This is a genomic window from Nostoc sp. DedQUE02 (assembly GCF_034531035.1).
Lineage (GTDB): Bacteria > Cyanobacteriota > Cyanobacteriia > Cyanobacteriales > Nostocaceae > Nostoc.
Genome location: NZ_JAVRBY020000039.1, coordinates 16,352 through 74,022, shown reverse-complemented (window position 1 = coordinate 74,022; position 57,671 = coordinate 16,352). Strand labels below are relative to the sequence as shown.

General features: G+C 41.6%; 48 protein-coding genes and 1 pseudogene (1 of these 49 cut by a window edge). 19 read left to right on the top strand and 30 right to left on the bottom strand.

Going from position 1 to position 57,671, the window contains the following annotated elements; all coding sequences use genetic code 11:
* From RMX98_RS24625 to RMX98_RS24610, 4 genes and pseudogenes are all read right to left on the bottom strand, one after another.
* Positions 1-519: the 5' portion of a DUF4337 domain-containing protein gene (locus RMX98_RS24625; RefSeq protein WP_409881654.1), read on the bottom strand. It extends 183 nt beyond the left edge of the window; only the first 519 of its 702 coding nucleotides appear in the window; the start codon lies at positions 517-519; its stop codon lies beyond the left edge, outside the window.
* Between the two features lie 463 nt (positions 520-982).
* On the bottom strand, positions 983-1,321 hold the full coding sequence (locus tag RMX98_RS24620) for a XisI protein (RefSeq protein WP_409881653.1): 339 nt from the start codon (positions 1,319-1,321) through the stop codon (positions 983-985).
* Between the two features lie 189 nt (positions 1,322-1,510).
* Positions 1,511-1,879: a hypothetical protein gene (locus tag RMX98_RS24615; protein ID WP_409881652.1), complete on the bottom strand. Its 369-nt coding sequence runs from the start codon at positions 1,877-1,879 to the stop codon at positions 1,511-1,513.
* A 600-nt stretch (positions 1,880-2,479) separates the two neighbouring features.
* Positions 2,480-3,258, bottom strand: a pseudogene (locus RMX98_RS24610) (ISAs1 family transposase).
* 154 nt (positions 3,259-3,412) lie between these two features.
* Here RMX98_RS24610 and fusA point away from each other — a divergent pair.
* The 4 genes from fusA (at position 3,413) to RMX98_RS24590 (ending at position 9,911) form a co-directional block, all read left to right on the top strand.
* Positions 3,413-5,416 carry an elongation factor G gene (gene fusA / locus RMX98_RS24605; RefSeq protein WP_322677820.1) on the top strand — a complete coding sequence of 668 codons (2,004 nt, stop codon included), beginning with the start codon at positions 3,413-3,415 and terminating at the stop codon, positions 5,414-5,416.
* 530 nt (positions 5,417-5,946) lie between these two features.
* Positions 5,947-6,702 (top strand): phosphocholine cytidylyltransferase family protein, encoded by a 756-nt coding sequence (locus tag RMX98_RS24600; RefSeq protein WP_322677819.1) that lies wholly within the window; start codon positions 5,947-5,949, stop codon positions 6,700-6,702.
* Positions 6,703-6,918: 216 nt separating this feature from the next.
* Positions 6,919-8,574, top strand: coding sequence for a phosphoenolpyruvate mutase (gene aepX, locus RMX98_RS24595; protein WP_322677818.1), 1,656 nt, complete (start codon positions 6,919-6,921; stop codon positions 8,572-8,574).
* 491 nt (positions 8,575-9,065) lie between these two features.
* Positions 9,066-9,911, top strand: coding sequence for a DNA/RNA non-specific endonuclease (locus tag RMX98_RS24590; RefSeq protein WP_322677817.1), 846 nt, complete (start codon positions 9,066-9,068; stop codon positions 9,909-9,911).
* Positions 9,912-9,976: 65 nt separating this feature from the next.
* On the opposite strand, the gene RMX98_RS24585 is transcribed toward RMX98_RS24590, so the two are convergent.
* The 5 genes from RMX98_RS24585 to RMX98_RS24565 form a co-directional block, all read right to left on the bottom strand.
* Positions 9,977-10,378, bottom strand: coding sequence for a nuclease A inhibitor family protein (locus RMX98_RS24585; RefSeq protein WP_322677816.1), 402 nt, complete (start codon positions 10,376-10,378; stop codon positions 9,977-9,979).
* A gap of 15 nt (positions 10,379-10,393) precedes the next feature.
* Positions 10,394-11,452: a hypothetical protein gene (locus RMX98_RS24580; protein ID WP_322677815.1), complete on the bottom strand. Its 1,059-nt coding sequence runs from the start codon at positions 11,450-11,452 to the stop codon at positions 10,394-10,396.
* Positions 11,453-11,742: 290 nt separating this feature from the next.
* On the bottom strand, positions 11,743-12,609 hold the full coding sequence (locus tag RMX98_RS24575) for a GNAT family N-acetyltransferase (protein ID WP_322677814.1): 867 nt from the start codon (positions 12,607-12,609) through the stop codon (positions 11,743-11,745).
* Positions 12,610-12,658: 49 nt separating this feature from the next.
* Positions 12,659-13,423, bottom strand: a complete 765-nt coding sequence (locus RMX98_RS24570) for a DUF928 domain-containing protein (RefSeq protein ID WP_322677813.1) — start codon at positions 13,421-13,423, stop codon at positions 12,659-12,661.
* 524 nt (positions 13,424-13,947) lie between these two features.
* Positions 13,948-16,317: a CHASE2 domain-containing protein gene (locus RMX98_RS24565; RefSeq protein WP_322677812.1), complete on the bottom strand. Its 2,370-nt coding sequence runs from the start codon at positions 16,315-16,317 to the stop codon at positions 13,948-13,950.
* 1,003 nt (positions 16,318-17,320) lie between these two features.
* Between RMX98_RS24565 and RMX98_RS24560 the strand changes: the two genes are divergently transcribed.
* The gene (locus RMX98_RS24560) at positions 17,321-18,535 is read left to right on the top strand and encodes a sigma-70 family RNA polymerase sigma factor (RefSeq protein WP_322677811.1); all 1,215 of its coding nucleotides are present in this window, start codon (positions 17,321-17,323) and stop codon (positions 18,533-18,535) included.
* Complete coding sequence (locus RMX98_RS24555) at positions 18,532-19,674, top strand: DUF1822 family protein (RefSeq protein WP_322677810.1); 1,143 nt, start codon at positions 18,532-18,534, stop codon at positions 19,672-19,674. Before RMX98_RS24560 ends, RMX98_RS24555 begins: the two co-directional genes overlap by 4 nt.
* A 306-nt stretch (positions 19,675-19,980) precedes the next feature.
* Here RMX98_RS24555 and RMX98_RS24550 read toward each other — a convergent pair whose 3' ends face one another.
* From RMX98_RS24550 to RMX98_RS24540, 3 genes are all read right to left on the bottom strand, one after another.
* On the bottom strand, positions 19,981-22,533 hold the full coding sequence (locus RMX98_RS24550) for an S-layer family protein (RefSeq protein ID WP_322677809.1): 2,553 nt from the start codon (positions 22,531-22,533) through the stop codon (positions 19,981-19,983).
* Between the two features lie 160 nt (positions 22,534-22,693).
* Positions 22,694-22,966 carry a hypothetical protein gene (locus RMX98_RS24545; RefSeq protein ID WP_322677808.1) on the bottom strand — a complete coding sequence of 91 codons (273 nt, stop codon included), beginning with the start codon at positions 22,964-22,966 and terminating at the stop codon, positions 22,694-22,696.
* Positions 22,967-23,143: 177 nt separating this feature from the next.
* On the bottom strand, positions 23,144-25,366 hold the full coding sequence (locus RMX98_RS24540) for a calcium-binding protein (RefSeq protein WP_322677807.1): 2,223 nt from the start codon (positions 25,364-25,366) through the stop codon (positions 23,144-23,146).
* Positions 25,367-25,813: 447 nt separating this feature from the next.
* On the opposite strand from RMX98_RS24540, the gene RMX98_RS24535 reads away from it, so the two are divergent.
* Entirely contained in the window at positions 25,814-28,399 is a 2,586-nt protein-coding gene (locus RMX98_RS24535) for a CHAT domain-containing protein (RefSeq protein WP_322677806.1), read from the top strand.
* A gap of 61 nt (positions 28,400-28,460) precedes the next feature.
* On the opposite strand, the gene RMX98_RS24530 is transcribed toward RMX98_RS24535, so the two are convergent.
* The gene (locus RMX98_RS24530) at positions 28,461-28,847 is read right to left on the bottom strand and encodes an HPP family protein (protein WP_322677805.1); all 387 of its coding nucleotides are present in this window, start codon (positions 28,845-28,847) and stop codon (positions 28,461-28,463) included.
* Positions 28,848-29,576: 729 nt separating this feature from the next.
* Between RMX98_RS24530 and RMX98_RS24525 the strand changes: the two genes are divergently transcribed.
* From RMX98_RS24525 to RMX98_RS24515, 3 genes are all read left to right on the top strand, one after another.
* Positions 29,577-29,753: a hypothetical protein gene (locus RMX98_RS24525; protein ID WP_322677804.1), complete on the top strand. Its 177-nt coding sequence runs from the start codon at positions 29,577-29,579 to the stop codon at positions 29,751-29,753.
* 616 nt (positions 29,754-30,369) lie between these two features.
* Complete coding sequence (locus RMX98_RS24520; RefSeq protein WP_322677803.1) at positions 30,370-30,756, top strand: hypothetical protein; 387 nt, start codon at positions 30,370-30,372, stop codon at positions 30,754-30,756.
* Between the two features lie 6 nt (positions 30,757-30,762).
* Positions 30,763-31,566: an SDR family NAD(P)-dependent oxidoreductase gene (locus tag RMX98_RS24515; RefSeq protein ID WP_322677802.1), complete on the top strand. Its 804-nt coding sequence runs from the start codon at positions 30,763-30,765 to the stop codon at positions 31,564-31,566.
* Positions 31,567-31,843: 277 nt separating this feature from the next.
* Here RMX98_RS24515 and RMX98_RS24510 read toward each other — a convergent pair whose 3' ends face one another.
* The 3 genes from RMX98_RS24510 to RMX98_RS24500 form a co-directional block, all read right to left on the bottom strand.
* Complete coding sequence (locus RMX98_RS24510; protein WP_322677801.1) at positions 31,844-34,162, bottom strand: substrate-binding domain-containing protein; 2,319 nt, start codon at positions 34,160-34,162, stop codon at positions 31,844-31,846.
* 103 nt (positions 34,163-34,265) lie between these two features.
* A complete protein-coding gene (locus RMX98_RS24505) occupies positions 34,266-34,625 on the bottom strand; it encodes a four helix bundle protein (RefSeq protein WP_322677800.1) in 360 nt (119 codons plus the stop codon).
* A 52-nt stretch (positions 34,626-34,677) separates the two neighbouring features.
* Complete coding sequence (locus RMX98_RS24500; protein WP_322677799.1) at positions 34,678-36,378, bottom strand: tetratricopeptide repeat protein; 1,701 nt, start codon at positions 36,376-36,378, stop codon at positions 34,678-34,680.
* 244 nt (positions 36,379-36,622) lie between these two features.
* Here RMX98_RS24500 and RMX98_RS24495 point away from each other — a divergent pair, with 244 nt between their 5' ends.
* The gene (locus tag RMX98_RS24495) at positions 36,623-37,879 is read left to right on the top strand and encodes a pentapeptide repeat-containing protein (RefSeq protein WP_322677798.1); all 1,257 of its coding nucleotides are present in this window, start codon (positions 36,623-36,625) and stop codon (positions 37,877-37,879) included.
* Between the two features lie 167 nt (positions 37,880-38,046).
* Here RMX98_RS24495 and RMX98_RS24490 read toward each other — a convergent pair whose 3' ends face one another.
* The 13 genes from RMX98_RS24490 to RMX98_RS24430 form a co-directional block, all read right to left on the bottom strand.
* The gene (locus RMX98_RS24490) at positions 38,047-38,442 is read right to left on the bottom strand and encodes a DUF4280 domain-containing protein (protein ID WP_322677797.1); all 396 of its coding nucleotides are present in this window, start codon (positions 38,440-38,442) and stop codon (positions 38,047-38,049) included.
* Positions 38,443-38,592: 150 nt separating this feature from the next.
* On the bottom strand, positions 38,593-40,527 hold the full coding sequence (locus RMX98_RS24485; protein WP_322677796.1) for a VgrG-related protein: 1,935 nt from the start codon (positions 40,525-40,527) through the stop codon (positions 38,593-38,595).
* Positions 40,528-40,610: 83 nt separating this feature from the next.
* Entirely contained in the window at positions 40,611-41,132 is a 522-nt protein-coding gene (locus tag RMX98_RS24480; protein WP_322677795.1) for a hypothetical protein, read from the bottom strand.
* Positions 41,133-41,159: 27 nt separating this feature from the next.
* Positions 41,160-42,380, bottom strand: coding sequence for a hypothetical protein (locus RMX98_RS24475; RefSeq protein WP_322677794.1), 1,221 nt, complete (start codon positions 42,378-42,380; stop codon positions 41,160-41,162).
* A gap of 3 nt (positions 42,381-42,383) precedes the next feature.
* Positions 42,384-42,908, bottom strand: coding sequence for a phage tail protein (locus RMX98_RS24470; protein ID WP_322677793.1), 525 nt, complete (start codon positions 42,906-42,908; stop codon positions 42,384-42,386).
* On the bottom strand, positions 42,908-43,060 hold the full coding sequence (locus RMX98_RS24465) for a hypothetical protein (protein WP_322677792.1): 153 nt from the start codon (positions 43,058-43,060) through the stop codon (positions 42,908-42,910). Before RMX98_RS24465 ends, RMX98_RS24470 begins: the two co-directional genes overlap by 1 nt.
* A 71-nt stretch (positions 43,061-43,131) precedes the next feature.
* Positions 43,132-43,275: a DUF6760 family protein gene (locus RMX98_RS24460; protein ID WP_322677821.1), complete on the bottom strand. Its 144-nt coding sequence runs from the start codon at positions 43,273-43,275 to the stop codon at positions 43,132-43,134.
* The gene (locus RMX98_RS24455) at positions 43,269-43,634 is read right to left on the bottom strand and encodes a phage tail assembly protein (RefSeq protein WP_322677791.1); all 366 of its coding nucleotides are present in this window, start codon (positions 43,632-43,634) and stop codon (positions 43,269-43,271) included. Before RMX98_RS24455 ends, RMX98_RS24460 begins: the two co-directional genes overlap by 7 nt.
* A gap of 156 nt (positions 43,635-43,790) precedes the next feature.
* Positions 43,791-44,114 carry a hypothetical protein gene (locus RMX98_RS24450; protein ID WP_322677790.1) on the bottom strand — a complete coding sequence of 108 codons (324 nt, stop codon included), beginning with the start codon at positions 44,112-44,114 and terminating at the stop codon, positions 43,791-43,793.
* 115 nt (positions 44,115-44,229) lie between these two features.
* Complete coding sequence (locus RMX98_RS24445; RefSeq protein ID WP_322677789.1) at positions 44,230-44,718, bottom strand: phage tail protein; 489 nt, start codon at positions 44,716-44,718, stop codon at positions 44,230-44,232.
* Between the two features lie 155 nt (positions 44,719-44,873).
* The gene (locus RMX98_RS24440; protein WP_322677788.1) at positions 44,874-45,347 is read right to left on the bottom strand and encodes a phage tail protein; all 474 of its coding nucleotides are present in this window, start codon (positions 45,345-45,347) and stop codon (positions 44,874-44,876) included.
* Positions 45,348-45,484: 137 nt separating this feature from the next.
* On the bottom strand, positions 45,485-45,958 hold the full coding sequence (locus tag RMX98_RS24435) for a phage tail protein (protein ID WP_322677787.1): 474 nt from the start codon (positions 45,956-45,958) through the stop codon (positions 45,485-45,487).
* Positions 45,959-46,051: 93 nt separating this feature from the next.
* Positions 46,052-47,764: a phage tail sheath family protein gene (locus RMX98_RS24430; RefSeq protein ID WP_322677786.1), complete on the bottom strand. Its 1,713-nt coding sequence runs from the start codon at positions 47,762-47,764 to the stop codon at positions 46,052-46,054.
* A gap of 722 nt (positions 47,765-48,486) precedes the next feature.
* Between RMX98_RS24430 and RMX98_RS24425 the strand changes: the two genes are divergently transcribed.
* From RMX98_RS24425 to RMX98_RS24390, 8 genes are all read left to right on the top strand, one after another.
* Positions 48,487-49,767, top strand: a complete 1,281-nt coding sequence (locus RMX98_RS24425; RefSeq protein WP_322677785.1) for a DUF4255 domain-containing protein — start codon at positions 48,487-48,489, stop codon at positions 49,765-49,767.
* Positions 49,768-49,865: 98 nt separating this feature from the next.
* The gene (locus RMX98_RS24420; RefSeq protein WP_322677784.1) at positions 49,866-50,093 is read left to right on the top strand and encodes a hypothetical protein; all 228 of its coding nucleotides are present in this window, start codon (positions 49,866-49,868) and stop codon (positions 50,091-50,093) included.
* Positions 50,094-50,103: 10 nt separating this feature from the next.
* Positions 50,104-52,098, top strand: coding sequence for an ATP-binding protein (locus RMX98_RS24415; protein WP_322677783.1), 1,995 nt, complete (start codon positions 50,104-50,106; stop codon positions 52,096-52,098).
* A 159-nt stretch (positions 52,099-52,257) separates the two neighbouring features.
* A complete protein-coding gene (locus tag RMX98_RS24410) occupies positions 52,258-52,467 on the top strand; it encodes a Nif11-like leader peptide family natural product precursor (protein ID WP_322677782.1) in 210 nt (69 codons plus the stop codon).
* Between the two features lie 80 nt (positions 52,468-52,547).
* Positions 52,548-53,147 (top strand): Uma2 family endonuclease, encoded by a 600-nt coding sequence (locus RMX98_RS24405; RefSeq protein ID WP_322677781.1) that lies wholly within the window; start codon positions 52,548-52,550, stop codon positions 53,145-53,147.
* Between the two features lie 139 nt (positions 53,148-53,286).
* On the top strand, positions 53,287-53,523 hold the full coding sequence (locus RMX98_RS24400; RefSeq protein ID WP_292864751.1) for a type II toxin-antitoxin system Phd/YefM family antitoxin: 237 nt from the start codon (positions 53,287-53,289) through the stop codon (positions 53,521-53,523).
* Entirely contained in the window at positions 53,510-53,890 is a 381-nt protein-coding gene (locus RMX98_RS24395) for a type II toxin-antitoxin system VapC family toxin (RefSeq protein ID WP_322677780.1), read from the top strand. The genes RMX98_RS24400 and RMX98_RS24395 overlap by 14 nt, the downstream gene beginning before the upstream one ends.
* A gap of 398 nt (positions 53,891-54,288) precedes the next feature.
* Positions 54,289-55,290: a reverse transcriptase/maturase family protein gene (locus RMX98_RS24390; RefSeq protein ID WP_322677779.1), complete on the top strand. Its 1,002-nt coding sequence runs from the start codon at positions 54,289-54,291 to the stop codon at positions 55,288-55,290.
* Between the two features lie 128 nt (positions 55,291-55,418).
* Here RMX98_RS24390 and RMX98_RS24385 read toward each other — a convergent pair whose 3' ends face one another.
* Positions 55,419-57,044, bottom strand: coding sequence for a DUF4157 domain-containing protein (locus RMX98_RS24385; protein WP_322677778.1), 1,626 nt, complete (start codon positions 57,042-57,044; stop codon positions 55,419-55,421).
* Positions 57,045-57,671 lie beyond the last annotated feature (627 nt).

The window sequence follows — 57,671 nt, the reverse complement described above, 5'->3', positions numbered from 1 at the left end:
ATAGAACAACCATTTTTTCTGAGATAGAGATGTGATAGCAAATAGTGAGACAGAAAGCGATAAGAAGGCATCAGCTAGATCAAACTGGTCATCATGGTAATTAAGTTGGTCATAGGTTATTTGATCTTTTTCGGCGACTAACTTCTGTTCCTGCTTTTTCTGGTCTTCTTTATCAACAATTACTTGATAAACGGCAATCTGTTTTTCATATTCAGCCCTTACAGCAGTAGACTGAGAAACAGATTGCAATTTGAGTTGCGTCAGATTCGCTTTGGCTATTTCCTCACGAATATTACGAGCTTGGTATAATGCCCAATCGTCAATTTTATTCGCTTGAGCTTGCTGCATTGCCTGAACCAGATTATCGTCTTTGACTTTGCAGATACCCATAAAAGTTGCGATCAATGCAACGGTAATTGCAACAGCACTATTTACACGACCTTTGCGTTTTTCGCGCTTCAGTGACGTTTCGACCTCATCTTTTTCATCCTCAACCAGGTCAAGCGGATTTATGTCCATATTGGAATTCCAATTTCATTTAAACATCAAACAAGGATTTCAGTGTAAACCATCTTCAATTTTACTGCTTGCCAGAGGCGCTCGTAGAAGGGTAGGTGATGTTTTGCTTATTCTCAGTAACATCCAGTTTATAGTGATCACCAAGCTGCACTATTTAAATCACAACCTGCTCGTACTTTGATTAAACAACCAAAAAATTGCTGTTGCTTAGTGACAATCCAGTAGATAGTTGTGCAAATTTTACCTGAGTAAACGCAGATGCACTACCATCAAGGTCAAAGAATAATCCACCTGTAGCGCTGTTGTAAATAAATTGCTTTTCGCTAGTGGTTGCAGATGTTCCAATGGTAAACCGACTTGTCTCAAGTGTACCTAATGATAAGCCGCCACTAAAACCATTAGCTGATACCTGAATATATTCTTTTAAATTTTGACTTTTGCCTTCCCTCCTTCCCCTTCCCCATCACGTCACAGCAAAACCTGTATGTTGCCGTACTTTAGGATGACGAAAACCAAGAACTATATCTTTTTTAGGAACTCCAGCTTCGAGCAAATCAGTTGCTACACCTTCTTCTGTGTCATCCCATTGAATCCAAATTTTTTCATCAATTAAACTTAAATGGATGGGTGTGGCATGGAGATATTTGTCGCCACTCCAACCTATATCTAAAACTAAGTATTGTCCCCGCTCATCATCAAATAAAACTTGAGAAGCATAACCATCGGGTAGGCCAGTTCGATAATTGGCATGATTTTGAAGTACGGTCTTGATAATGTCTTGATATTTTAATCGGGTATCCATTGCACATAAATATCTCTTGCTGGCACACCAAAATCCTGACGCATAAAAATTGCAAGGGGATTTATCTATTTTGGATGTTTTTTGACGCGTATGGGCGATCTTTGCAGCGACAAGCTAGAATGTGCCCTATTACTCAAAATTTTGTTAAGTAATATAAGTGCGATCGCACTTGGGGACTTATTTAAAAAATTACCCTACAGACTTCACTGTTTGGTTTACCGTCGAGCGTGCTTTTTTTCGGTTTGATTTGCGCGTTCCACCAGCCATCTCATACTCATCACTATTTTTGCCATAGTGAGATGCAACACTTAGCAGCATTTGCTCAGAATAATCATTCAAATCACGTTCTGCATTTACTAATGCATTCTGTGTCTTATCCACCATCGTTCGTGCTTGATTATAGGCGGCTAGCTTTTCTCGTAATTCCAGAACTTTAGTGTTGTATGTAGCGATTGATAACTCATTGCCAAAGTCTAACTGAGGGTTGATAGTCTGCATTCCTTCAATTCGTCGTTCAGCTTTGGTGAGTGCGACGGAGTTCCGTTTACGTTGCGTCATAAAGTTTTCCTCTTTGGATTTCAAGATAAAGAATAGTAATCAGGTTTTACACTGGGTTCTCTATATATCATTAAAATACGCAAGAAGCAGACACACTAGCCACAGTAAAGCTACAGAATTTTCTTTGAAAGTATTAGAATTAGTAAACTGGACAAATACGGATATATTTGCTGAAATTTTAGAATAAAACTTGATTTACGAGTCGCAAACTTGATTTACGAGCCAGAAACTTAATTTACGAGTCGCAAACTTAATTTACGAGCCAGAAACTTGATTTACGAGTCGCAAACTTAATTTACGAGTCGCAAACTTAATTTACGAGCCAGAAACTTGATTGATATCATATCCGCTTGATTGCTTATTAAACCCGAAGAACCCCACCCCGCCAAAGCTATGCTTTGTCTCCCCTCCCGAAGAACCTACGGTGTACACACAAGTCTTTAAGAGTTACTCCATAAGCTTTTGATCCCCCCAACCCCCCAATTTATCGCAGGGCTGTTTCATTCCATAAGGGCAAAGAGTTTGTCAATATCATTAGAGAGAAATCTATGGGCAGTTGTGATGGAAATATGACCATTTCGACGGAGTATATTAATTGCGTTAGCGAAGCTTTGCCGAAGGGATCGCTCGTAAAACAGAGAGATTAGCCGGGGCATTACCCAGATGTATAGTAGAACGATCTTCATTCAAAACTACATCCTTAACCCAATGAAGTTGATTTTCTATACCCCAATGACCGCGAATACCCTGAGCAAATTCTTGGGCTGTGCAAATGAGACTACTGATGTAGCAAGCAAGATCATGATATTGTTTACCCCCTCTTGTTCCAACTCTTTCAACCTGAATTAAAGACTTAATCCCAATCCATTTTGGGTCTATTCCATTCAAATCATGAAAAACTTCTACAGTTCGCTTTGTCAGTCTATCCCTTGTTTTTTCAGTGGCGATATAACGACTTGTTGGCTTTGTTCTAGCAGCAACGCTTTGGATATGACGATGAAGTTTTGGCTGATTTGCTTTAACAGCAATTACGTAATCGTTACCACTGTCTATAAAAAACTTGCAAGTTTTTTTTGGCAATGTAAAGAATCAAAGCTGAATACAGCATCTTTGAGATCCAAAGCTGTAATTAAATTTTGCAGAATTACAATTTCGCTTTCCTGTTTTTTTTCAAATTTTTCCATGCCTAAAACTAGTCCTCTTTTACTTGCAAACACTGAAACTATGCTGACAAAGTTTTGATATGCTTTCTCATGGTCGATTACTGTTCCTTTAATGCTTTTTCCATCTATTCCACACCAATCAGATGGCTCTAAATCAACGTATTGGTATGCCCAGTGATTGAATATAGCGACAAGTTTATCAAAATCTACTCCCATCACTACACGCCTAATAGTTGAGTATGAAGGTACACCATGTTTTTGAAGTTTTTCTGTATTATCAGCCTTGTCTTTTATTTGTACTACATATATAATACAAAATATACCACCACTCAGTTGGTGACTGTTTGTCGCTTGAACAAAAGGAAATTTTATGATTCCCCGAACACGCATCCGAAATATTGGTATCTCTGCCCACATCGACTCTGGTAAAACTACGCTGTCAGAGCGAATTCTCTTCTACACGGGCAGAATCCACGCTATTGAGGAAGTGCGGGGAGGCGGTAAGGGTGCAACGATGGATTTTATGCCAGAAGAAAAGCTGCATGGTATAACCATTACTTCTGCTGCTACCACCTGCCAGTGGCACGACACCCAAATTAACCTGATTGATACACCGGGACACGTAGATTTCACAATAGAAGTTGAACGCGCCCTGCGGGTATTAGATGGGGCAGTGATGGTGCTGTGTGCTGTGGCGGGTGTACAATCCCAGTCCATTACGGTGGATCGGCAAATGAAGCGCTACCGTGTGCCGCGTTTGGCGTTCATCAACAAAATGGATCGGACGGGGGCAGATCCATTTCGTGTAGTACAGGGAATACGCGATCGCTTGCAACTAAATGCAGTATTACTCCAGTACCCGATCGGCAGTGAAGACCAATTCCAGGGAGTAATTGACCTGGTAGAAATGACTGCTGACTACTTTGAAGGTGAAAACGGCGAAAACCATGTGAAAAAGTCAATTCCCGATGCTTTTAGGGATGAGGCACAACAGGCACGGGAGAAGTTGCTAGATACTTTGTCGCTGTTCTCAGAACCGATGACCGAGATGCTACTGGCGGGTGAGGAGATTCCCAAAGAATTAATTTGGCAAACCATTCGACAGGCAACCTTGAGCCTAGAATTCACACCTGTACTGCTGGGTTCGGCATTCAAAAATAAAGGAGTGCAAAATTTATTGGATGCAGTTGCGCTCTATCTACCATCTCCCGTGGATAGAGAAGTGGTCAAAACCGCAGAGTCGGTGAGTGTCTCCCCCAACCCCGATGCTTCTTTGGTGGCATTGGCATTTAAACTCACCGTTGAATCCTTTGGGCAATTGACCTATACCCGGATTTACTCTGGGACGCTCAAACCCGGCGATACCGTCTACAACTCGCGGACTGAACAGCGAGTGCAAATCGGTCGCTTGGTGAGAATGCACGCCAATAAGCGAGAAGAGGTAAAAGTTGCCGTTGCTGGGGATATTGTGGCTCTGTTGGGTGTGGATTGTGCTTCTGGTGATACATTCTGTTCTGGAGAACCACTGGTATCTTTAGAGAAGATGTTTGTGCCAGAACCAGTGATTACGCTGGCGATTACGCCCAAGAAACAGGAAGATAGCGATCGCCTTTCTAAAGCACTCAATCGCTTTCAAAGGGAAGATCCCACTTTCCGGTTGAGTATTGACCCCGAATCAGGATCAACTCTGATTTCTGGGATGGGCGAACTCCACTTGGAAATCTACCTCGAACGCATCCAACGGGAATATAATACCGAGGTTTACGTCGGTACTCCCGCCGTCGCCTACCGCGAAACCATTAGGCAACAAGCTACTTTTGACTACCGATTCAAGAAGCAGTCAGGCGGCCCCGGTCAGTACGCCCATATTACTGGGTGGATTGAACCCACAGATGAACCGTTTGTCTTTGAGAATCGGGTGGTTGGGGGTGCGATTCCCAAAGAATACATCCCGGCGTGTGAGAAAGGTTTCCGTGAGGCGATGGAATCAGGAAAGCTAGAAGGCTATCCGGTAACTGGGGTGAAAGTCGTTTTGGATGGTGGTTCCTATCACCCAATTGACTCTTCAGAATTGGCTTTCCGGTCAGCATCTCATCAAGCAATTGAAGGTGCGATCGCCAAAGCCAAACCCTACATCCTCGAACCCATCATGCTTGTAGAAGTGGAAACACCCAACGAGTTTATGGGAAGGGTTCAAGGTGACTTATCCTCCCGTCGAGGTTTGTTGTTGGGTTCCGAGACAATGCAGGGATATACGGTGATTCGAGCAGAAGTACCGCTAGCGCGAATGTTTGGGTATTCTACAGAATTGCGATCGCTTACTTCTGGTATGGCTACTTTTTCAATGGAATTTGCCTGCTATCGCCAGTCCTAGCATCTTGAAGTAGCTTCATTTAGGGACATAGTTTAACGTGAGCAATGCGATGAGAGTGAGGTGGGCAAGCAGGGGAGGCAGGGGAGGCTTCGGGAGCAGGGGGAGAGAAAAAAGCTTAACTGAACTGTATTGAGGTATAGGAATCATATTTGATTTCTGAAAAAATTCAGTACAACTCAAACAGGCTTCTTGACTATTGCCCCCTGCCCCCTACCCCTCGCCTCCTACGCAAATAAGTACGCTTAGAGGATGTCTAAAAAGTTATTTTATATACATTTCACTCTTGAAGATCCCCCTAAATCCCCCTTAAAAAGGGGGACTTTAAGACTCTTATTCCCCCCTTTTTTAAGGGGGGTTAGGGGGGATCGATAAATATTTGATACTTCTCAGACATCCTCTTAGATGTTAAGCTTTTCTTCCATGTTAAGAATTAATTAACAAATATTGTCTTGAGCAAAAAACAGTCATTATAAAATACTGGGGAAATTTCCAGATTTATCGGTATCTGAGCTACTGTTGGTGACTTGACGATGAAGGCAATTATATTAGCTGCTGGGGTTGGACGACGCTTAGGTAAAGATGGGCAAATCCAACCCAAATGCTTACTGAAATTTAACGGCAAATCTTTATTAGAGCGCCATTTTAACAATCTCCGTCATTATCAGATTGACGAAATAGTGATTGCTGTAGGTTATCAAGCACAAAGAATTCAGGATGAAATCAAAACATTAGGAGCCGAAAATTGGGTCAGTACAGTTTATAATCCTGATTATACTAAAGGCAGTGTAATCAGCCTTTGGACTGTAGGTCAGCATTTAGCTGCTGGCGATGACATATTATTAATGGATGCTGACGTGTTGTGCGATCGCCGCATCATCGAACGACTAGTGAAGACAAATATCCCCAACAGCTTTTTGCTGGATCGGGATTTTGAACCGGGAGATGAACCCGTGAAACTTTGTGTGAGAGATAATTATCTAGTGGAGTTTCGCAAACAAGTAGCTCTTGGTTTAAATTATGATTTGATTGGCGAGTCAGTGGGATTCTTTCGTTTTGGAAGTGCTGTTGCTCAACGTCTTGCAACTCGTACAGAAAAGTATGTTGCAGACGGACAGAATAATGAACCTTATGAAGAAGTAATTCGGGATTTATTATTAGAAACTCCAGAAGTATTTAGCTACGAAGACATCACTGGATTACCTTGGGTCGAAATTGATTTTCCCCAGGATATTCAACGCGCCCAAAACGAGATTTTACCTCAAATAGAAGTAGCAGAAAATGTCTGAAAATATCTTTAAAAAGAATTCAATAGTCAGAATTCAGTATGAATTATTTGCTACTAGCGGGTGAATCAAGGAGTTCAAAATCCCCATTAAATATCCGATGTAGTGGTTAAAAACATAGTGACGATTTTGAATTTTCCACTAATTGATTCAGGATTCTGAATTCTGGCTTCTGAATTCTTCTTTCATTATTACTATAGGTTGAGAAAAGCAAAATAGATGCATCAAATATTTGCACCCATTGACACTGCTGCAAAATTAAATAAGTGTGCCCAATTACGGTTATTATTAGAATCGCCTCAACTCGACTTCATTATGGAAGCTCATAATGGGATTAGCGCCCGGATTGTCGAAGAGGCCGGATTTAAAGGAATTTGGGCGAGTGGATTAGCCCTTTCGGCTCAATATGGCGTTCGAGATAATAACGAAGCCAGTTGGACTCAAGTTGTAGAAATGCTGGAGTTTATGTCTGATGTCACCAGCATCCCGATTTTATTAGACGGGGATACTGGTTATGGCAACTTTAATAATATGCGCCGCCTGGTCAAAAAGTTAGAACAGCGAGGTATTGCTGGAGTCTGTATTGAAGATAAGCTTTTTCCCAAAACCAACAGCTTTATCAACGGTAGTCGCCAAGCTTTAGCTGATATTGATGAATTTTGCGGCAAAATTAAGGCAGGTAAGGATAGTCAGACAGACCCAGATTTTTGCATCGTCGCCAGACTCGAAGCTTTGATTGCCGGCTGGGATCTTTCTGAGGCAATGCGCCGAGCTGAAGCTTACCACGCCGCCGGAGCAACCGCGATCTTGATTCACAGTAAATCATCGCGTCCTGACCAAGTGCTAGCCTTTGCTAAAGAATGGGCGGGTCGTTCCCCATTAGTGATTATACCAACCAAATATTACAGCACGCCTACCGATGTTTTTCGCAAAGCTGAAGTTAATTTGGTCATCTGGGCAAACCATCTGATTCGAGCTGCTGTTGCTAGTATGCAAGCGATCGCCCGCGAAGTGAAAGCCAGCGAAACTTTAATCAACATTGAAGATGATATTGCTCCCGTAAAAGAAATTTTCCGGCTACAAGGGGCAGATGAACTCCAAGAAGCTGAAAAACGCTATTTTAACAACGGACGACAAAATACCCAAGCGATCGTTTTGGCTGCTAGCAGAGGAAAAGAATTAGCAGGGTTGACGCAAGATAAACCAAAAGTCATGTTACCCCTTGGAGGTAAACCTCTACTCAGGTTGTTGGTGGATAAATTCAAAAAACTTGCCATCAATGATATTACCGTTGTCGCCGGTTATAAAGCAGAAACTATAGATGTTGTGGGGACGAAAGTCATCCGTAACCCAGATTATGAAACAACGGGAGAATTAGCATCCTTAGCCGTAGCTAAAGCTAGCTTTGGCGAAGAAATGCTGGTGCTTTACGGCGATTTACTATTTAGAAGCTACATCCTGCGAGATTTATTAGAATGTCCCGGAGAAATTGTGGCTGTGGTTGATTCTGTGGCTAACAACAAGTCTGTTAGTGGTTCACCTGATTACGCCTATTGCTCAGTTCCAGACGATCTTTCTCTGTTTGGACAGGATGTTAACCTGTTGAACATTTCTAAAACCACACAAACGCAATTAGGAAATTCTAGCGGACGCTGGATTGGAATGTTGCGCTTGCGGAGTCAAGGTAGACAGTGGCTAAGTGAAGCACTCAATGAATTACAAAAACGGCCAGAATTCAACAGTCTAGGTTTGCCAGAATTATGCAATTATTTAATCGAGCAAGGCAAACCGATCAAGGTGCTTTATATTCGCGGTAACTGGTTAGATGTTAATTCTTTAGATGATCTTGACCTTGCTTTTCAATTAAAACAATAGGTATACCGAATTTTTTTCAAAAATCAAATATGAGTCCTATAGTCGCATTTTGTTAATGATTCTGAGCAGCATTTTTGTACCATAATTGTCAATCATTATAGGAATTGACGACACCATTGAAAGCAGAAAAGGGAAGAAAATTATTATTTTGACATAAGTAAGTTTGTGAGAAAAAACATAACTATCTTAATAAAGATAAACGAAGCTCAAATTCTCTTTCCTTCTGCCTTCTGCCGACGCTCGCGGACTCGCTAACGCTACGCTATCCTGCCTTGCCCTAACGATAAATATTCACGACGACCTACTTAATACTATTCTTTAGCAGCTAAATTTCAGATAATCACCTCAATAATTACTAGATGTTAATGTAATATTTACAGCTTTTTAACCTCTGCTTATACAAGAAAAGCTATATTGCGATCGCTAAGTTTTACTGAATTTCTGTAACTTTAACAGAAACAATTGTAGTTTGTTTAAATAAATAGTAACAAATGAAGAAGTCTCAGTTTTTCAGAGCTATTCTACCTATTGCTGTACCAGCAGCAATATTTTTCACTCTGCTTAATTATCTACAAAAGCCACTAACTGCCCAAACCTCAAGTGTTCATCTAAGAATGGGCAATCCTAGTAATGCTGGCAGTAGTTACAGTAATCTTTTGTTGAGCAAATCTCAATACGCAGTTTCTTACAATTGCTATAGAGGGACACCAAATTGGGTAAGTTGGCAGCTAAACACATCATGGCTAGGAAGCGCACCTCGCCAAGATGATTTTCGTGCAGATACTACATTACCTTCAAGCTGCTATCGAGTCAGTTCTTCCGATTACACTGGTAGCGGTTTTGATAGGGGACACATGACTGCTTCAGCAGATAGGACAAACACAATTACCAATAACTCTGCTACTTTTTTAATGACAAATATAATTCCTCAGTCACCTGATAATAATCAGGGGCCTTGGGCTGCACTAGAAAACTATTCTAGAGACTTAGTAAACCAGGGAAAAGAACTCTATATTATTTCTGGTTCTTACGGCACTGGTGGAACAGGTTCTAATGGAACAAAAAACACAATTGCTAATGGTAACGTTACAGTTCCGACCAGAACATGGAAAGTTATTGTAGTATTAAATTCATCAAATTCTGATGCTAGCAGCGTCACTACTAACACAAGAGTAATTGCTGTGAATATGCCTAATTCGCAGGGAATTAGAAATAATAACTGGACAAACTACAGAGTTAGTGTTGATTCCATTGAGACAAACACTGGTTACAATTTGCTTTCTAATGTTTCTTCGTCTGTTCAAAGTGTAATTGAGTCCAGAGTTGACAACTTGTAAGAATAGTTAGCTCACTAAAAACTTAAAACCTGTCTATAAATACAGACAGGCTGATGATTACTGAGTTAGGTTTCTACAACTTTTGTCGAAATTCCGGCTAAATCCGCAGATGGAGTTTTACCAATAATATAGATATCGAGGTTTGTCGTACCTATACGATAAACCTTGATATCAGTGAGGTGATCTTTTAGTATTTTGACAAGTGATTTAAACTTTGGCACATTTTGTTTTTGTATTTCATCGTGCCATTCTTTTTCCTCAGCACAGTTACGAAATATATAATCTAGTTCTACTTCTTCAATTGATGTTTCTAGAGAATGTCCTGTTAACTGAAGGAGTTTTTGAGCGGTCAAAGGTTCTTGCGCTTGATTAGACCACAAAAAAACTTCAAAAGGATACTCTGATTCACTTATCATTAACAAACCATCGGAGGCTTGTTTGAGTTTTTCCGTAATCTCGTTAGTCATAAAATTTATTTATGGTTATGAGCATTGGTTTTTGAGTTTGCCAATCAGAGAATTAAGATTGAGCTGACTGGGCCAACCTTGAGGAAGATTTGCAGAATTATATCCTCTGTCTTTCAATCCTTGAATAAATTGGTTGCGAATGTATGTGGTATCAAAAGTTCCAAGCCCATCAAAATAGACATCAGTTAGGTGAGCGGGGTCTAAAGCCATTTCACCCTTGTATACTGCACCATCATTTGAATCATCCCAACCCCAAGGTGCATTGGCAGAATTTGTACTGCAAGTTGGTGTACCAGAGCCACACCCACCACTAGAGTCTCCCTTGAAAGTTCCCCAACTAGCAAAAGTCAACCCAGAAGAACTTGAAAAGGAGGCTTCATCTAATTGATGTTGCCACACTCCATTAGGGGCAAATACATCAAGCAATTTATATTGCACATCGCGGTCATTCCCCGAAGCAGGAAGTTCTGCTGTAGTTCCAGAAGGATAGTAAATAATCCCATCTTCACTGCTAGAGCCTTTAAAATTTCCAGCATTAGGCCAGGCTTTTAAGCCATGACCTTTAGCTTCTTGAGTTGTCAATGGGTGCGGTGAACCACTGTAACTATTCATCGTTAGTGTGCCATCAATACTTTCTGCACCACTGCGTAAAGGACTACCAGTTGGAGTGTAAGAGTAGAAATTGTTATGGAATACAGTGACAACGCCTTCTAATTTACCAAAAGCTGAACCGTCCTTACGGACAATTGTAAGTAAACCTTCTAAATCATTTTCGTGTTCTTGATCAAAAGGAATATCAGTCCAGTCTTGAGGATGGTAAAAGGAATATGTAATGAACCAATGAGTACAAGTTTCAGCTACAGAATAGTAACCATGAGAGGAGAGAGGGAATTGAAAAAGGTTATCCCAGTTATTTGTTCCTCGCCAATCGCTATCATAATCAAATCGCGTGATGTAGTCTGCACTATACTTAGTACTGTCTGTGTCTTGATAGTGAATAGGCGCATGATATAAGGCTAAAGCCAAATCAGTGGCAGATTGAGCAATTACTTTTGGATTTGTAAAAATACCCATTAATATTGCTACAAGCAGTCCCAAAGCCACAAGAAAAAATTTTTTTAAACTCACGTCTCACCTTGGTTAATAAACAATATCAGCATAAAAGCTAATTTTTAAGAATCGGTAATATTTAGATTATTCCGTAGCGATTACAAAGTTAAGATTTGTGTTGATACTCAAATTAATCATTTAGATTTAACTCAGTTGAAAAAATGACATTAACCACAGATTAGATGCAATTGGCTAGGTCTGGCAATTCACTTCCGGCGTGAAATATTCCAAAAATGCATACCATAATAGGCAATTTAATAGAATATTGAAGGCAGAAATGCGCCTGCTGGCTCGTTGTAGAGTCCCATAGTCATCAATGTCATTGGTCGAACTACGTGCAATCCTTTCTCTAAGCACCAACGCAATAAGTCTGTATTGCGCGTTGGCAAGAGAAATCCTGATTCTGAAATTGCTGTTGCAGCGCTCAGTAGTGCCTTGAGGTCTTGATTACTGTGTGCAACGGTGTGTCCATCAAAGCCAAGTACAGTTGTGTATCCTGTAATCTGACCGTTATGTTCAACTACTGTAAGCGTTTGTTGCTCAATCGCATCAAGTAATTCGAGGTGACGAACATGACCATGAACTTGAAAACAAAGTTTGTCGCAGATATCGATATCTGCTGAGGTTGCTGTACGAACCACATACCCTAGAACTTGAAGTTGAAGTGTCGCACCTTTTAGGACTGCAAGCGGTTCGCGTACATGAAATCCGAGCTTAGTATATAAGGATAATGAACTACTATTATAGGCAGCCTGTACTAACCTAACACCTGCAAACTCTTGCTGCCGTGCGTAATCTAAGATGTATTGCATGAGATGCTTACCGATTGAACGCCCTTGTGTCATGGGGCTAACTGAGAGTGGCCCAATTCCAGCAATTGCTCCATTATTCCAGAGGAAATTGCTGCCGACAATATGTCCATCTAGTTCAGCTACAACCGAGTAAATATTTTGACGCTTAAGTAGAGATGAAAACCATTCAATTGTAACTTCGACTGAAGCCCAGTCTACGGGAAAATGATGTTGGTCATTGAGTATCTTAAAGGCTTGGTAACAGATTGAAGCGCAGTCATGAGCATCTTCAACTGTTCCCTCTCGCAAAATGAAGTTTGTGCTTTTCATAATCAGTAGACTATTTCCACATTCCGTAAAAAGTGAGGTCAAATTCACGTTAGATAAGGGGTTTTGTAGCCATTTTTTCCAGTTGAATTACTTTTAGTAGATTTTTCCAGTCTTCAGCTAGCCCTGAATCCTGGGAACCTGTAAGGAGGAGTTCTGCTAGCGTTGTCAAAGCATCGTACCAAATGCCGTTTTTTGCGTAGATTGCGGCTTGTTGCTGTGGTGACAATTGTTTAAATTGATCGCGTAATGCCACATCCAAATTCACACGTTGCACCCAGCCTTCTACATAATCCAATGTTACTGGTTGCTTAGGGTTACACGCAACTCTTACTTTGAAGAACCAGTGATATAGCTTGTTGTTTTCTAAGAAAGCTGTAGTGTTTTGTAGTTGTACTCGAACAATTCCAGGTACTGGGGGTGCTGAAACATTTGCGCGATAGATTGTTTTATTTTGCTCGGTTTGCAAAACAAATTCGATCGCCTGAATGGAAGATTGGTTATAGGGAACATAGAACCAAAAGCTGGGTTGTTCTACACTAGTTAAGCCCCACACTTGAGTAATTGTGGTTTCACCTGCATCTTGGTTTAAGCGTTGTTCATAGCTTGGCACAAGAGCCGTTAAAGGCAAACCAAGTGCAGTACAATCTCCCCGTGAGGCTCCTTCCCCTCGCTTTCCTGGTAGACCGCGATCGGACGGTGGCGGAGGAGGGTTAAAGTGAATTGACGCTGATTTTTGGGATAACGCTGGCAAAGTACTAAGACAATTAATGAAAATTACACTGAATGCAGTTAGTGAAGTTAGTCGCTGAAGCATAATTTATAATTCGTAATTCGTAATACAACTCTTGGAGAGGCTACTTCGGCTTCGCGGTAGTTGAATCTCGACTCACAACGACTGCGCTCAGTGCAAGTCGCTCGATTACCGCCAAGCGATGCACTGAGTTTCGACTACGCTCAACTACCGCTTAGTCGAAGTGTCGAAACTCAGTACAAGTTCGTAATTCGTAATTTGGGATTAAGAAGCTTTTGAATTTGTATAGGGATCATATTTGGTTTTAAAAAGTTAGCGTTCTGTTCTATTAAATATAATGGATAAACTCATTCTTAATTTTCCTTATTTTGGCTTCTTCTCACGAGACGCTATGCAAATGCGGTTCGTTTCTCAACCCTCCTCAAAATTGATTAGACACCTTACTAGGTAAAACTCAAAAAGTCATCTTTCTCTTTACCTATTAGCTATTGCCTATTGCCTATTGCCTATTGCCTATTGCCTATTGCCTATTGCCGCTTATCTCCTCAGTCATCTCTATATTTAGTAATCACAAAAATATGTGTAGTTTACGCAGAGTGGGGAAAATTTCTTATGTAGTAGGCAATTAGGATAATACTACTAATGAGGGCGATCGCACAGGGAACTAGTGGTATCCAAGCGCTGCACTGAATTAAAACAACAAAGCAGACTCCGTAGAGGCTGGCGATCGCAATTGAAGTTACAATTCCTAAATAGAATAATGGTCGAATGTACCAAGCCAGTAAACTTCCTGTTAGCGACCATCCCCAAATCCAGATTATTTCTTGCCAAACAGACCAAGCCCATAGAAGCGATCGCCCATCAAGGGCTGCACTTAACAATTGACTAATCATTTGCGCTTGTAGAATAACACCTGGTATTTTCTCGATCGCACCTTCATTTGTGATGTAAGGTGTGGATGAGGAGTCTTGAAAGCTTTGGGCTGTTGTACCAATCAAAACAATTTTGTTTTTTACTGTACTAGGGTTAATTTTTCCTGCTAGTACTTCTGTTAATGTCACCTGCGGTACAAATTTTTCTAATGAACGCTGGGTGCGGTAATTCAACAAAATTTGATGTCCGGAAGCATCAATACTTTGGTAGCCACTGGTGTGCGCTGTTAGTGGTTGAAAAGTTGTTTTGCCTAGTTTCCAAGCACCATCGCTGCTAAATTTTAACGATATGTTGTAAGCAGCTAAATAACGCAGTGCAACTTGTACACTAAAAGCATATTGGGCTTTGCAAGGTGAAGAGGGTGGCGGTGTTAATGCTAGCAAATGGCGACGGATAATGTTATCCGGGTCGATGACTAAATCACTAAAGCCTAAACGTTCTGGTGGTATTTCCGGTGGGGGTTTGATACCGGGATGCTCAGATTGGCGATCGCTAACTCGACAAACTGCACTTAGATATTTAGTATTGTACAGATGCTTTGCAAGTTCTGGTAACTCTGGCTTGACAGCGCGATCGCGATAAATATCTAATCCTATTCCTTGTGGTTGATACGCCTCTAATTTCTTCAACAATTTCAACAGCGATTCATCTGAGAGAGAACCTTGGGGTTTTTCTTGCGACTGTGATTGCACATCTTCTTCGGTAATTGTCACAACCAACAAGCGAGAATCAGGCTTTTCGTCTGGGCGTAGTCGCTGCAATTGATCGAATGCTTGTAACTCCAATCCTTGCAGCATTCCCAGATATCGTACACCCATAACTAAACTAGTAATGACTAAACTTGTGCAGATGAGCCAAAAAAAATGAAGTTTTGAATGCTTACCTGCATTTTTTGAATTTTGAATTGGAGTGGAGAGTAATGGAGTGGGAGAAACCGATGCCCCAGTGCCAATCAACTCCTGCCAACTTGGTGGTATTTCCGCGAGATTTTGATAAATCACGGGTAGCCAACTTGCACAGGGAAATTGCCCATCCAGTCCTTGCAGCCTTTCTCTAGCTTCGCGCACTGCTAAATAAAGCGATTTACCTCCAGCATAAGCTTGCAAAAAATGCTTGAGAAACGTCTGGGCCACGCGGTCTGGTACAGGTTCACGCATGACAATCAACTGAGGAATCTGTAAAAAAGCAAATTCTCGCGCTAATCCTAAACCATCACAAGAGTTGAAAATTGCTAACTTTAAACCGCGCTCAACTGCTTGCTTGAGAGCATATTTTAACTGACTAATTGTCAAACTTTCTGTTTGGTTAATGTAGATTTGCCCGGTTTCTCCTGTATTTTGACTTGAACTATGTCCGGCAAAAAATAGAATATCCCAATTTTGCTGCCAGAGATTATCTGTTAAGTCTTCACAAGATGGTTCTACAAGAAAGTAAATTTTTGTGTTAGGCAGTTGCTCTAAAAGTAAACGGTCTGTGGCTATATCCACTCCCTGACTATCGCCTAATAATGCCAAAATTTTGACAGTTGCAGTTGATATTGAAGAAAAATTGACTTTTTCATAAATATTGGCACTTAAAGCAATTTCTGCATTTGGGTAACGCTCTATTAACTCCCAAAGATGCCAAGGGAGCTTTTGAAGCTGATAGTCTTGAGTCTGCACAATTACCCTAATTATGTCAGATGTCTGAAGCTTTTCCAGCCATTTTTCGCGGATTGGGCAAAAAGATGCTGATTGCAACCAATAATTAAAGCGATCGCGTAATTGTTGCGATACTTCGAGACATTCTTGGTCATTTGAAATTAACAGCTTTTGTTTTGGTAGCCCTTTAGGACGACCAGCAAAATCTAGGCTACGATAAATCGCTTGCCAACAATTGAAATTTAGCGGTAATTCTCTCTCTGGCGGAAGTTCGCCGATAACTTCACTTTCAGGGCGGCTGTTTTCTTCTCCAATCTGGAGAGTAACAGCAAACCCTGCCTCAAAACTTCCTTTGCCAAATTTCAAAACTACCAATTTAGTCACTGTCAGAATAAAAATTATCTTTTAACGATTGTAAGTAGTTCTTTATTGAGATATCATCTACAGTTCTCTTATTTATGTTGTAAATACTAAAATCCCTGCTTCTCTCAACTTTGCTCATTTTCTCTGAACGCGATCGCTAAGAGATCATTTATAAAGTAAATCTTTAGACAGCTAGACGACGCAAGAGGTTGTTTGAAAAGTGCTGGCTAATGTCTCAAAACTTCAGATCCTCCTAAATCCACGCCAGTTCAACCAAATAGTCATTGCTCAAATTCAAACACTAGCCATCAAAATTGAAACGTTTGCAACAAATGTTCTGCCATGTATAAGAAAGGCTTAAGCATTTCTTGCAAAGGTATAAGTCGTTGCTGCAAATGCTTAATACTTTGCAACAAATGATCCTCCATATATAAGAAACGCTTAAGCATTTCTTGCAAAGGTATAATCAATTGCTGCAAATGTTTAATACTTTGCAACAAATGATCCTCCATATATAAGAAACGTTTAAATCATTGCAACAATTGTTGTAACTAACTTATATATTGATTAGACTTCTTGCATAAATCAAAAAAAGAACCCCACCCCGCATTTGACTTACGTCAAATTTTCCCCTCCCGAAGAGCTTAGGGTATACACAAGTCGAATTACCCCCCTTAATCCCCCCGATGTATTGGGGGGAAACAAGAAAATCTAGTTTCCTCCCCAATACATACGGGGAGGGTTAGGGTGGGGTAATTAGAAGACTGGTAGTGATTCGATAACTTGTGTGTACACCGTAGCCTCGTAGGAGAGGGAAAAAAATAAGTTTGCTCAATTTCAGGAAAATATAATCAACAGAAAGTAGTTTAGATGGTGTTGCTGATTGTGGTATGAAAAATAATTTTGCGTTATTTCAAAATCCTTGTAGAGACGTTGCATTGCAACGTCTCTACATCCAAATTCATACCTCGATTCAGCAACACCGTTTAGATTTATTCGCTGTTTATATAAAAATTAAAGTCTCATGCATATAAGACAAAATATTATCGAAGTTTTTTCCACCTTCTTACTGTTTAAAGGTGATAGCTTTGACCGTTGGGTTACTGATCCTAAACTGCGACGGAGTATGCAAAATACTTTAGAACAGTCTTTTAAGCAAGAATCAGAAATCTTTTGGACAATTTACTGGCATCGGATTTGGCAAATCCAAGCAAATCCAATTGCGGTTGCTCACATTGCAGCCTATTTGCAGGAAGTTTGCTACTGGGTTGCGAGAAAAATGAAGATGAATGTACCAGGGCAACATTCTGTTGCTGACTTTTTTCAAACAGCGATCGCTCGTGTTGATAAAGTTATGAAAGGCTTTAACCCACAATTGGGTTCAAATTTGAAAATCTATGCAGAATACACCTTTAGTAATCTGATCAAAGACTTATTACGCAAGCGTCAAGAAGTTGATATCTGTACTGACTGGGGATTGCTGCACAAACTGAGTCAAAAGCGTTTGGTCGAATCTCTCAAACAGGCAGGTTATCCATCCCAAATCATTGAGCGTTATGTTTTAGCTTGGAGTTGTTTTTTGCAATTTTATGCACCCCACGAAGTTGCAACTGCTCACAAACTCATTAAACCGGATAATTTGACATTACAGGCGATCGCGCAACTTTACAATACCGAACGTCTCAGTCAGCTAAATTCTCCCAGTCCTGCTTGCACTCCCGAAAGTTTGGAAACTTGGTTAATTACTTGTGCCAAAGCCGTGCGTTCCTTTCAATATCCCACCTTAGTTTCCCTGGATATCCCTGCACCTGGGCAAGAAACGGGCGAATTGCTCGACCGGCTGACGAACAATTTTCAAGACTCGGTGTTGAATGAAATAATTATCCAAGAAGAAATAGAAAACATCGCGTTGCAAAGTACAGAAATTAATCAGGTTTTGAGCGATGCGCTAGCAAAATTAGATACCCAAGCCCAAGTAGTTCTGCAAACATACTACAAGCAAGAATTAACCCAGCAGCAAATTGCTCAACAGCTAGGAATCAAACAATATACGGTTTCTCGGCAATTAACGAAAATCAAAAAGACATTACTAATAGAGTTAGCTCAATGGAGTCAAAAAGCACTGCATATTCCGATGAAATCTGACGTAATCGACAGTATGAGCAATTCCCTAGAAGAATGGTTGATTGCTCACTATCGTCCTCTCGTTCTGTCGTCGCCAGTGGAGTCTTTAAAATGACTTTTGATGTCACCCCAATTCCAGAACAGCTCACCTTAGAAATTTCGTTATCATCGCAAACCCTAGAATTACCAGGTTTTTCCACATCAGGCGCACGCTGGCGAGGTCGTCTTAACCAAATGTGCTTAGATGCATTTTTACCGTGGTTAAGAGAAGAAGTTGAAAATGCTAGGGTTTGGACTCAAACAGCAGCTTTACCCAGTTTTTGGGAATTTGTAAATGGAACTGCGATCGCTTGTGAAGAGATACGATTAGTATTAATTCCCACAACAGCAATTGACACAGCAGAATTGCGCGTACCCCAAGAATGGGTAGATATTCCCGATTGGGTTGCTGACTATTATATTGCACTACAAGTTAATCCTAATGCTGGCTGGGTAACAATTTGGGGATATACGACTCATCGTCAATTGAAAACCAAGGGGGTGTATGATGCAAGCGATCGCGCCTACTGTTTAGATGAAAATGATTTAATTAAAGACATCAATGGTTTGTGGATTAGCCGTCAACTTTGCCCAGAAGAAGTTTTACGTGAGTCAGTTGCACCTTTACCGACATTACCTTTAGCACAAGCAGAAAACTTACTGCAACGACTGGGCAATTCGGAAGTAGTCTTTGGGCGTTTAGCAATTCCCTTTGAACATTGGGGTGCATTATTAGCACATGGCGGCTGGCGACAACGGTTGTACGAGCGACGACAAGGGTTATCTGAGCAGTGGTCAATTCAGGAATGGTTGCAAGCAGGAGTATCAAATTTAGCCCAACAGCTTGGTTGGGGAATGACTAGATTGCAATTAGCTCCTCGTGGTCTGCGAAGCCGAGAAACTAGTGTATCTCTGTCTCGGCAATTGACGGTTGCTAATCAAGCTTACGAGTTGCGCGTATTTCCAAGAGGTAACTTAGAAGACAATTTATGGCGGTTTGAATTACGCAATGCAAATCCAGATGCAATGATTCCAGCAGGATTTAAACTGAGACTGTTAACCGAAGATTTGCAACCTTTTATTAATAATGAAGATACCGCAATAGAAGCGATGCCTCAGCTTTATATTGATGTAGAGTTGGAGCCAGGAGAAGGTTTGGTATGGGAAGTTGAACCGACACCAGATGGGTATGATAGAGAAATATTACGGTTTTGAGTACAAAATCATTATCTCATATCATGTCCGGGGTGTTGCTGAATCGAGGTATGAAATTGGATGTAGGGCGTTGCATATTTGCGGGATGTTTTTTAATTTTTGCGAATTCATAAACCTAATTCCTTCGCGCACTTTGCGTCTTCGCGGTTCAATAATTCATCCCTGTTTTATGCAACGCCGGATGTAGAGACGTTGCATTGCGATGTAGAGACGTTGCATTGCGATGTAGAGACGTTGCATTGCGATGTAGAGACGTTGCATTGCAACGTCTCTACAAGGATTTTGAAATAACGCAAGGACACGATATCACGAACCAGCACTACAAAATCTATTCTGACTTCTGACTCCTGACTCCTGAATTCTCACTTCATTTGGTACTTGAGCCACAAGCTGAACATCACCTCGTTTATCTACTACCCATCCTTGAGCCTCAATAATTGGCTGTTGATTTTCAGCTAAAGTTGTTTTTGCTGGGGCATCTCTCTCGTTTCCTATTTCTTCATCCAGTGTCACCCATTGGGTAATAACTGCCCTTTGACGCAATGGTTCACTAGGACTTAAAGGCATTCCTCCCCGTCCTGTGACAACAAAACTATTGGTTTGCCCACGTCTAGGGGTGCAACCTTGAGCGATTTGCTCTGAAGCATCAACCAAATTTACAGGTAACTCCACTAATCCCCGACTAGGGTCAACATCAAGTGTATTAAGTTCTACAGTGCCGTCTACACCCAATTCTGAACTGGCAGTTATGTCGCTCAGAGAAGTTAGATTTTGACGAGGCTGAATACCAAAAATACCAAAAGCAGTAATATTTACTCTCCCACCTCTACCAGTGTAAGCATTAGCTGTAATATCACTATTTTCCAAAGGTAGGGCGACTATAAAACCATCTCGATCATTGATGTCAATATTACCGCCATTTCCTGGTTGTTGTGCTCTGCCAGCATTAGTAGAAATCTCACTTTCATCGCGTAACAGTAGTAAATCTGTAACTTTAAAATTCAGGTTTCCGCCATTACCGGAGTTAGTCTGTGCAGTAATCTTACCGTTATCCAGCCGCACCAAGTTAGCGGTAATGTCAAGGTTTCCCGCCTCACCTTCTTGACTGCTACTAACTGTTGCTTGTGCCCCGTCAAAGATAAGTAATTGCGGTGTAGAAATTATTAAGTTTCCAGCTTTTCCTGACCCTTCAGTACTAGCGGTTAACCTACTAGGACGACCATTATTCGAGCGACCAGCTACTTGTATAATGTCAGCAGCATCTATTTTTAAACTCCCGCCATTTCCTGAACTAATGGTTTCAGAGGAGATAATTGCTCCACCCAAAACCCGCAAACCAGCAGTATTAATTGTCAAGTCTCCTGCTTTGCCAGTGCTGTTGGTTCGAGTAAACAAGCCACTAGGAGTATTTTCATTAGCTGAACGTCCAATTATATCTATTTGTGAAGCCTTCACTATTAAATTGCCACCTGCCCCCGCACCAAGAGTACCACTACTGATTTGTGCCCCTCCCTGAACAGTTAATTTGCCTGTTTCAATAATTAAATTACCGGCATTTCCTGTAGTATTAGGGGTGCTTTGAGTTTCTATACTGCTCAAAAAGCCACTCAACTCTACTGCGTCCGTAGCTCTAATAATTAAATCTCCTGCTTTTCCGGCACTTTGTGTCCCCGTTGCTACTTTTCCTCCGTTATTCACAATTAATCGCCTAGTATTAACTGTTAAATTTCCCCCATTTCCAGTTGCTACTTGTCCAAGCTCTGATATCTCAGTAGTTAAAGCACTGGGAAACAAACTATTGTTAACATTAAATATTTGTACAGACTCAGAAGCATTTACAGTGACATTCCCGCCAACTCCACTGTTAAATGTTCGACTTGATACTGTTGATTGATTAATAGTTAATTGTTTGGAATTAATATTGACATCGCCACCAGGTGCAGATGTAAAAGTATTTGCTGTCACAATAGACCTTTGGATATCTACCTGTGATGCATTCAAAGAAATTGCACCTTTCTCACTTTGCCCTTGAATGTTATTATCTTCTTCAATAGCAATATCTACAAAACTTCTAAACATTTTAATATTACCAAAGTTGTTTGTATTTTGATAATTAAAAATCCAGCCTTGGCTTGTTTGGTTGAGATTTACCTGATTAACTCCGGTGACACTACCTAATTCAATCCGCCCCCCTGGAGCATTCAGAAAAGAACCCTCTAGGATGACATTGCCACCTACAAGAGCTAAAGTTTTACCGAATGGTACTCTTAGTCCAAGCCCTTGCACACTGCTGGCCGAACCACTAATAGCCTGGACGCGAATATCTCCAGAATTCTGCCCAAATTGCAAGCCGATAGGAGTATTTATAGTTAATAAGGGTGTTGTTTGGGGAGCGATTGCACTAAAGTCAAAGCCATCAGCAAATTTTAAACTACTAGCTGTGCTACCTACAAATGAACCACCAATATTTAACCGCGCATTCTGTCCAAAAATAATCCCACGCGGATTAATCAAAAATAGATTAGCTGTACCATTAGCGTGAATTAATCCATCAATGTTAGAAACAGAGCCACCTGTTACCCGACTAATAATATTTTGAACATCGGTAGGATTATTAAAAAAAGCTGTGCCGTTAGTTGGAACAGAGAACTCTTGAAAACTGTGAAAAAGATTACTTCCTGCTTGAGTTCCGGCTTCAATAATGCTGGTGTTGCCCTCTTGTCTAACATTGGAATTACTTGGAAGAGTAGCGTCTGGGGTGATTTGGGCAAGTGAGCAATTTGACCAAAAAACTATGGTGCTACTTATAGTAATTCCCAATCTTTGCAGCCAATACCAATGTGTAGATTTCCCAGACATTGTACTCTCCCAGCATAAAAAGAAACTTTTGCTTGGAATCAGGAAATAAAGATATAAATGTTAACAAAAACTATCTATAGGACTCATATTTGATTTTTGAAATAGCTCAGTACAACGAGAAAGCTTTATTTTACGTTGCCTATTGCCTATTGCCTATTGCCTATTCCCTGCCTACGCAAATCAGTATGGCTACGCCACGCTGCGCGAACAGAGACGAAGGTATAGATAGATCGTGGAACCCACACCAGTTTACACTGCCATCGGCATCAAAAATAACTCTTGTCTCCAGTTCAACTGCGATCGCCTCGGCTGATTCAATCAACTGCTCTGAGGTAAGCGATGGTAACGACTCAACATCCCATTGCTGGCTCTCTAGCAATAAGCGATCGCTGCTAGTTTGCTCTCCAGCAATCTGGTAATCTATTAGAAACACTTTATCTTGAGAGTTTAAGTTTTGTTTACCTGATGATAGATAGAGAAAGTAAGATTCTAGTTAATGTTCACAAGTTATTTGTTTGAACTTTTCTACTCTCATCGCAGTTATAAAATTTAGAAATGCAAGCGGCAAAGTTCTGGTATAGATGTATACCGCTTGCAATTCAATCTTCTCCTAGATCGCAACGGTGAAGTTGCTAGCAGTAATATTATTGGGCGATCCGACTAGGTTGGCAATAATCGCCTCGCCAGAATTTCCACCAGCAAGCACAGAGCCATTCGGGTTATAAGCTAAATCACCACTGACAAAGTTATAAACAATCTCAGCATTGCTTGTGAACAACTCAAAGAAGCTATCAACTACTTCAAAGTCAGAAGGAAGCAATGTACCACCTACAAGGCTTTCGAGTGCATTGAATGTTGTCTTAGATAAGACAATTTTATCGCCGGACGTGAAATCATTGATAGTATCCAAACCAACATCGTTAGTATTAAAGGCTCTGCCAGTACTGAAAGTGAAGGAATCAAAACCAGCACCGCCAGTCAATATGTCATTGCCAGCGCCCCCAGAGAGGATATCATTGCCAAATCCACCAATGAGGGTGTCATTGCTGCGTCCTCCATTCAGGGTATCGTTGCCGTCATTGCCATCAAGCCTTACCGTTCCTGAAAAACTAGCCGCACTCAAGGAGTTTGCCCCGGTACTACCGAGCAGGGTTGCTTTTTCAATGCTAGTCAGGAAATCTAATCCTTCACCTAAGATAATAGAGTCAGTCAGGATAACATTAACATCTGTATTCAATGACACAACCACCTCATCAATGCCCGCACCGCCATTCAGGGTATCGCTACCCAGCTGACCCAGGAGCGTGTCATTGCCATCTCCGCCGATGAGAGAGTCATTGCCCGATCCCGCAGAGAGTCTGTCATTACCCAATCCTCCTAAGAGGGTGTCATTGCCGGAACCAGCAAAGAGTCCATCATTGCCGTCTCCTCCATCAAGCAGGTTATTATCACTCCCAGTTTGAAGTTGGTCATTACCTGCGCCCCCCCTGAGGGTGTTATTGCCACCAAAGTCAACGATAAAGTCATCGCCGCCTCCACCATCAAGGCTGTCGTTACCGTTGCCACCATCAAGGTCGTCAGCTTGAGATCCGCCGATGATGGTGTCATTTCCATCTAGACCTCTAACCCTAACGTCTGCAATGGTGAAGCCAGAAGCATCGATCCGATTGTTACCCGCACCGCCGGTCAGATCAACTCGTTCAATAGAACTCAGAATATCCGTGCCGTTGCCAGTTAGAGTCGAACCGCTTAGAGTGAAGTTGATATTACCTTCTTCAATCACTCGGTCAAAGCCATCGCCTCCAAGTAGGAGGTCATTGCCAAGTCCACCCGTGAGAAAGTCATTGCGTGTTCCACCTAGTAAGGTGTCGTTACCAGCGCCACCGTTTAAAGTCACACTTCCTAAAGTAAATGCTGAGGCATTAAGACTGTTATTACCTACGCCACCAGTCAGGAAGACGCTCTCAATTCCAACCAGACTGTCTGTACCGTTGCCGATTAGGGCAGTATTGCTTAAAGTGAAGTTAACATTACCCGACTCTTCAACGCGATCGCTGCCTAACCCACCATTGAGTATATCATTACCAAGTCCGCCCGTTAGTGTATCGTTACGCGTTCCACCTAGTAGGGTATCGTTACCATCGCCACCACTTAAAGTCACATTTCCCAAAGTAAATGCTGAGGCATCAATCAAATTATTGCCTACGCCACCTGTCAAGAAAGCGCTCTCGATTGAAATGAGGCTGTCGATGCCGTTGCCGAATAAAGTAGTGTTAAGCAGGGCGAAGTCAGCATTGGCTGACTCTTGAACTCGATCCAAGCCATTGCCCCCATTTAAGATGTCATTCCCTGCACCGCCCGTGAGGGTATCATTGCGGGTTCCACCCAGAAGGGTATCGTTACCAGCACCGCCATTTAAAATCACACCTCCCAAAGTAAACGCTGAGGCATCAATCAAGTTATTGCCTCCGCCACCTGTCAAGAAAGCGCTCTCGATTGAGATGAGGCTGTCGATGCCGTTGCCGGACAGGGTAGCATTACTGAGAGTAAAGTTACCATTGTTTGACTCTTGAACTCGGTCAAGCCCATTGCCTCCATTTAAGGTGTCATTGCCCACACCGCCAATGAGGTTGTCATTACCGTTTCCGCCATTAAGGGAGTCATTGCCAACTTCTCCATTGAGAGTATCGTTGCCATCACTACCAATTAGGGTATCGTTGCCATCACCACCCCTGACGAAATCATTGCCTGCTAGAGCATCAATCAAGTCATTTGCAGCATCGGCAACAATAATGTCGTTGCCAGCAGTAATCGTTCCAGAAATAATCGTCATAAATTTGTGTTTACTTTTTTGTGTGTTGTATGTTTGTTAGATGTCTGCTGCTGCAGCCAGTGTTTTTTGTCCAGCACAAATTCACCTATTCTCAAGACTCACTGGTGTTTTAGGTCTTGATAGGGTTGTTTTGAGCAGCCGCATAACGTGGAATTGGCCGATTGGTTAAAGTAAAGATTTATGGTGTTTGGTAAGCATGTATGTTTTTCCTAATGCTATGGAATGTCACACTTATCCATACGTGCGTTACTCAGGTTTATGCAGGATGCACAGTTTTTGATGCTTAAACTTATAGCAGAATTTAGAATTCATCAGTCAGAGTCGGGAAATTAAGGTGTTAAGTGCTGAGTTGAAAGACCACCCACAACGTACATAAATATTGAGTAAGTTTTAATTTACTCAAAACTCAGCACTGAGTAAGGTAAACAGCAACAAAAAACGAGTAAAATGTGGAACGCTTTCTCTTTATCTCGGTATCTCCTGCTATTGCTAGTCACAGCATTTATTTTTGTTACCGTTTCACCTGTGTTAAAAGCATCTCATGCAATTGATTTGCCAATTGAGCATTTTTATAGACCAGAAGAAAGCTTAAAAGATTTATTACAACAGGGAAAAGCATTGTATGAAGCAGGAAGGTTAGTAGAAGCGCAACAGGTTTTGCAGAAGGTTTTTCAAGAATATCAAGCATTAGGAGACAAGCTGAGGCAGGCAGTAACGCTAAGTAATCTTGCCTTGGTTTCCCAGCAGCGTGGGATGTTTGCCGAAGCAAATACGGCAATCAATGACAGTTTGCAACTGCTAGGTACTCAAAATTCAAAACAATACTTGCACGTTCTTGCTCAAACGCTAGAAATTCAAGGGAGTATAGAATTGGAGCAAGGACAACCTCAACAGGCGTTACAAACTTGGCAACAAGCCCAGGCGGAATATACTGCAAGTAGCGATTGCAGTGGTATTAACCGCAGTCAGATTAATCAAGCACAGGCATTACAGGTACTAGGATTTTACCGTCGTGCTTTAACAATGTTGACTCAAGTAAGTCAAAATTTACAATCTCAACCAGATTCGTTAACCAAAGTTATAGAATTGCGATCGCTGGGAGATACGCTTCAATTAACTGGTGATTTAGAAAAATCTCGTCAAGTTCTCCAACAAAGTTTACAAATTGCCGAGAAATTGCAATCTCTTCCAGAAATTGGTGCAACACTCCTCAGTTTGGGCAATACTGCTAGAATTGCGGAAGATTACCAAAGTGCGATCGCCTTTTATCAACAAGCGATAGTTAAAACTCCTTCATCTCTTACCAAAGTTCAGGCACAAATCAATCTTCTGACTATCTTATTGAATACAAAACAGTGGAAAGTTGCACAACCTCTGTTAAAGGAAATTCCTACTGAGTTAGATAATTTACCACTCTCTCAGGTAGCAGTTTATGCCAGAATTCATTTTGCTCAGAGCTTGATCAAACAGCAATCTGTCAATCAGTCAAAAGAATTTGCTGCTAAAATGCTTGCTAAAACAACAAAATTAGCACAAGCACTTGGTGATAGACGAGCAGAATCTTACGCCATCGGAACTCTGGGAAAGCTGTATGAACAGAATAAACAGTTGTTAAATGCCCAAAATTTGACACAACAAGCACTTAAGTTAGCTGAATCTGTAAATGCACCGGATATCGCCTACAACTGGTATTGGCAGCTAGGACGCTTGCTAAAACAGCAGGGAGATATTAGAGGAGCGATCGCAGCTTATGATGCTGCTGTCAATGAGTTACAATCTCTCAGAAATGACCTTTTCGGAGTTAATCGAGATGTAGAATTTTCATTTAAGGAAAGTGTAGAACCTATTTATCGTGAATCAGTGGCATTGCTTTTATCGCCAGGAGATATCAGCGAAGAAACATTAGATAAAGCACGCCAGCGAATTGAAGCACTTCAATTAGCAGATTTAGATAATTTTTTTCGGGAAGCCTGCTTAAATGTCACAAAGGTTATATTAGATGAAGTAGTAGATCGAGATAATCCTACAACCGCAGTTATTTATCCGATTATTTTACCAGAACAATTACAAATCATTATCAAAATTCCCACGCAGCCTTTGCGACGCTACTCAATAAATAAATCTCAAATCGAAGTTGAAAAAACTTTAGGGCAACTACGGCAGTATTTAACTGAACCAGACAGAATTGAGGAAGTTAAAATACTTTCTAAGCAAGTATATAATTGGCTTATTCAACCAATTGAGTCTGAGTTACAACATAGCAATGTCAATACTTTAGCTTTTGTCTTGGATGGTGCATTACGAAATGTACCAATGGCAGCACTATATGATGGAAAACAATATTTAGTTGAGAAATATGCTGTTGCTTTAAATCTGGGATTGCAATTACAAAAACCCAAACCTTTAGCACAAGAAAATTTACAGGTTTTGGTTGGAGGATTGGTACAACCGCCATCTGAATTTAGACAATTTCCGTCTTTGCCAGAAATAAAATCTGAGTTTAACTTGATTGCAAAAACAGGAGTAGCAACCACAAAACTTTTAGATAAAGATTTCACCAGTCAGGAATTAAAAGGAAAGATTAGTTCTATTCCATTTAATATTGTTCATCTGGCAACTCACGGACAGTTTAGTTCTCGTCTTGAAGAGACATTTATATTAGCGGCAGATGGGCCAATTAATGTTACTGACTTTGATTTGCTGTTGCGCCGTCGAGATGAAATATACTCACAACCTTTAGAACTTCTCGTCTTAAGTGCTTGTCAGACAGCAGAAGGAGATAATCGGGCAACACTGGGTTTAGCAGGGGTTGCTGTGCGTGCAGGTGCAAGGAGTACAATGGCAAGCCTATGGAATGTTGGCGATCGCTCCACTGCAATTTTAGTTGGTGAGTTTTATCGTGAGTTAGTTTCTGCCAAAGTTACAAAAGCAGAAGCTCTGCGTCGCGCTCAAGTAACCCTTTTACAAAAGTATCCAAACTACAGCCGTCCAGGGTATTGGGCTGCTTATGTTCTCGTTGGTAACTGGTTGTAGATCGGCTGCTTGTCTGCGGCTGATGGGTATAGCGTTGAAGAATCTAACCACGTTAAAAATCTTACAGCCAGTGCTTGGGATAAGTCCTTTCTTGTGCCAGATTATTAAAAACCACAGCACAAAGCACCAAAATAATAGAACCCTCTAAAGCAGGTGTTAATAGAAATTGCCAAGGAGCTTTTGTCATCATTACGACTAAAGCAACTGCTCCTGAAGGTGGGTGTAGAGTTCCAGTAAGCTGCATCATCCCAATGGCTGTTGCTACAGCCATTCCCATTGTCCAAGGTGACGAACCGAAAAGATGTAGAACAATTAGGCTGACTAAAGCAGCTACGAGATTACCACCAATCACATTACGGGGTTGAGCCAAAGGACTGTCTGGCACACCAAATATCAATACACTAGTAGCACCAAACGGAGCCATAAGCAGAGGAGAATTTGTTTTCACAGACAGGTAAGCTGTTGCTGCTATTGCTAAGAAACTACCAAGCCAACTCCAAAAAATATGTGTGTGATGAGGTTTATCTATAGGGCATGTTAGAGGACATGACCGCCAGGTTCCGGTTATCTTAAACCAGTAATTATTCCATTTCAAGTGAAGATTTTTGTAATTTAATAATCTTAAATAGGGAAAATTAATTCGCTTTTTTGGGAAATTTTCTTTCATAAACTCCACAATAGTAAATAAGCATCAACTTAGAAAAAATGACTGATCAAATTTGGCTGTAGTTACTTATAAATACAGGAATAAGCAAACACAAGTTGTCTCAAGTTCATTAGCAAAAATAGTATCTCAAATCCAAACTCCTTCATCCATTAAAGATAACAACGCACACAGCATTACTTTCCCAGATTTTAGATGAGGCATCGACTATATTATTTATTCAAGACTTTAAGAGCAATATATTAGATACACCCATTAATCCTAAATTAACAAGTTTAATAGTATATTGCTTAATGTCATGAATCTATAACATTGTACCATTAAAGTATCTTGGAAATTTTTCAATAAAGCGTATATTACGTATAAAAAACTTTCATTTATATAATATTTACTTATGAATTGCCTATAAAATACATCAGCCACCGACATTTATTGGGGCATTGAATTTTCACTCGTCCACAACGAACAACTAGCAATGCTAACGCATATTGCACTCCCATTTTTTCCAGCATCTTGACTACCGCAGAAGCCATTGACACTGAGGCTGTAACTTCATTGGCAACTGAAGGCGCAATATTCTTTGAGCAGATATTTGATATATCTGCAAAAGGTGGATACAGCAACGATGGTGAAGATGAACTAAACAACCATCAAGATCAATACGGTTCAGTTAGGAAATTTATTCGTTGAGACAGGCAGGGGGAGCAGCACTTCGGCTACGCTCAGTGACCGGAAGCAGGGGAAGCAGGGGAGGAGAAAAAAGTTTATCTGAACCATATTACCATCAAGATAGGTTTTTCTCAGTATTACTTAGATAATAACCTATTTCTGAGGTATATATTTTACTAATTTACTGAATTTAGGATTTAGCGATCGCTCGTTTAAAGTCTGACATCAGAAAATCGGGTGTTGCTGAATCGAGGTATGAATTTGGATGTAGAGACTAGCAATTGCAACGTCTCTACAAGGATTTTGAAATAACGCAAAATTATTTTTCATACCGCAATCAGCAACCCCGAAAATCGCGTTGCTTCCCTCTTGCCAGGGAAGAGGGAAAAGCGGGAAAAATCGAGCAAGACATGAAAATTAACAATCTACGGCTACTACTGTGTCAATTTGGCGTGATAGTTAATTATCATTTCGCTCCCATAAATGTCTAACTGCTGTAACTGTCACACTTTCGGTTAGGTAAATACATCTTCATATTCAACCATAAGAGATAGGACATCTATACAGTACATAGGTACTATTTAGAGGCATGAAAATGAAGCTGACCGAATACTCAAAATCAAGGAACTAAATATATATGGCAATTCAAGAATTGCAAAAAAACGATATGATGGCGCATCTGCTTGAATCCCTTGATGCAGGCAAAGATATTGGTCATTACGGTAGGTTAGTGTTTGCAATGGTGGCACGTCATTTTTTGAGTGAGTCTGAGTTAATTGACTATCTTCAGAAAGATAAAGACTTCACTGAACAAGAAGCACGTTCCTTGTATCTACAAGTACAAGGTAAAGATTATAACCCGCCTCGACGCGAGCGTATTCTTCAATGGCAGTCCCAACAGGAATTTCTCATCTGTCCGAATCCTGATGATCCAGATGCTTGTAACGTTTACAAGGACTTACAGTTTCCAGAGGAGGTATATGAACATATCTCCAACTATTATGAACATAAAGCAGATAGCTAAAAACTGATGACTAATCAAAAAGTTGTTCTAGTTACAGGTGCATCATCTGGATTTGGGCAGTTAATTGCTCAAAAACTGGCTGCTGTAGGCTACTGTGTTTTTGGTACAAGCCGCAAAGAAGAGCCAGCCTCACAGGGCGTGGAAATGTTGACATTAGATGTTACGTCTGATTCTTCAATAGAATCGTGTATTAATCAGTTGCTCACGCGAACTAACCGGATTGATCTACTTGTGAATAATGCTGGACAAATTCATGCCAGCATGATTGAGGAAACTTCTTTAGAACAAGCCAAGGAGATTTTTGAGACGAACTTTTGGGGTGTTGTACGTGTTACTAATGCTGTCTTGCCCTTTATGAGACAGCAACGTAACGGGCATATTATCAATATGAGTTCAGTAGCAGGGCTGATCGGCGCACCGGGACAAGGTTTTTACTCTGCAAGCAAATTTGCACTTGAAGGTTATAGCGAAGCATTAAGCGTAGAACTAGACCCATTCAATATTAAAGTGTCTTTAGTTGAGCCTGGTTACTTTAAGACCAACTTAAACCAAGCCATGTTACAGCCTACCGCAATTCATAGTGATTATGACACTGTACGTGATGTAATTTCCTCATCTGTCCAGGGCGCAATTGCACAAGGTGACAATCCTGACAAGGTTGCACAAGCGATTGCTCGTATTGCTTCAAGCCAGTCACCACAATTACGCTACCGTGTTGGCAATGAGGCACAATGGTTGCCTCGCCTGAGAGCGATACTACCTGATAAGCTGTTTCGCTTTGGTGCGCGTAAACGCTTGAACCTGCCTTAAACATAAGCTAAAAGTTTTTCTGTAATTAAGCATTCAAAGGATTTCTGCAAAAGTTCCGAGCGATCGCACTGGCGAATTTCAATTACTGCTCGAAAGTGCTAGTGGCGAAGAAATTCACACGATTGAAAAGCTTGAAGCGATCGCACCCTATATCTTGTGGATTGATGAGGTCGAGAAAGCACTTTCAGCTAATGGCGATACCTCTGGAGTATCACAAAGGATTTTGGGGAATATACTCACTTTCAAGCTAACTCATAATAGCTATTAGCCATTCTTTTTATTTCAAAGGTGTTAAACCCGTTTGACTGAGTAAGCGCTGACCTTCAAGGGTTTTGAGAATTTCGGCAAATTTTTCGCCAATGGGTGGGCGATCGTTATCGCGGGAGTACACGATCGCAATTGGATATGCCAGAGGATATTGTCCGTTCTTCAATAAATCAACCTTGGGATGATAACTGCCTTTTTTATCACACAAGTCTGTGTTGGGGTCGATATCTCTGTTATTATTCAGTACAATTACCTGTTGCGGAGGCTGTGCCTTTCCTTGTAACGCTAAAGGATAAACTGAACACTGACCAACAATTTTGCTTAGGGAACTAAACCCAACTCCCCCTATTTGTCGGGATTCAAAATCTTGGATTACCGTTCGCATCATCTCAAAATCTGGTAGTTTTCTCAGATTGGACGCAGTAAAGTATTTTTCATTTTTATTTTCAGTATCTCCTTTTTTACTCAACATTAATTGTTCAAATACTTCCACCATCTCTTTATCTTTTGGTGCATACAATTTCACAGGCAATTCCGAAGCCCCCAACTGCGCCCAAGAATCAATTTTATTTGCATACAATTGACGCAATTGCTCTAAAGTAATTTGTCCATTGAGCTTTTGTGGTAGTCCTTTTTCGCGTTGGGCGTAGCTAAAAGCGACGAAAACGGCTATTCCATCGTAGGCAATTATTTGTGCCTCTAAGTCTGTTGGTAATGGTTGAATCAATGGGACAATCGCAAAGGCTGTTTGTCCTGACTGAACTTTGGCAATGGCATCTGCTGTTGATTCTGCTGGCTGATAACTCAGATCCAGCTTTGGCTGTGCAGCTTGCAGTGTTTGTTCTAGCTTTCGATCTTTGGCAATTAAATCAGGTTGTCGAAGTACATAGTACCAAATGCCATCGCGTGTAGAGGTGTAGGTAAACTTGCCGGGAGGAATTGCTGCCACATCTTTTAAACAGCAAACTTTTGGTGCGTTCTCCCTAGCGGTACTAGGCTGCGGTTTATTAATCAGTATCCATACCAGCCACCCAACCATTCCCAAACCCATAGCACTCAAAAGTAATACCAGTAAGCGGGGAAACTTTTTAACAGGTTCTATCTCTGGTTCTGCTTCTTTTCTGCGTGCAAGGGCTAGTGATGCACTGGGCAATCTTTGTAATTCCTGACGGGCAGAAAAAGCATTTTCAAACGGCAATTCCAACTCCATCAGTCGTAGCAAAAATGCCTTCATCTTAGGGTCTGCATCTTTCCAATGCTTTTCGTTTTTGGGATCGAGGGGTTCGCCCCCATCTGTAACAACTCTTCCTGCTAGCAAATAAAAGCCAATATAACCCAGAGAAATTAAATCTTCAGACTTTTTTAAAGAGGAAATAGATTTATCTTGAGTTGGATCGAACAGTCTTTCCCATACTGCTAGATCGGATAGATAAATAAAGAAGTCTAGATTATCCTGGCTAAAAGATTCACCTTTGATTAGTAGTAAAGTGTCAAGGTTAAGATTGCCATGAACTATTCCATTTTGCACTCCTCCTGTTTTCAAACGAAACTTTTGACTGTGAAGAAACTCCAGTGTTTGCAAAACTTGATGCACAACTTTTTTCACCTGGCGATCTGACATTGCTGCCAAACTTAAATAGCCGTTCAGTGTCGGATAGTCATATCGCCTATCAATGATTAAATAACAGCGTTCTTCCAAAGCATCGCCGATCGCCTCCAATGGCTGCAAAAACCGAAAATCTTGTACTCTCCCATCGGCAAGGCTGATACCAGCCAAATTATTAAACATTTGTTTATGCTGCCGTATTTCATCTTCATTGAAATACCGTCCTGGCAACAGATATTCTTTAATGACAACAGGTTCATTTATTCCTTGCTGAGTAGCGGCATACAGTCGCCCAATTCCCCGCCTACCTAAATATTTCTCAATGCGATAGGTTCCGCGATCGCCCTTAATTTCTGAGTTGAATGGCAAAAGTGTCGGGAAGCCGCACAACTGACAAGCCTTAATTCTGGACTCATCCTCTGCTGTAGGACAACAGCGATCGCACCTCAGAGGATCTTTGTGAGAGCAACGATAGCGCTTGTAAGGCGAGTTAAAGAATTGTACACCTGCTTCTTTTGGCAAGACGACGGGTTCAGAAATAGCCTTTTTAGTTTCTTCTACTGTATCCGGTGCTTTGGGAAATAACTCATCGTAAATGTCTGCCAAAATTGGCTGCAACCAAGAATACCGACTCAGCACATTGAACTGAGACAGCCTAAGTTGAATTGGATACCGTTGTAAATAAACTTTGACTATCGTCTGTGGGAGTTTTTTTATTGTCATAATTGCTGATTGCTGATTGCTGATTGCTGATTGCTGATTGCTAATTGCTGATTGCTAATTGCTAATTGCTGATTGCTGATTGCCATTAGCCATTAGCCATTAGCTAATTCCCAATAGATTTTAGGTAGGCGTTGAGCTTTGGTGATAGTTCATCAATAATTGGATTGAGTAGTTTTGTTTGTTCATTTGTTAAAAGATTTCTTTTATATGCTCGTCTTAGCCAATTTATTGTTTCATATAAAGAACCTCTCGCAATTTTTATAAAACGTCGATTATCTTGAAAGTTATACCGCCCCTCTCCCTCTGCAATATTTGCACTGATGCTATCGGCAGCCCTAACGATTTGTTTACCAATAGTATCCTTAGTAAAAGAGTCCCATCCTTTAACAATTTGCCAAATTTCATCTGCCAACTTTTCTGAAAGTTTGTAAACTTCTAATCTCTCAAAATTAGGTCTACCCACTGAAACTCCTTTGATTACAGTTATTAGCAATTAGCAATTAGCAATTAGCAATTTACCGTTTAAGTAATGGTGAGACACTTTCCGCCTCTTTTGCTAACTCTTGTATAACTATCTTTAATGTTGCTTTTGCTACAAGTTGATTTTCGTTGAGTTTAAGGGCGGCTTGCAAAACAGACATTGCTTGTTGATAGCGCTTGAGTTTAGAGAGAACTACTCCGCGTCCGGTTAGAGCATCGGCACTTTGGGGGTTGATTTTCACCGCTTGCTTGTATGCGAACAAGGCTTCGTCATAACGTTTCATATCTGTTAACACTATGCCTCGGTTGTACCAAGCTTGAAAGGATTTGCTATTGAATAAAAGAGCTTTGTCTGTAGAGGCTAGTGCTTCGTTATAGTTTTTTAACTGCCATTGGATAACACTCTGGCTTGCCCAGCCTTCAGCATTGTTTGGTTCGATTTCCAGCGCTTTATTGTAAGCTATAAGTGCGTAATTATACTGTTTTGTCTTGCTCAAGATAGTACCCTGATTAAACCATGCCTGGGTGTAGTTTTGATTTAGTGCGATCGCCTTTTTAGTCGAGTCAAGCGCCTCGCCATACCGTTCTAAATGCCAAAGTGCAACGCTGCGATTGTTCCAAGCTTCTGCGTAGTCGGGTTTCATTCCCACTGTTCGCTGTAAAGACGCAAGTGCTTTTTCATACTGTTCCTGTCCTGCTTGTGCCTCGCCTAGCTCGTTCCATGCTTGAGCCAGACCAATTTCTTGCCAATTGCCATCTCCTTTAATTGCTTCGTTACAAGCTACTTCAGCGTCTTTATACTGATAAAGTTTGTTGAGAATAGTACAGCGTCCTACCTGTGCAAAGGAGTATTTTGGGTTAAGAGCAATGGAGCGATCGTAGGAGGTAAGCGCCTCAGCGTTGCGGGAAAGTTTCTCTAAAACTGTAGCTTGGTCAGCCCAAGCGATCACATCATTCGGATCGATGGCAAGTAATTTGTCATAATCAGCGATCGCTTGTTCTAATTTGTTCAACTGACGATGTGCAATTGCTCGATTTGCTAAAGCAAAGGTCTGGCTTTTACTTCCCCAATCACCGTTACCTTCTATTGCTTGATTACAAGCGGCAATTGCTCCGATAAATTGTCCCAGTTTGTTAAGCGCCTCACAGCGATATGCCAGTGTTAGGGAATCTTTGGGTTGCAGCAACAGCGTCCGATCGTAAGCGACCATTGCTTTTTCGTACTGATTTTGCTGGCTAAGAATCACACCACGATTTAACCATGCTAGCTTCGGCGATTTTCTCCCCCAAATTCCATCAACTTTTAGTGCTTGATTGCAAGCATCTAAAGCTTCTTCGTTGCGTCCCAAAGCCGTTAATGCCATGCACTTATAGGTGAATGCTAGTGAAGTTTTCGAGTTAAATTTGAGGGCTTGCTCAGAAGAAGCGATCGCTTGTGCATATTGTTTCATCAATAGCAGTACACCACTATAGTCTGTCCAAGCCAAGGGATCTTTCGGTTTGAGAACTATCGCCTGTTCGCAAGCGGCTTTGGCTTCTTCATACTTTAGTGTATCTACCTGTAAATTACAAAGATTAGACCAGTAGCTAAAGTCTTTCAGCTTTTCATCAAAGGTAACTGCCAATAGTAAAGGAGAGGCAACTTTTGCTGATACACCTTTGATGCTGCATAGTTGAGGAATCAAGAAAAATAAAGCAAGGGGCGCTGTGCCAAAAGTTTTTTTGAGGCGCTGCATAGAAGCTATTAGTGTCTTGTGGAATATACCAGGTAGACAAGTATAACTAAACATAGGTTAAAAATGTAAATAGCTAATGGCTAATGGCTAATGGCTAATGGCTAATGGCTAATTGCTAATGGTTAATGGCAATTAGCAATTAGCAATTAGCAATTAGCTACTAGTAACATTTATTTCTAGTAGAGAGAGTTCTCAGCGAGAAATTAGCGTCAAAATTTAGTATTCCCAAAAAGATAGTCGAGTTATGAAAATTTTGGTAATTTCTCTGATTTTTCCTTTGCTGTTAGCAACGGTAGCCGAGGCTGTGAATTCTGATAATGTGAAGCGGTTGTTAGAAACTAGAGAGTGTGAGAAATGTAATTTGGTAAATGCTAACCTGAAAGGTTTTTATCTGCGTGGAGCAAATTTAAGAGGTGCAAATCTCAAAGGTGCGAATTTGAATGGTGCAGACTTGCGCGGAGCGTTTCTAGTGAAGACGAACCTGACAGAAGCGGATTTGCGAAACGCGAATTTAGAAAATGCTAATTTACAAGATGCCAAGTTGGAGGGGGTGAGATGGAATAATACGATCGTGAGCGATCGGACGGTAATTAGTAGTAAATGGCGTTTGGTTATGCAAGTAGTTAACCAAGGAGCGCCCCAAGATTTGCACGCAGCCGACCTTGAAGGAGCGAACTTCAACGAACTTGACTTGCGAAATGTAAATTTAGCAGGGGCGAATCTAGAAAAAGCTACCTTAGAAGATGCGCTACTGAGTGGAGCTAATTTCAATCAGGCAAATCTCCAGAAATCTAGCTTTTTTATTAGTGACTTGAGAAACGCTAGCTTCAGCGAAGCAAACTTGAAAAAAGGTAGCTTAATAGCGGCGGACTTGCGCGGAGCGACTCTTACGCAAACAGACCTTAGTCGGGCAAATCTGAGTAGTGCTTACCTCGAAAGTGCAAACCTCGAAGACTCCAACTTAAACTCAGCTAACTTAGCACGAGCATACCTCACCAACGCGAATCTTAGCAGGACAAAGCTACAGAATACTAACTTATTTAGCGCTGATTTACGAGGCGCAAATCTTGAGACTGTAGATTTGAGAAGTGCTAATCTCCGTGGCGCAGATATCAGCAATACCATAGTGAAAAACAGTAATTTACGCGCACTTAAGTTGGAGGGTGCAAATTTACAACACATGAAATTGAGCGGTGCTGACTTAAGCGGTCTTAATCTCAAAAATGTTGACTTCAGTGGTAACGATCTGAGCAATACTAACTTAAGTGGTGCTAATTTGAGCGGAGCCAACCTCAAGGGCGTTAATCTTAGTGGTGCTAATTTGGTACAAGCAAATCTCAGTGGTGCAGAACTAAGTCAAGCTAACTTAAGTAAGGCTAATTTAACTGGTGCTAACCTGAGCCAAGCAAATCTGCAACAAACTATTCTTAGCGGCATTAAGCTTGACTATGCTAACTTTTGCAATGCCACTATGCCTAACGGCTCTAAGGGTAAATGCTGAATCCTATATCGCACACTAAATTAATTAAGTAAGTGGACACAATTATTTATAAGACGCATTTCGACTTCGCTCAATGCTCGATAGCTTGACTCAAAGAGGGTTGAGCGAAGTCGAAACCCGGCAATGTCAAGTTAGGTTTAATTTAGTCCTTCTACTTAGCATTCATTTTATGTAATATTTACCTTCACCTGTCCTGCATAGTTAATCTTAACTACACCACCCCACGCACAGTTACATATTGAAGTATTTGGCAATGCTGGAAAATTGTTAATTTTAACTTTTAGCGCTCCTGGCTTCCAAGGGCCGAGAATCGCTGGAATGCAAGGCATAGGTGTTAAAACACCCAATGCTGCGGTAGTTGCCGCAGCTACCATTGGGTTTGTCAGCGAGGTACACATTCCAAAAGGCAGGATATTGACAAAAGGCGCAAAGTCCATAATTGTTGCTGTTAGCATCCCATTCACCATTACCGGCGGGCCTTTGGGAATAACTAACAGCGAACTAGGTGCAGTACCAAATGGCACACACTGTAGAGAAGCGCCCATCACAACTTGTTGTGGCATAGTTTTTGTTTATGTTAATTGTTAATTGCTAATTGCTAATTGCTAATTGCTGATTGCTGATTGCTAATTGTTAATTGCTTTTTTTCCATGAGCATTAGCTATTAGCCATTAGCTATTAGCCATTAGCTATTAGCCATTAGCCATTAGCCATTAGCTTATATTTACGACTGGGGCATTTACGGCTACTGTTGTATCGCCTTTTATGGTAGTTGTTAATCCTTTTACAGTGGTTGTCATGGCGGATTCAATTTTAATCCCTGCGCCTCCTAGTTCGATGGTGTTACCACCCATTCTCAACTTGATGTTAGACATAGAAACTTCTATACTGCTACCTCCAACTTTTAGGGTAATTTTTTGGGGTGCTGTCAATTCAATTTCACCAGTCCCGGTGAGGGTAATTTTCCGCCCTTGATCGTCAAGATTACAAATATTTCCACCATTAGTTTTGATTTCAATTTTTTTCTTTTGGTCGTCTAGCAGGACTTGATGACCATCTTTAGTTTTGATTTCAATCTTTTTATCTGTATCATTTATATTCAATTTGTGGCCATCTACAGTATTCACATACACACCCTTTTTGCTGCTACCTTTATCTTCTTCGACAAACTGAAGGGTGTGACCCAGACGAGTTTTGAATGTCCGCAGTCGCACTTTACCATCTGCAACTGATTCCTGTACGCTAGTGGGCGGTGCGTCTTTGCCATTCCAAACGTTACCAATGACAAAGGGACGGTGGATATCGCCATGTTCAAACCCAATTAACACTTCGTCGTTAACTTCTGGTAAACAGTCAAATCCGCGACTACTTCCTGCACCAATTCCGACTACTCTTGCCCAGTCGCTTTCATGTTCTTCTGTCAAAGTGGGAAATTTGACTCTTACCCTACTCCATTTTTTCGGATCGTTGTTGTTGGTGACAATTCCTACTATTAAGGTTTGTCCTGGCTGCAAACGAGCTTGGGGAGTCATAGCAGTAAATAAATCATCACCTCGCAAGCCGCGAATGCTGAACTCTGTGTTATAAACTCTGCTTTGGAAAATATGACGGGTTTCGGTGACATAATAGCTACCGCTATATTTGCCCATATCTTTTAGAGATATTACCTTTCCCGGTCGAATATCTGGGTTTCCCACAGCTTGGGCATCTGCTTGGACAAACTCACCAGAAAGTTCGTTGAAAAGTGCTTGGGCGATCGCGTCTGACTCTTTGCTAGAAAAAACCGGTTTATCGACTACAATCATTTTCGGACTACTGTTAAAGGCGGTGCTGGTTTGAGTGCCTTTTCCCTGGTCAATTGAAGTCACAACCTGAGCAGTTTGAGCGCTTTTAGTGGAGACGATCGCCTGCTTATTCTTATAGTCCCATCCTCTAACTTCAACAGAGCTAACTTGTTCGGTACTACTAACACGCACATGAAAGTTGGTAATATCTTTTAACCACTTTAGGTTCAACGAATTACCCCCTGAAGGTTTACGAAAATTCAGCTTGCCATCTTGTACAAATAGCTCAAAACCATTACGTGCCGCTCGTTCCCTCAAAAATTCCATGTTAGTTTGGTTTTCTTGAAAGATGTAGCCCACCGGATCGCCAAATCCATAGGGGCCACCAGTTTCATCAATTGTCCCTGCCGTGATGCCAGCTTCACCAATGATTTGACTTACAATGTCCGAATCTTTCTTATTTTGAAACGATCGATTGTAGCGTCCTCGGTGCAAACGGTGGCTGACATCGTAACCTTGGATAATAATCGGAGCCTGAGATTCCGCGTTAAACTGCGCCTCTACAGCAGTAATTTCACCCTTAAGTAAGGTACTCTGATTAGCAGCGTTAAAGTCAGCATCTTCCGTGTTGCTGGAAGTAAAACCAATTTCAATAGATTTACCAATAGTAAAAGTATTATCGTACAGCCACGGGTTTTCCCCTTCTCGAGCTGAATAATAATCATTACGAATTACTAAGGTGAACATCCCCGGTACATGCAAGCTTTCTTCCACAGTGATTTGCAGAATATCTTCTAACAAACTATCAGACGCAGGTTGTCCGTCAATTTTTAAGGTTGGGATTGCAGTATAACTGGCAGGCATAAGTTAATTGCTAATGGCTAATGGTTAATGGCTAATGGCAATTAGCAATCAGCAATTAGCAATTAGCAATCAGCAATTAGCAATTAATTCATACGCTTGCTACGAGTATCTCCTGTACGGTCAACTTGGTTAGGTGTACCCATACTCGGTTGGGAGGTTGATTCGTCAATTTCTTCTAAACTCAAATCTAATTTTGCCCTTACTGGAGTACCGTCTGGCAAAAACATAATTAATTTGTAGGTCAGGTTGGTGATAAAACAACGAATATATTGATTGCTACCCCAAGCAAATACGTAAGTTGGCGGGCGCTTTTTTTGATTTTTGCCACTCTCTAGAAAGTTCACTGCTTTTTCAAACTTTTGGATATGGACAATGACGCTTTTACCACCGCCTTCTTCATAAGTATCTAGCAAAATGTCATTGATGGTGAGCGTGCAAGGTTCTGGATAAGCAAAGTTGACTTTAGGTAATCCTCTACCAGTACGCGCACCGCTATTTTTAGTAAGGTTAATCTGTTGTTGAAAAACTAATTGATTGGGGTTAAACATGAATTCAATCGTTTCACCCCCATCTGAGGAAACCAGTTTAGCTTTGACTAGTGACATAACTTTCTCCTCTCAACGTAAATAGGATTACCAGGATGAGCGTCCAGTATAACCACGTCCGTGACGCTCTTGCTGAATACGCAAGCGATACCGTACTTTCTCATAGATTGCTTGCGCCAATGTTTCTATGCTTTTCGATACTTCAGAGCTACTAGACTCTTCTGTTGTATCGACGAAGGCTTGCTCGCTTGATAGTCGAATTGTTTCTGGTTCGTTGGCTCCTTTGGCTTGAATTAGAGTATTGACAGATGAACTATCTTGTTTACTTATTTTTCGCTGTACCGAAGTTGTCTGCCTCTTTACAGAATTGCCAATATTTGACCAAGAGGATACATTGCTACCTGACACAGTTGTACGGTCTGATTTAAGGGAGTTAGTAGAACTCTGAGTAACTATATTAGTAGCAGCATATTGACTCAGCGATCGCTTGGAAGCGAGTGAATCCAAAACCATAATATTTTGTAGAACCTGTGGCATTTGTAGCAACGTTCCTGACTGACTATTTCTTGCTGGCGTATCTGTTATTGGGGCACGTTGAATCATATTTCCTGAATCAGAAACAGAATTCTTTAGTAGAGATGAGCTTTCAGCCGTGATATTACTGTCTGAAGCCAATGCCGTTGTTTCTGTATGCGCTTGTAATGTAGGAAATGAATCAAAATCTGCTTTTGACTGAACCTTTGGTATTAAAGTAGTTACTGGTGCGATCGCCTGCATCGGGGAAAGTGCGAGAGAATCAACTATAACCGACTCTGCCCGATCCTCAATATCGGCTGCTTTATGCTGGGTATTATTTGACTCAAAGTTAACTGCAAAATCAGCTTGTGTGTCGGAAAATTCCGATCTCTGCAATTTTCTTGTCAGGTTGGAAGATTGCAGAGGTGAAATTGTTGAATCTAGTTTTTTTTGTAAAATTTGCTTTGTCGGTGATGAAGTGACTAAATCACGAGAAACTTGTTTTGTTGCGTTATCTTTTGCAGTCGCAGCTCGGTATTCTGAAAAAAATGGTGAATCCTCAAACAAATTATTAGAAAAATCTGAATCAGATTTTTTAGAAGAAAAAATTGTCGGAGCTAGTATAGAAAGAGACTGCACTCCTAATGGTACGATAAATTGCGGGGTAAGTCCCTGATTGCTTCCCAAAGGTTTATGTGGTGACAATATGTCTTTTTTACTTAGAGATTCTGTTAATTTTGTTAACTTCGAGTGAGAAGTTTCACTTAAAGGCACATTATTTGATTCAGCCATTGCTTAATTACTACCAAAATAGCCATTATTGCGTCCCTTGAGGGAGGTTGCAGAAGCTGTACCGGATTTAGCAACTTTAATGCCTTCATAAACTAAGGTTAATTCTTCAATAGCTACTGTAGAAGAATCTGCTGCTAATTGAGGAGCTTTCCAACCAACAGGTATAGCTCCAATCAGCGTCCAACACTGCATGGTTTCGCCGGCTTGGTTGAACACTAAAATGTTAACGTTGCGACGTTCGATCGCCTTTTGAGCATCAGTTCTCATAACTTGACTTGCCCATTGCCAAAATACCATATCATCACTAAGACCGCGCTTTAAAGTCACTTCTGAAAATTCTGGCTGTCCTAGTAAGATACGTTGCTGGTCATTCACACCTCCTTCATAATAAGTTTCGTACTTGACTCGAACTCCCAAACCCTGACACTCGGTAAACGAGGCAGAAATAGTACTTTCTAATCCCACATAGAAACGATTAGCTGTGACGTAGTTGAGTCCAAAAGTTTGTGTTCCATTTGTTGCCACCATTAAATTCGGCTCCCATATCCTTGAGAGCGTTCTTGATGCTTGCGGAAGTCTTCTTGCAAAAGTTTGTAAACGCGATCGCTCAACTGCTCCATCAAGAATGAGTCATGTAAAATTTGTTCTAATAATTTGCCGTTAATTTGTGATTTAGTCATATTTGTTAATTGCTAATTGCTAATTGCTAATTGCTCATTGCTATTAACCATTAGCCATTAGCCATTATCGATTACTCTCTAAGTTTGCCAACTTCCATAACCCAGCGACGGCGATCGCTATGTTCCAAATCGAGAATTTCTTCTAACGACCAATGGAACTCAGAAGCAACACAGGCTATCTCCTCATAAAGTTGGTCTGAGGGATAGCCTAAAATTCCCCCGATAGCGCCAACTCCGAAGAAAACTTATTATTACAGTTAGGACAACACACAGGAATTTCTAAATTGCCTTGTTGGTTAATACGGTTGTAAAACTCCCGCAGATAGCTTAGGTCGCGGGTAAATAGATTTTCTAGTATTTCGGGAGTAATTTTTGACAGCGTACCTATACGAACAATCACCCGTGAAAACATCACTAAAGTGCTATACGCTTCACCTTCTTTGGCACGCCGATCTTTTTGCACAGCAATTTCATCTTTCGCCGTAGCCAGTCGCATTACCCCATCACGGTGAACTACGCCTTCTGTATCCATCAATCCACGAGGAAGTGTAAAATCAAACTCTGTAGTCAACATCAAGTTTTTATATAGCAATCATAGATTTTGAACTTTTTTTGTTAATAGCTAATGGCTAATTGCTAATTGCTATTGTTTTCTTACTATTAACTATTAGCTATTAGCTATTAGCAGCTTTATTGAGTGTTTAACAACTCATGTAATTGGCTATACCAACTAAGATTTTAACGTTATCTCTGGCTCCATAACCTCCGATTCTAGTTCATTTATATGTCGATAGAACTTTTGTAGATAGTTAAGGTCACAGGCAAATAGCTCTTCAATCACGATAGGTGTCACTTCCTCAAGTGCACCTAATCGGCTAATTACTCTTGAAAGAATAATGACCGTTGCATAAGCCGGATTCGACTTAACTCGTGGATCGCGCAATGGCACAATTTCATCAATTGCCCGTGACAGTTGCATTATCCCTTTGCGATGAACATTGCCATCAACATCAAGATAGCCTTTTGGTAAAGTAAATTCAAACTCTGTTTGCATGGCCTAACTGCTTAACCAAGAGTAAAGGGTTTTGTTAACAGCTAATTGCTAATGGCTATTAGCCATTAGCCATTAGCCTTAGCTTCTTATGAGACACGAGTAATCGCGTTTTTACTCATTTAATCCGACTAAATTCATCAATTGCCAACTCAATCTCTTCGATTTCAAACTCACTATTACTTGCACTGACATCAGAAATTTTGTATTTTATGGGCCATGCCCCCAAAAATCTAAATCTTGCCTGTTCAATAGCATTTTGGTTGTACAGGGTTAAATCACCATTGCGGCGTTGCTTTGCCCAGTTGCCTTTTTCAACAGCACTGAACCAATCCCACACCGCCATAGAAACAGTCATCCCGCGACGCAAAATTAAATTACCACTGTGAGAATTTCCTGGTATTTTTGTGCGTGCTACTCGACCAACGCTATTGCCATCTTTGCCCCATTTCTGGGGAGTCACCTGACAAAACTCGATGGCCTCCTGAGTGCGCTCAAATCCTTGACATTCCATGAAGTAGCCGTCAATGCGATCGTCACTACCATCTACCCGAATTTCTAAGTAATAACGGGAAGAAGTTAAAAGTTCATACTGCTTATCTGTCACAGAAGTATTTTGTAATTTTAGATTGATAAAATGCTAATTGCTAATTGCTAATTGCTAATTGTTTAGAATCCAAAGTCTTAGTCCATACATTTTAGCCATTAGCTATTAACTATTAGCTATTAGCTATTAGCCATTAGCCATTAACTAATTTCAAATTACTTAGTACGCCGGATGGAGTGGAAAGCTAATTCGACTGTTTCCGTAGCTAGTTCCGTCGTGCCTGCCTCCAGTTGGCTTGATTTATAAGTTTTGGGCATAACACCTGTCAAATTCCAGTGTGCTGCTTCTTCGCCACCCTGATTATACAGAACGATAGAGCCAGTTTTAAGCACTCCTTTATTTGTAGTTCCTCCGCCTGTAGTGGGTTGGGAGTGGGAATCAGTGTACCATTTTATTAATCTGTCATCCTGAACAGTAGACACATATTCTACCGTGACCGTTCCATTACTCACTCCGGTAACTGTTGCCTGAATTGCAGCTTTTCCTCCCTTTGTAACACCAAAAGGATTGTTGTCTCCAGCAGTTTGCAACTCTATAGAGATGCCGCTGACTTTTTTGACAATTAAGTCTGTCAGTCCGTCAATCTCTACATAAAACTTAGAGCAAGAAAGCACTTCACCTTTTGCCATAGTTAACTCCTGTACAAGTATTAGATTTTGTTAATTGCTAATTGCTAATTGCTAATTGTTAATTGTTAACTAGATTGTTACCATTAGCCATTAGCTATTAGCTGTTAGCCATTACCCATTACCCATTAGCCAATGTTTTATTTTGTGCGGTCTATTTGTTCGCAGACAATCTCAAACGTCTCTACAGCCAATTGATTGCTGTCGGCGGAAAACTCCGAGACTTTGTAAGATTTAATCCAAGCCTTAGTTACCTTCCAGCGCATAACTTCTGTATCACTACTATCGTAGGCAACTATAGCGCCACCCTTTCTGTTCTCAGCCCATTTACCGTCTCCTCCTTCGCTTTTTGGCATCGTAGCCTTCATCCAGTTGTAAAAATCCATGTCACCTTCAGCTAAGTAAACCTCAATAGTGAAGTTAGGATTTTGCTTGAAACCGCCTGAAGTTGTTTGCCAAAGCGTTTTACCATCTTTAGTGGAGGCAAGTGGCTTTTCGTGTCCTACGGTTTGTCCTGTAAAGTTCATCTCAGCGACACTCTTGAGCAGTTTCTGGGTAACACCATCAAATTCAACATAAAACCTACTACTAGGTATTGGTTTTAATTCAGGCATATTTCAACTCCTTAACAAAACGCGTGATATGCGGGAAATGTAGAAGTAGGGACAGGGTGAAAATTCTCTCTCCTGTCTCCTAATTTTTATTACTTACTGTCCTGGTGCCCACTGGCTAAGGCGGAAGATGACAAATTCTGCTGGACGTACTGGGCAAACGCCAACCTCTACATAGAGACGACCTTTCATCATTGTCTCGTGGGTGTTCATTTCACCATCGCATTTCACATAAAATGATTCGGCAGCAGAACCACCAAACAGCGCTCCCTCCCGCCAGAGTTGCTCAAGGAAGTTGCTGACAGTACGCTTCACACGCTCCCACAAATCCATATCGTTCGGCTCGAATACTACCCATTGAGTACCCATCTCAATGGATTTCTCGATATAGCTAATGAGACGGCGGACACTGATATAACGCCATTGGATATTCTCTGGTTCTACTAAGGTACGAGCGCCCCAGATTTTGAACCCTCGGTTGTAGCTGGCAAAGTTACGAATACAGTTAATACCTACAGGGTTCAGTAGTTCTTGTTCTCGCATATTGGTTTCATACGCCAAACCGAGAACCCCACGTGGAGTATCATTTGCTGGTGCTTTAAAAATACCTCGTGACTGGTCGGTACGGCACCAAACACCCATCATATGACCGCAAGGGGGAACCAGAATTGGTTTACCACCGTTGCGGGGATTGGCTACTTTTATCCAAGGATAGTAAAGCGCCCCAAACATTGAGCGACGGTTAAATTCCTTCAGCCAATTAAACACATCTTGCGGTTTTTGCTGGTCTGGAGTAACAGCACGGTTCTCGTTTTTACCAGGCTTGACAGGCGGCGGGTCTATCACCACCATCCGGTAAGCTGGCCCTGGGAAAGAGTTTTCGCACATACTCAGCATCATTTCTATGACACCGTGTACCTGATCCAAGTCTATCAGTCCGTTTTGGTATGCTCGCATAACATCAGGACAGGCCACCATCGCCACTTCGTCTACTTCAAAAATGCCTTGTAAACCGGTTTTGTCGGTGCGTACCCCAGTCACATCTCGTGTCATGTGTTCGGCACGAGCAATGTATGGTGGCGGAGCAATTTCGTAGGAACCATTGGCTGGACGACGAGAGAGAGCTTGACCTGTCTGAGAAATATTAGCAATTTGCACAAACTCGGAACTTTCCAGCGCAGTTACGACATAATCAGCAACCGCAGTATCAACCTGCTGGTTCAAGGTTAAATGGTTATACCGCTCCAGGATTTGGTCGCCACTACGGACAATAACTGAGAAGTATTCACCTGTATTAATCGGGGTATCTGTACCCTCTGGCGCATCATTTGGTAGAGGCTTCGGCTCACTTTCGAGAATCGAAACTATGAACCGTCCGCCACTCGGTGGTAAGGCAGGTACGCTGCCTTCTGCTTCTGGCAGCTTGAGGTTAAACATCAAAGATGGCTTACCACCAGGGGTAAGCAGCTTGGTGCCAGTTTCTTCGGAAGTCGGAGCAGAGGAACCAGGTAGTTTTGTACCAATGCTTACCACCCAACAACGTCCCCCACCGTTATCAAACCAGCCCTTCACTGCAAAAGGTAGGTAGGCATCAAAGTCTGTAAACCCATCTGAGCCACCTTTGCCAAAGTACTCTAAATACTGGCTCCAGTTTGTAACCATCATCGGTTTGAATAAATCTGCGTCACCACGCACATCTTCAGTGAAGCCTACAAAGCCCGCTACGCTCATACTGACACCCTCAATTGGGCGGCTGCCACGGTCTACCTCTTCAACGTAGACACCAGGAGCAAAATAATCTAATGCCATTTGCAACAATCCTCCATTGGTTTAGGGGTAGATAACGCACAAAGATTTGCAGTGTATTGCTTTTGTCGTCGAGAGTAACTCGACCTAACTCTTATGTGAGCAATATGGTCTTATTTACGGGTGTTTAAAATCTGAATTCATTGACGCTACCATATCGCCATCAACTACAAACTTGAATCACAACCGCGACTACTACAGTTATTTCAGATACATTCATCACGCCCTCTAGCACTTTTTAGACTAACGGGGCTGAAATCTGGGTAACTGGCATCTGGTTCGCAAGTAGAGAAACCCCTGCCAACGATGATTTTAAGTAATTACTTGGAGATTTTAACGCCTTATTTCTGAATTAATTGTGTAATTATTATTACATATTTTTCAGAAGTGCTTACCCTTAGTACCCAGTATCTTTACATTACTCATATAAGTTGGCACACGTTACTCTTGTTTTACAAGGGCTTAACAAGCTGATATTGATAAAATTTTACTAATTATTAGTTTTTTATAATCAGTTTAATTTATTAATTAAGCAAAATATTCTTTGTTATATATAACTAAATTGTGCGTCAGTAGAATAAAAATGGCTTTTCCTGCCTTCCAAACGGCAAGATCGATGGACAATCACCTAAGACTTGGATAAAGTAGAAAAACTAAATTTCCCGAATTTTACTCAGTAATGTTACGTAAAGAAAAGAATCATTTTTTCATTAACATAATTGTCTGTGAGTAATTATCAGGCTGTTGCAACTGTGACAGCAATTTTCCAAAGCATTTTACAATCTGCCGTACAGGTAGATATAGATGGTGCGAGAGTCACAACGGTGCAGCCTAGAAATATCGGCAATGGAACACCAGAAATCGGTATTAATCTTTTTCTGTATCATGTTAGTCGCAATCCCGCTCTTAATAATGCGGACGCTATGGCACGCTCAAAGGGAGCTACAATCAGGCGTCAGGCAGCACTTGACCTTTATTATGCAATTAGCTTTTATGGTAATGATACGGAGTTAGAGGCACAGCGATTATTAGGTAGTGTGGTTCGCACGCTCAACGATCGCTCAACAATTTCAGGCGATACTATTCAGGAAGCGTTAAGCGTGCCAAATTATAGATTTCTGGCTGGTTCTAACCTCGGAGATCGGATTCAGCAATTACTCATCGTTCCGATGGATCTCAGCCTAGATGACCTATCTAAGGTTTGGACAGTGTTCTTCCAAGCTCCCTATATGCTCTCGCTGATTTACAAAGTAACTGTAGTGATGATTGAGGGCGAAGAGTCCTTGAAGCGGTCATTACCTGTAGGCGATCGCAATTTAGGTGGTGTGGTTCCTTTTCCCAACCGTCCCGTAGTCGAACAAGTGGTGTCTGCGGCAGGTAAATTAGAGCCAATAATGGCCAATAGCACCTTGCATATATATGGTAGGCATCTGGCGAGTGACATTACAAGAGTGCGAATTAATGGCTTTGATGTTTCGCCATCAAAGGTAAGCGAAACCCAAATTATTCTACCTCTTTCAGACTTGTCCATTGATTGCCTACGGGCAGGTGTGACTTCCTTGCAAGTCATTCATAGCGTCCCAACTGGTACTCCAACTGTGAACAATGGATATCGTACTGTTGAGTCAAACGTCGCGCCCTTTGTACTTCGTCCGACCATCAAGGTTTTTAGCCTCTCCAAGTCCCAAGGACGTTTTGAGGAACTGCGATCGGCAATTCTTAACGTACAGCTAGATGTCATGGTAGGCAAGAAACAGCGAGTTGTTCTCGTGATGAATGAATGGTCAATTGACAATCCTCTAAGTTACCAATTTGAAGCTAAATCGCGCAGTGCTAATAGCGATACCATTGCTTTTAATCTCCTAAGTGTAAAAGTGGGCGAGTATTTGCTGCGCGTACAAATCGATGGCGCGGAAAGTTTGCTGAGTATCGATAAGGATGAAACTAGTCCTACTTTTAAGTGGTATAACGCGCCTAAATTCACAATAAGCATTGCTAATAGCTAATGGCTAATGGTTAATGGCTAATGGCGATTAGCAACTAGCAATTAGCAATTAGCAACTAGCAATTAGCAATTAGCAATTAGCAATTATCAAACACTACTATGAATGCTAAAAAAATGTTGAGAGAGCAGTTAGAACAAGAATATGAATTTGCCACTACAAATATGTTGAATGAGGTGGGAAACAAAGCCATAAAAATGGGATTGATTGTGGGGCACGGCTACCACAAAGGAAAGTACGAAATTTTACAACAGGGTAAAGCCATCTTACTCCCGCCTAAAGAGGCTTTTGACTATTTGCAGAACTTAATTGCTGAGTTGGAAAAGTGATTTTTCATAGATGATTTTTTACAGAAATGCTGACTGGCGTAGAGAAAATCAACGCTACTTAATGCAGGAACTTGCCCGTGTGCGACAAGCTTTGATGCAGGCAAAGGAAGCTGGAGAAGATACAGGGGAAGATGAAGACAATCCCCTCACTACGTCCCCGCGTCTCCCACTGTTTGGGTCATCTCCCCCATCAGCCTTGGAACAACTTTGTCAAACCTTCAAGTTGTCAGCGTTTGAACGGGATGTATTGCTTTTGTGTGCGGGGATGGAGTTAGATGCTAGTTTTGCTCCGCTTTGCGCGGCCTCTCTTGGAGATGCCCAGAAGAACTATCCTACTTTTAGTCTGGCTTTGGCGGTGCTGGAAGATGCTTACTGGGAAGCGCTGGCTCCCACTGGCTCATTGCGGCGATCGCGGCTGATTGAAATTGGCGCTGGTAATACTCTCACTACCAGTCCTTTGCGAATTGACGAGCAAATTTTGCACTATCTCACGGGTACATATCATCTGAATGAACGGCTTGTAGCAATGGGCGCAGCTGTAGCCAAGAGCGAAGAATTAGTTCCTTCCCATTGGCAATTAGTAGAACAGATGGTAAGTATTTGGTATTTAACGCCATCAGAACCGCTACTGCCACTATTGCAGTTATGCGGCAACGATGCGGCTTCGCTTTTAGCGATCGCTTCCACTGCTTGTGACAAGCTTAACTTTGTACCTTACACTCTTTCTGTAGAATTACTGCCCACAGATATTAGCATTCTTAACTCGGTCAAGTGCCTGTGGGAACGGGAATTTAGTTTAAATAATGTAGCCTTGTTACTAGAGTGCGATCGCCTAGAAATGCTGGATGGGAAGGAAGAAAAAGCGATTTCTCAATTTCTAGAAAGCATCCAAGCCCCTGTAATTCTATTGAGTAGCGATCGCCGTCGCCAGAAGCATCGCCCATTAATCACCTTCGACGTTACCAGCCCCACTTCTGAAGAACAGCGTCTATTATGGCAGAAAGCTTTGAGCGATGCCCCCAACCTCAACGGACACGTTGATGCCCTAGTTTCTCACTTTAATCTTAGCGATCGTGGGATTCGTGCTGCTTGCTTGAAAGCCAGGAGTCAGGAGTCAGGAGACGTTAATTCTCCCCCTCTGCTTCTTTGGGACATCTGCCGCATTCAAGCGCGTCCGCGTTTGGATGAACTAGCACAACGTATGGAAACTTCGGCGGGATGGGATGACTTAGTGTTACCGGAACGCGAAAAGGAAGTACTGCGAGAAGCAGCAAAACACATTCACCAACGCACCAAAGTTTACGAACGCTGGGGTTTTGGTGGCAAAAGTAAGCGAGGACTGGGAATCAGTGCTTTATTTGCTGGAGCAAGTGGCACGGGTAAAACGATGGCGGCGGAGGTGCTAGCACGAGAACTCAGGTTAGATTTATACCGGATTGACTTGAGTGCAGTGGTGAGTAAATATATTGGCGAAACAGAGAAGAACTTGGGGCGGGTGTTTGATGCTGCGGAGATGGGCGGTGTAATTTTGCTGTTTGATGAGGCAGATGCTTTGTTTGGCAAGCGTTCTGAGGTGAAAGATTCCCACGATCGCCACGCCAATATGGAAGTCGCTTATTTGTTGCAGCGCATGGAAGCTTATCCAGGGTTATCTATTTTGACAACGAACCTCAAAAATTCCATTGACCAGGCATTTCTCCGCCGCATCCGGTTTATTGTCCAGTTTCTGTTTCCTGATATCAATCAAAGAGCAGAGATTTGGCTCAAGGCGTTTCCCAGCCAGACACCCATTGAAGAGCTTGATGAGTGGAAACTCGCAAAATTGCAAGTTGCAGGCGGTAATATTCGGAACATTGCTCTCAACGCGGCATTTATTGCCGCCGAAGCCGACCAGCCCGTGCGGATGGAGCATATTTTACAAGCCGCTAAGAACGAGTATATGAAGATGGAAAGACAACTTACTGATGTTGAGGTGAAGGGGTGGGTTAAGACTGCTAATGGCTAATGGTTAATGGCTAATGGCTAATGGTTAATGGTTAATGGCAATGAGCAATCAGCAATCAGCAATTAGCAATTAGCAATTAGCAATTAGCAATTAGCAATTAGCAATTAGCAATTAGCAATTAGCAATTACTTAAAATTTTCGTTATTTAAGAAGGAAATTATGGCACAGCAAGAAGTTACCAGACTATTTAGAGAAGCTCAGATTAATCCCAATTTGCGCCAAAGGCTGAATACTGCTCCTGATGTGGAGACATTTGTACAAATGGCAGAACAACACGGCTACAATTTTACGATTGAGGAATGGCAGAAAGCCACAGGTTTTGCTGTGGAAGAGTTGAAATGTGAGTTATCTGAGATTCCAGGTATTTAGTAGAATGATTAAATGAGATATTTGTTTCTAACCGCCCATTTCGCGTTAAGTTGACCTAATACGAGCATGAGGCGAAGGCGATGGTACAACTACTGAGCAAAGCCACCGACCAACGAATTGTTCGTTACGATGGCACATGGGAACAGTTCAAGCTAATCCAAAAAGGCTTTGAGGGCTATGACGGTGTGCGGCTATTTTATTACAACGGCACAATTGAGATTCTGACGCCTGGAGAAGACCACGAATTTTTCAAAACCATCATTGGGTTCTTAATTGAACTGTTTCTGATAGAGAAGGGCATCGAATTTATCCCTGCTGGGTCGATGACTCAGGAACGTCAAGGAACAGCATCTGCCCAAGCCGATGAGTCTTACTGGTTTGGTCAGAAGCAGCTCGTCCCTGATATCTCAATAGAAGTGGTGTTTAGCAGTGGCGGTTCTAACAAACTGGAGCGATACAAGGCATTAGGTGTCCCTGAAGTCTGGTTCTGGGAAGATGGATTTTTCTCGCTCTATCACCTGCAAGAGCAAAACTATGAGCGAATTTACCGTAGTCAGCTTCCTGGACTAACTGACCTGGATATCGATTTGCTATCACGGTGTGTTCTAATTGCCCAAACTTCAAGGATTGAAGCTGTCAGAGAATTTCGTCAGGTGATTTTAAGGAAAGAGCAGAGTTGACAAATTGAGCGCTAATAGCACATCTCTAACCAGAGAAATAAGCATTGTTGCTACATTCAATAACAATCTTCAGGGTAAGAGAAGAATTTTTGCTATGATATCTAAACTCATGAAACAATGTGAATCTTTAAGGAACACAATGAAAAAGGTTACACTAACGGAATTGAGTAATAATATTGATCGTTTACTGGATGAGGTACTAGAAACAGGTATTCCGCTAGAGATTAACAAAAATGGAAAGTTGTTAAAAATTGTTCCTATAGAAAAAAAAGATAAACTTAAAAACTTGACTTTTAAACCTGATGTTATCCAAGGAAATCCAGATGATTTAGTTAATATCAGTTGGGAGCAGGAGCTTAATATTGATTTATCTTGATACTCATGTAGTTGTATGGCTGTATTCTGGTTTGACAGATAAATTAACTGATATTGCTAAAACTTTAATTAATGACAATGAAGTTTATATTTCGGCAATTGTTCGATTAGAGTTACAGTATTTATATGAGATAAAACGTATTAAAGATGAACCGGATGTGATTATTTCTAATCTGTTCGATCAAATTGATTTAAAGATATGTAATAAAAACTTTAATGATATTATCAGCATTAGTTTAACGATTACTTGGACTCGCGATCCTTTTGATCGGATTATTACAGCAAATGCTCTGTTAAATAACAACATATTACTGAGCAAAGATCAAAATATTCTGAATAACTATCTGTATGCAAAATGGTATGATTAAAAGTTGCATCAATCGCAAGAGCAGCGATCGCACCCCGCCCGCCGCTAGCATCGCACCTCATACGACTTTTTAGCTCCGTGTTTGTTTGAGCGATCGCACTCGCAGCACCTACAGCGATCGCACTATCAGATTAGCATTGCTTCCTTTGGGGTTCGGGTTAGTCCCATAGCAATACTGTTCGGTTAAGGTAAGAGACGCGATAAATCGCCGTCTTTACAATAATCAGTCCTTTGTAGAGACGGCGATTTATCGCGTCTTTGGAATATATTATTTTCATCAAATAACCGTAAACCAAACCGTATTGCATCGCATCTCAACCTCGGTTTACCCGGAAATCATGCAGCTAATCGAACGAGTCACCAGTGATCAAGTCATAGAACGCGCTCTTGAGTGGCTCTGTGAACGCCGCCAGCACTATCACTATAGATAATGATGTTTGGCAGTTGCGGCGGTGGTGGGCTGAGAAAAAACCGCAGATAGTGGCACAACTGCTGGCGGGAACTTATCGCTTTCGAGAACAGCGCCGAGTAACGGCGCAGGGAGAAGTTAAGGAAATTTGGGCGGCGCAAGATGCCTTGGTGTTGAAAGCTTTGGCTATTGTGCTGCATGAGGAGTTGCAACCCTACTTGTCACTCCGATGCTTTCATTTGGCTGGAACGGGAGGACTGAAGGCGGCGGTGCGGGAGGTGAATGCCCATCTGCACGAGAATGAGTTTGTCTTTCGCACGGATGTGAAGGGCTACTACGCCAGTATTAAACATGATATTTTATATAATTTGGTGAGTCGGTATGTACAAGACTCGGTGGTGTTGCATTTGGTTTTGCAGTACCTCAAGCGGTTTGTGTCCGATGGCGGGGAATATACGGATATCCAACAGGGGATCTCCTTGGGGTGTCCGCTATCGCCTCTGATGGGGGCGCTGTATCTGAAGCCGTTGGATGACCGCATGGCGGAAATGGGGTGCTTTTATGTGCGGTATATGGATGATTGGGTCATCTTGGCACCGACGCGCTGGAAGTTGCGGGAGGCGATTAGGGCGGTGAATGAGGTGATGGCGGATTTGGTGGTGGAAAAGCACCCGGATAAGACCTTTATCGGGCGAATATCGCGGGGCTTTGATTTTTTGGGTTATTGGTTTTCACCGTCGGGTTTGGGGGTTGCCCTGAAGACGGTGGAGAGGTGTTTGGAGAAGGTTTCCCGGCTTTTTGAGCAAGGTGCGTCGGTTGGGCGTATTGGGGAATATGTGGGGCGGTGGTGGCAGTGGGTGAGGGGTGGGGTTGATGGGGTTTTGAGAGTGGGCTATCACCTCGATTGGGGTTGGGTTTGGACATTTACCTTCGTTAACATACCCTACGATTATACCTGTGATCGCACTGGTTCTTTCGTATTATGTGTATGAACCAGTTTGCTAACCATTTCGCCCTTCCCCCACCACTATCTCCCAAGCCTTCACTTGCACCCAATCCTTTTCCCCCACCCGACAACCCTGACCACACTACCCACAAACTCCCTTCCGTTCACCTCTTCTCATGTTGTTTTCGCGAAATTACACTCAAGCCAGCTTTCTCCCGCGAGAAGATTAACCACTGTCCCTGTCATGAACCCATACCGTTTACTGCGCAGACCCATTCCCTCCAGGATTCCTGGCACCATCTTCATTTCCAATCCTGGCGCTTTAAACTCATCTCTCACCTTTTCCGTGATCGACTTCTGCAAAAGTCCTGGGGTTAATTTCAGCATCTCACTAGTATATTTATTCTCATGTATGTGTCTTGCTAAATCAAAAGTTCTTCCTCCATACTCTCTCCATAACCTCCTGTCCGCTTCTTGTTTTTTGGCCGCTAACTTCATCTGCTGCTTGATTTTTTTTCTACTCATCCCTCCAAGATTTTTATTATTTACCTTCATCACGCCGATCTCGACCACCGTCAGCGATGGATACGTCACTTCGGCAAATATATCAACGTACTTATCCCATTGATCTTTTTGAAATATATGACCTCCACTTCCTGACGCTGTTATATCTAGCCACGCTATATGTTTTGCCGTCTTTTGCTCACTCAACACTAAATCTGGTATTGTCGCTCCATTTCTGACCTGGGTGAATACTACATATCCTGTAGGTACTCCCACTTGTGCATACACTGATCTCTTATCGCTGACTAATGTTTCGATCACGTATCCAAACTGTGCATGAAGTCCCACCACGGGCTTGCCTAGCATGACTTGTTCCCACAACGTTTTCCACCGACTCGTCCGCCCGTCTAGATCCGCATATCCTCCCAAGCTCGGACAGCTCAATACATACTGATACGCTTTGCTCACTGCTTGATCGTATCCTAAGAAGAATTTTTTGGCGATATCGTTCGTATCCCTTACTGCCCCGTAGTTTTCATTCTCTATTACTCGTTGAATCCTTGCCCGTTCGTGTCCTCTTCCATTGAACTTCCTCAAAACTCCTTCTCCACCTACATTCTGCTGCACCACATGAGTCAACTCATGTGCTATCAACTCCTGCCCCCCTTGACTCCCTGGCTCATACGCCCCCTGCCGAAAGAACACATCCTGCCCCGTAGTAAACGCCTTCGCCTGAATCGATTTATTCAACTGGTCTGACTGAGCATCCGTATGTACGCGAACCCCACTAAAATCCGCGCCCATTGCCTCTCCCATTGACCGTTGCAGACCTGCATCTAATGGCTGTCCACCACCCTTTGCGTTGTTAATTGCTCTTTCCAAATCTGTTGATGCTTCCCCTCCACCAATCGCTTCCCGACGTTGCACCAAGGATTTCATTTGTATTTCTGACTCTTCTGGCTTTTCTACACGCTGTATATTCTCTTCCTGCTTTGCAGACACTGCTTCCGGTTGATGTATACGCTGGACAACTTGTGCTGCTACTCTATCCGCTTCTTGCTCGTATTTATCTCCCGGCTCACCAATAGTCAGTTTGGGTTGAATCGCTAACTTTCCAAGGCTGTGACCAAAACGACTGGCTCGCTCTACTTGCGCTTGTAAATCTGGGGGTACAAGTTCCTCTTGCGTTTCCGTTTTGCTTGTTTGTGCAAAAGGTCGCATTTGCAGAAATTCTGATGAGCTAGGTGTAGCAGTTGATTTCGATAAAGCTTTTTTTTGAAGCGGTTGCTGTGTCATTAGGAACCCCAGATTTTAGTTTTAACTATATGACTGTCCCAGTTTGGCACAGCATCAGGGTTTTTACAGTTCAGTATTGTTATGGAGTTTTATATAAATATTTATAACTCTCAGCAGTTACATTCATCTATTACAGCCAGTACCCCTTAATCAGCAGCAGTGTGGCGTTTTATAGTACTTTTCGTTCCCCACGCCGATTAGGTATAATTCTTTCTCTTTGTCTCATAACTGGGATTTTACGGCGATAACACTGACGGTATTTGCCACATTTCAGTGATATTACTGTTGAATCCAAAATTAATTAAATATAATTTACATTACATACCATATTGGCTCAAAGTTGTTTAAAACAATTACAGCGTTTTGCTTCTATTTTCAGTAGATCCTTTACCCACCTTATAAAAGCTACGGTTTAGACACAAGTAAAATTACCTCCCTTGGAAAGGCTACCGTGTACACACAAGTCGAATTTCTTCTTAAATCTAGTCGTTTATTGAATTCGGGCGATCGTTTATTGAATTCGGGCGATCGTTTATTGAATTCGGGCGATCGTTTATTGAATTCGGGTAGTCGTTTATTGAATTCGGGTAGTCGTTTATTGAATTCGGGTAGTCGTTTATTGAATTA

Bases quoted from the DNA above. Each gene is read 5' to 3' on its own strand.
- RMX98_RS24540 (WP_322677807.1), bottom strand. From the start codon at position 25,366: ATGACGATTATTTCTGGAACGATTACTGCTGGCAACGACATTATTGTT.
- aepX (WP_322677818.1), top strand. From the start codon at position 6,919: ATGCATCAAATATTTGCACCCATTGACACTGCTGCAAAATTAAATAAG.
- RMX98_RS24470 (WP_322677793.1), bottom strand. From the start codon at position 42,908: ATGGTGGCAACAAATGGAACACAAACTTTTGGACTCAACTACGTCACA.
- RMX98_RS24475 (WP_322677794.1), bottom strand. From the start codon at position 42,380: ATGGCTGAATCAAATAATGTGCCTTTAAGTGAAACTTCTCACTCGAAG.
- RMX98_RS24400 (WP_292864751.1), top strand. From the start codon at position 53,287: ATGAAAAAGGTTACACTAACGGAATTGAGTAATAATATTGATCGTTTA.
- RMX98_RS24515 (WP_322677802.1), top strand. From the start codon at position 30,763: ATGACTAATCAAAAAGTTGTTCTAGTTACAGGTGCATCATCTGGATTT.
- RMX98_RS24535 (WP_322677806.1), top strand. From the start codon at position 25,814: ATGTGGAACGCTTTCTCTTTATCTCGGTATCTCCTGCTATTGCTAGTC.
- fusA (WP_322677820.1), top strand. From the start codon at position 3,413: ATGATTCCCCGAACACGCATCCGAAATATTGGTATCTCTGCCCACATC.
- RMX98_RS24585 (WP_322677816.1), bottom strand. From the start codon at position 10,378: ATGACTAACGAGATTACGGAAAAACTCAAACAAGCCTCCGATGGTTTG.
- RMX98_RS24580 (WP_322677815.1), bottom strand. From the start codon at position 11,452: ATGGGTATTTTTACAAATCCAAAAGTAATTGCTCAATCTGCCACTGAT.
- RMX98_RS24440 (WP_322677788.1), bottom strand. From the start codon at position 45,347: ATGGCAAAAGGTGAAGTGCTTTCTTGCTCTAAGTTTTATGTAGAGATT.
- RMX98_RS24575 (WP_322677814.1), bottom strand. From the start codon at position 12,609: ATGAAAAGCACAAACTTCATTTTGCGAGAGGGAACAGTTGAAGATGCT.
- RMX98_RS24420 (WP_322677784.1), top strand. From the start codon at position 49,866: ATGAATGCTAAAAAAATGTTGAGAGAGCAGTTAGAACAAGAATATGAA.
- RMX98_RS24385 (WP_322677778.1), bottom strand. From the start codon at position 57,044: ATGACACAGCAACCGCTTCAAAAAAAAGCTTTATCGAAATCAACTGCT.
- RMX98_RS24410 (WP_322677782.1), top strand. From the start codon at position 52,258: ATGGCACAGCAAGAAGTTACCAGACTATTTAGAGAAGCTCAGATTAAT.
- RMX98_RS24615 (WP_409881652.1), bottom strand. From the start codon at position 1,879: ATGACGCAACGTAAACGGAACTCCGTCGCACTCACCAAAGCTGAACGA.
- RMX98_RS24510 (WP_322677801.1), bottom strand. From the start codon at position 34,162: ATGACAATAAAAAAACTCCCACAGACGATAGTCAAAGTTTATTTACAA.
- RMX98_RS24485 (WP_322677796.1), bottom strand. From the start codon at position 40,527: ATGCCTGCCAGTTATACTGCAATCCCAACCTTAAAAATTGACGGACAA.
- RMX98_RS24490 (WP_322677797.1), bottom strand. From the start codon at position 38,442: ATGCCACAACAAGTTGTGATGGGCGCTTCTCTACAGTGTGTGCCATTT.
- RMX98_RS24560 (WP_322677811.1), top strand. From the start codon at position 17,321: ATGCATATAAGACAAAATATTATCGAAGTTTTTTCCACCTTCTTACTG.
- RMX98_RS24480 (WP_322677795.1), bottom strand. From the start codon at position 41,132: ATGTCACTAGTCAAAGCTAAACTGGTTTCCTCAGATGGGGGTGAAACG.
- RMX98_RS24430 (WP_322677786.1), bottom strand. From the start codon at position 47,764: ATGGCATTAGATTATTTTGCTCCTGGTGTCTACGTTGAAGAGGTAGAC.
- RMX98_RS24455 (WP_322677791.1), bottom strand. From the start codon at position 43,634: ATGTTGACTACAGAGTTTGATTTTACACTTCCTCGTGGATTGATGGAT.
- RMX98_RS24600 (WP_322677819.1), top strand. From the start codon at position 5,947: ATGAAGGCAATTATATTAGCTGCTGGGGTTGGACGACGCTTAGGTAAA.
- RMX98_RS24550 (WP_322677809.1), bottom strand. From the start codon at position 22,533: ATGTCTGGGAAATCTACACATTGGTATTGGCTGCAAAGATTGGGAATT.
- RMX98_RS24620 (WP_409881653.1), bottom strand. From the start codon at position 1,321: ATGGATACCCGATTAAAATATCAAGACATTATCAAGACCGTACTTCAA.
- RMX98_RS24555 (WP_322677810.1), top strand. From the start codon at position 18,532: ATGACTTTTGATGTCACCCCAATTCCAGAACAGCTCACCTTAGAAATT.
- RMX98_RS24415 (WP_322677783.1), top strand. From the start codon at position 50,104: ATGATTTTTTACAGAAATGCTGACTGGCGTAGAGAAAATCAACGCTAC.
- RMX98_RS24520 (WP_322677803.1), top strand. From the start codon at position 30,370: ATGGCAATTCAAGAATTGCAAAAAAACGATATGATGGCGCATCTGCTT.
- RMX98_RS24500 (WP_322677799.1), bottom strand. From the start codon at position 36,378: ATGCAGCGCCTCAAAAAAACTTTTGGCACAGCGCCCCTTGCTTTATTT.
- RMX98_RS24590 (WP_322677817.1), top strand. From the start codon at position 9,066: ATGAAGAAGTCTCAGTTTTTCAGAGCTATTCTACCTATTGCTGTACCA.
- RMX98_RS24435 (WP_322677787.1), bottom strand. From the start codon at position 45,958: ATGCCTGAATTAAAACCAATACCTAGTAGTAGGTTTTATGTTGAATTT.
- RMX98_RS24570 (WP_322677813.1), bottom strand. From the start codon at position 13,423: ATGCTTCAGCGACTAACTTCACTAACTGCATTCAGTGTAATTTTCATT.
- RMX98_RS24450 (WP_322677790.1), bottom strand. From the start codon at position 44,114: ATGCAAACAGAGTTTGAATTTACTTTACCAAAAGGCTATCTTGATGTT.
- RMX98_RS24465 (WP_322677792.1), bottom strand. From the start codon at position 43,060: ATGACTAAATCACAAATTAACGGCAAATTATTAGAACAAATTTTACAT.
- RMX98_RS24495 (WP_322677798.1), top strand. From the start codon at position 36,623: ATGAAAATTTTGGTAATTTCTCTGATTTTTCCTTTGCTGTTAGCAACG.
- RMX98_RS24405 (WP_322677781.1), top strand. From the start codon at position 52,548: ATGGTACAACTACTGAGCAAAGCCACCGACCAACGAATTGTTCGTTAC.